The organism is Psychrobacter sp. M13 (assembly GCF_030718935.1).
GTDB classification, from domain to species: Bacteria; Pseudomonadota; Gammaproteobacteria; order Pseudomonadales; family Moraxellaceae; genus Psychrobacter; species Psychrobacter immobilis_G.
Genome location: NZ_CP132194.1, coordinates 1729216 through 1786886, shown reverse-complemented (window position 1 = coordinate 1786886; position 57671 = coordinate 1729216). Strand labels below are relative to the sequence as shown.

The 57671-nt window shown below is 43.3% G+C and carries 48 protein-coding genes, 1 pseudogene and 1 riboswitch (2 of these 50 only partly in view); of the genes and pseudogenes, 33 read left to right on the top strand and 16 right to left on the bottom strand.

What is annotated here, in order from left to right:
• The 5 genes from nrdA to Q9G97_RS07445 all read right to left on the bottom strand — a co-directional run.
• Nucleotides 1-680: the start of a class 1a ribonucleoside-diphosphate reductase subunit alpha gene (gene nrdA, locus Q9G97_RS07465; RefSeq protein ID WP_305898292.1), read on the bottom strand. It extends 1597 nt beyond the left edge of the window; 680 of the gene's 2277 nt are visible here — the first part of the coding sequence; it begins with the start codon at nucleotides 678-680; its stop codon lies beyond the left edge, outside the window.
• Nucleotides 681-1196: 516 nt separating this feature from the next.
• On the bottom strand, nucleotides 1197-1517 hold the full coding sequence (locus Q9G97_RS07460) for a YbeD family protein (RefSeq protein ID WP_227680454.1): 321 nt from the start codon (nucleotides 1515-1517) through the stop codon (nucleotides 1197-1199).
• Between the two features lie 282 nt (nucleotides 1518-1799).
• Nucleotides 1800-2498, bottom strand: coding sequence for a class I SAM-dependent methyltransferase (locus Q9G97_RS07455; RefSeq protein ID WP_305898291.1), 699 nt, complete (start codon nucleotides 2496-2498; stop codon nucleotides 1800-1802).
• Between the two features lie 108 nt (nucleotides 2499-2606).
• Nucleotides 2607-3254: a thiaminase II gene (gene tenA / locus Q9G97_RS07450; protein WP_305898290.1), complete on the bottom strand. Its 648-nt coding sequence runs from the start codon at nucleotides 3252-3254 to the stop codon at nucleotides 2607-2609.
• Nucleotides 3255-3391: 137 nt separating this feature from the next.
• Nucleotides 3392-3510: riboswitch (TPP riboswitch) on the bottom strand.
• Between the two features lie 328 nt (nucleotides 3511-3838).
• Entirely contained in the window at nucleotides 3839-4708 is an 870-nt protein-coding gene (locus Q9G97_RS07445; protein ID WP_305898289.1) for a LysR family transcriptional regulator, read from the bottom strand.
• Nucleotides 4709-4829: 121 nt separating this feature from the next.
• On the opposite strand from Q9G97_RS07445, the gene Q9G97_RS07440 reads away from it, so the two are divergent.
• Nucleotides 4830-5330 (top strand): lactoylglutathione lyase family protein, encoded by a 501-nt coding sequence (locus Q9G97_RS07440; RefSeq protein ID WP_305898288.1) that lies wholly within the window; start codon nucleotides 4830-4832, stop codon nucleotides 5328-5330.
• A gap of 149 nt (nucleotides 5331-5479) precedes the next feature.
• On the opposite strand, the gene rpoD is transcribed toward Q9G97_RS07440, so the two are convergent.
• The 3 genes from rpoD to Q9G97_RS07425 all read right to left on the bottom strand — a co-directional run bounded on the left by rpoD (nucleotide 5480) and on the right by Q9G97_RS07425 (nucleotide 11461).
• Nucleotides 5480-7384, bottom strand: a complete 1905-nt coding sequence (rpoD, locus tag Q9G97_RS07435; RefSeq protein ID WP_305898287.1) for an RNA polymerase sigma factor RpoD — start codon at nucleotides 7382-7384, stop codon at nucleotides 5480-5482.
• Nucleotides 7385-7851: 467 nt separating this feature from the next.
• Nucleotides 7852-10029 (bottom strand): DNA primase, encoded by a 2178-nt coding sequence (locus Q9G97_RS07430; protein WP_305898286.1) that lies wholly within the window; start codon nucleotides 10027-10029, stop codon nucleotides 7852-7854.
• 199 nt (nucleotides 10030-10228) lie between these two features.
• On the bottom strand, nucleotides 10229-11461 hold the full coding sequence (locus Q9G97_RS07425; protein ID WP_305898285.1) for an outer membrane protein assembly factor BamD: 1233 nt from the start codon (nucleotides 11459-11461) through the stop codon (nucleotides 10229-10231).
• A 624-nt stretch (nucleotides 11462-12085) separates the two neighbouring features.
• Here Q9G97_RS07425 and Q9G97_RS07420 point away from each other — a divergent pair.
• The 3 genes from Q9G97_RS07420 to Q9G97_RS07410 all read left to right on the top strand — a co-directional run bounded on the left by Q9G97_RS07420 (nucleotide 12086) and on the right by Q9G97_RS07410 (nucleotide 15020).
• Entirely contained in the window at nucleotides 12086-13282 is a 1197-nt protein-coding gene (locus Q9G97_RS07420) for an RluA family pseudouridine synthase (RefSeq protein WP_305898284.1), read from the top strand.
• A 31-nt stretch (nucleotides 13283-13313) separates the two neighbouring features.
• Nucleotides 13314-14324 carry a polyphenol oxidase family protein gene (locus tag Q9G97_RS07415; protein WP_305898283.1) on the top strand — a complete coding sequence of 337 codons (1011 nt, stop codon included), beginning with the start codon at nucleotides 13314-13316 and terminating at the stop codon, nucleotides 14322-14324.
• A 90-nt stretch (nucleotides 14325-14414) separates the two neighbouring features.
• Complete coding sequence (locus Q9G97_RS07410; RefSeq protein WP_305898282.1) at nucleotides 14415-15020, top strand: flavodoxin family protein; 606 nt, start codon at nucleotides 14415-14417, stop codon at nucleotides 15018-15020.
• A gap of 121 nt (nucleotides 15021-15141) precedes the next feature.
• Here Q9G97_RS07410 and Q9G97_RS07405 read toward each other — a convergent pair whose 3' ends face one another.
• From Q9G97_RS07405 to tolQ, 5 genes are all read right to left on the bottom strand, one after another.
• Nucleotides 15142-15267: a hypothetical protein gene (locus tag Q9G97_RS07405; protein ID WP_305898281.1), complete on the bottom strand. Its 126-nt coding sequence runs from the start codon at nucleotides 15265-15267 to the stop codon at nucleotides 15142-15144.
• 158 nt (nucleotides 15268-15425) lie between these two features.
• Nucleotides 15426-16637 (bottom strand): translocation protein TolB, encoded by a 1212-nt coding sequence (locus tag Q9G97_RS07400; RefSeq protein WP_305898280.1) that lies wholly within the window; start codon nucleotides 16635-16637, stop codon nucleotides 15426-15428.
• A 241-nt stretch (nucleotides 16638-16878) separates the two neighbouring features.
• Nucleotides 16879-17859 carry a cell envelope integrity protein TolA gene (locus Q9G97_RS07395; RefSeq protein ID WP_305898279.1) on the bottom strand — a complete coding sequence of 327 codons (981 nt, stop codon included), beginning with the start codon at nucleotides 17857-17859 and terminating at the stop codon, nucleotides 16879-16881.
• Between the two features lie 93 nt (nucleotides 17860-17952).
• On the bottom strand, nucleotides 17953-18411 hold the full coding sequence (gene tolR, locus Q9G97_RS07390; RefSeq protein WP_305898278.1) for a protein TolR: 459 nt from the start codon (nucleotides 18409-18411) through the stop codon (nucleotides 17953-17955).
• Nucleotides 18408-19145: a protein TolQ gene (gene tolQ, locus Q9G97_RS07385; RefSeq protein WP_305898277.1), complete on the bottom strand. Its 738-nt coding sequence runs from the start codon at nucleotides 19143-19145 to the stop codon at nucleotides 18408-18410. Before tolQ ends, tolR begins: the two co-directional genes overlap by 4 nt.
• Nucleotides 19146-19922: 777 nt before the next feature.
• Here tolQ and Q9G97_RS07380 point away from each other — a divergent pair.
• The 13 genes from Q9G97_RS07380 to Q9G97_RS07320 all read left to right on the top strand — a co-directional run bounded on the left by Q9G97_RS07380 (nucleotide 19923) and on the right by Q9G97_RS07320 (nucleotide 42978).
• A complete protein-coding gene (locus Q9G97_RS07380) occupies nucleotides 19923-21218 on the top strand; it encodes an NCS2 family permease (protein ID WP_305898276.1) in 1296 nt (431 codons plus the stop codon).
• Nucleotides 21219-21972: 754 nt separating this feature from the next.
• Nucleotides 21973-25233 (top strand): bifunctional proline dehydrogenase/L-glutamate gamma-semialdehyde dehydrogenase PutA, encoded by a 3261-nt coding sequence (gene putA, locus Q9G97_RS07375; protein WP_305898275.1) that lies wholly within the window; start codon nucleotides 21973-21975, stop codon nucleotides 25231-25233.
• Nucleotides 25234-25246: 13 nt separating this feature from the next.
• Entirely contained in the window at nucleotides 25247-25936 is a 690-nt protein-coding gene (locus Q9G97_RS07370; protein WP_305898274.1) for an aldehyde dehydrogenase family protein, read from the top strand.
• A 658-nt stretch (nucleotides 25937-26594) separates the two neighbouring features.
• A complete protein-coding gene (locus Q9G97_RS07365) occupies nucleotides 26595-28238 on the top strand; it encodes a xanthine dehydrogenase small subunit (RefSeq protein ID WP_305898273.1) in 1644 nt (547 codons plus the stop codon).
• Between the two features lie 142 nt (nucleotides 28239-28380).
• Nucleotides 28381-30963 (top strand): xanthine dehydrogenase molybdopterin binding subunit, encoded by a 2583-nt coding sequence (gene xdhB / locus Q9G97_RS07360; RefSeq protein ID WP_305898272.1) that lies wholly within the window; start codon nucleotides 28381-28383, stop codon nucleotides 30961-30963.
• Nucleotides 30956-31951 carry an XdhC family protein gene (locus Q9G97_RS07355; RefSeq protein ID WP_305898271.1) on the top strand — a complete coding sequence of 332 codons (996 nt, stop codon included), beginning with the start codon at nucleotides 30956-30958 and terminating at the stop codon, nucleotides 31949-31951. The genes xdhB and Q9G97_RS07355 overlap by 8 nt, the downstream gene beginning before the upstream one ends.
• Nucleotides 31952-32137: 186 nt before the next feature.
• The gene (gene guaD, locus Q9G97_RS07350) at nucleotides 32138-33541 is read left to right on the top strand and encodes a guanine deaminase (RefSeq protein WP_305898270.1); all 1404 of its coding nucleotides are present in this window, start codon (nucleotides 32138-32140) and stop codon (nucleotides 33539-33541) included.
• A gap of 230 nt (nucleotides 33542-33771) precedes the next feature.
• Entirely contained in the window at nucleotides 33772-34776 is a 1005-nt protein-coding gene (locus tag Q9G97_RS07345; protein WP_305898269.1) for an alpha/beta fold hydrolase, read from the top strand.
• 133 nt (nucleotides 34777-34909) lie between these two features.
• Complete coding sequence (locus Q9G97_RS07340) at nucleotides 34910-35227, top strand: hypothetical protein (RefSeq protein WP_305898268.1); 318 nt, start codon at nucleotides 34910-34912, stop codon at nucleotides 35225-35227.
• A gap of 154 nt (nucleotides 35228-35381) precedes the next feature.
• Entirely contained in the window at nucleotides 35382-39557 is a 4176-nt protein-coding gene (gene hrpA, locus Q9G97_RS07335) for an ATP-dependent RNA helicase HrpA (RefSeq protein ID WP_305900298.1), read from the top strand.
• A gap of 53 nt (nucleotides 39558-39610) precedes the next feature.
• The gene (locus Q9G97_RS07330) at nucleotides 39611-41035 is read left to right on the top strand and encodes an aspartate ammonia-lyase (RefSeq protein ID WP_305898267.1); all 1425 of its coding nucleotides are present in this window, start codon (nucleotides 39611-39613) and stop codon (nucleotides 41033-41035) included.
• Nucleotides 41036-41044: 9 nt separating this feature from the next.
• Nucleotides 41045-42040, top strand: a complete 996-nt coding sequence (locus Q9G97_RS07325) for a phosphatase PAP2 family protein (RefSeq protein WP_305898266.1) — start codon at nucleotides 41045-41047, stop codon at nucleotides 42038-42040.
• Between the two features lie 188 nt (nucleotides 42041-42228).
• The gene (locus Q9G97_RS07320; RefSeq protein WP_305898265.1) at nucleotides 42229-42978 is read left to right on the top strand and encodes an MBL fold metallo-hydrolase; all 750 of its coding nucleotides are present in this window, start codon (nucleotides 42229-42231) and stop codon (nucleotides 42976-42978) included.
• 54 nt (nucleotides 42979-43032) lie between these two features.
• On the opposite strand, the gene Q9G97_RS07315 is transcribed toward Q9G97_RS07320, so the two are convergent.
• Together Q9G97_RS07315 and Q9G97_RS07310 are read right to left on the bottom strand one after the other, a co-directional pair.
• The gene (locus Q9G97_RS07315) at nucleotides 43033-43335 is read right to left on the bottom strand and encodes a hypothetical protein (RefSeq protein ID WP_305898264.1); all 303 of its coding nucleotides are present in this window, start codon (nucleotides 43333-43335) and stop codon (nucleotides 43033-43035) included.
• 337 nt (nucleotides 43336-43672) lie between these two features.
• The gene (locus tag Q9G97_RS07310) at nucleotides 43673-44680 is read right to left on the bottom strand and encodes a tetratricopeptide repeat protein (RefSeq protein ID WP_305898263.1); all 1008 of its coding nucleotides are present in this window, start codon (nucleotides 44678-44680) and stop codon (nucleotides 43673-43675) included.
• Nucleotides 44681-44894: 214 nt separating this feature from the next.
• Here Q9G97_RS07310 and Q9G97_RS07305 point away from each other — a divergent pair, with 214 nt between their 5' ends.
• The 4 genes from Q9G97_RS07305 (at nucleotide 44895) to Q9G97_RS07290 (ending at nucleotide 47133) form a co-directional block, all read left to right on the top strand.
• The gene (locus Q9G97_RS07305; protein ID WP_305898262.1) at nucleotides 44895-45743 is read left to right on the top strand and encodes a WG repeat-containing protein; all 849 of its coding nucleotides are present in this window, start codon (nucleotides 44895-44897) and stop codon (nucleotides 45741-45743) included.
• Nucleotides 45740-46222, top strand: a complete 483-nt coding sequence (locus Q9G97_RS07300; RefSeq protein WP_305898261.1) for a hypothetical protein — start codon at nucleotides 45740-45742, stop codon at nucleotides 46220-46222. Before Q9G97_RS07305 ends, Q9G97_RS07300 begins: the two co-directional genes overlap by 4 nt.
• 136 nt (nucleotides 46223-46358) lie before the next feature.
• The gene (locus tag Q9G97_RS07295) at nucleotides 46359-46694 is read left to right on the top strand and encodes a hypothetical protein (RefSeq protein WP_305898260.1); all 336 of its coding nucleotides are present in this window, start codon (nucleotides 46359-46361) and stop codon (nucleotides 46692-46694) included.
• A 55-nt stretch (nucleotides 46695-46749) separates the two neighbouring features.
• Complete coding sequence (locus Q9G97_RS07290; RefSeq protein ID WP_305898259.1) at nucleotides 46750-47133, top strand: hypothetical protein; 384 nt, start codon at nucleotides 46750-46752, stop codon at nucleotides 47131-47133.
• A gap of 121 nt (nucleotides 47134-47254) precedes the next feature.
• Here the strand turns inward: Q9G97_RS07290 and Q9G97_RS07285 are convergent, their stop codons facing one another.
• On the bottom strand, nucleotides 47255-47422 hold the full coding sequence (locus Q9G97_RS07285; protein WP_305898258.1) for a hypothetical protein: 168 nt from the start codon (nucleotides 47420-47422) through the stop codon (nucleotides 47255-47257).
• 560 nt (nucleotides 47423-47982) lie between these two features.
• Here Q9G97_RS07285 and Q9G97_RS07280 point away from each other — a divergent pair.
• The 12 genes and pseudogenes from Q9G97_RS07280 to Q9G97_RS07225 form a co-directional block, all read left to right on the top strand.
• The gene (locus Q9G97_RS07280; RefSeq protein ID WP_305900297.1) at nucleotides 47983-48729 is read left to right on the top strand and encodes a putative hydro-lyase; all 747 of its coding nucleotides are present in this window, start codon (nucleotides 47983-47985) and stop codon (nucleotides 48727-48729) included.
• A 115-nt stretch (nucleotides 48730-48844) separates the two neighbouring features.
• Nucleotides 48845-49336, top strand: a complete 492-nt coding sequence (gene accB, locus Q9G97_RS07275; RefSeq protein ID WP_305898257.1) for an acetyl-CoA carboxylase biotin carboxyl carrier protein — start codon at nucleotides 48845-48847, stop codon at nucleotides 49334-49336.
• Between the two features lie 69 nt (nucleotides 49337-49405).
• Nucleotides 49406-50752 (top strand): acetyl-CoA carboxylase biotin carboxylase subunit, encoded by a 1347-nt coding sequence (accC, locus tag Q9G97_RS07270; protein WP_305898256.1) that lies wholly within the window; start codon nucleotides 49406-49408, stop codon nucleotides 50750-50752.
• A 73-nt stretch (nucleotides 50753-50825) separates the two neighbouring features.
• Nucleotides 50826-51497: a 5-oxoprolinase subunit PxpB gene (gene pxpB, locus Q9G97_RS07265; protein ID WP_305898255.1), complete on the top strand. Its 672-nt coding sequence runs from the start codon at nucleotides 50826-50828 to the stop codon at nucleotides 51495-51497.
• Between the two features lie 88 nt (nucleotides 51498-51585).
• Nucleotides 51586-52506, top strand: a complete 921-nt coding sequence (locus tag Q9G97_RS07260) for a biotin-dependent carboxyltransferase family protein (RefSeq protein ID WP_305898254.1) — start codon at nucleotides 51586-51588, stop codon at nucleotides 52504-52506.
• A complete protein-coding gene (pxpA, locus tag Q9G97_RS07255) occupies nucleotides 52496-53257 on the top strand; it encodes a 5-oxoprolinase subunit PxpA (RefSeq protein ID WP_305898253.1) in 762 nt (253 codons plus the stop codon). Before Q9G97_RS07260 ends, pxpA begins: the two co-directional genes overlap by 11 nt.
• Before the next feature lie 53 nt (nucleotides 53258-53310).
• Entirely contained in the window at nucleotides 53311-54498 is a 1188-nt protein-coding gene (locus Q9G97_RS07250) for an NRAMP family divalent metal transporter (protein ID WP_305898252.1), read from the top strand.
• 22 nt (nucleotides 54499-54520) lie between these two features.
• Entirely contained in the window at nucleotides 54521-54943 is a 423-nt protein-coding gene (locus tag Q9G97_RS07245; protein ID WP_305898251.1) for a biotin/lipoyl-containing protein, read from the top strand.
• A 237-nt stretch (nucleotides 54944-55180) separates the two neighbouring features.
• Nucleotides 55181-55549: a helix-turn-helix transcriptional regulator gene (locus Q9G97_RS07240; protein ID WP_305898250.1), complete on the top strand. Its 369-nt coding sequence runs from the start codon at nucleotides 55181-55183 to the stop codon at nucleotides 55547-55549.
• Between the two features lie 68 nt (nucleotides 55550-55617).
• A pseudogene (locus Q9G97_RS07235) lies at nucleotides 55618-55896 on the top strand (arsenate reductase family protein); the annotation flags it as partial.
• A 138-nt stretch (nucleotides 55897-56034) separates the two neighbouring features.
• Nucleotides 56035-56751 carry an arsenical resistance protein ArsH gene (gene arsH, locus Q9G97_RS07230; protein WP_371747935.1) on the top strand — a complete coding sequence of 239 codons (717 nt, stop codon included), beginning with the start codon at nucleotides 56035-56037 and terminating at the stop codon, nucleotides 56749-56751.
• Between the two features lie 68 nt (nucleotides 56752-56819).
• On the top strand, nucleotides 56820-57671 hold the 5' portion of the coding sequence (locus Q9G97_RS07225) for an arsenic transporter (RefSeq protein ID WP_305898249.1). The gene runs 459 nt beyond the window's last position; the window shows 852 of its 1311 coding nt (coding positions 1-852); the start codon lies at nucleotides 56820-56822; the stop codon falls past the right edge of the window.

Genomic DNA, 57671 nt, shown 5'->3' with positions numbered 1-57671 from the left:
CAGGAGCTGAACTGACGCGATGGGGTACGCACACCAGACATAATAGGCGTTGGTAGGGATATTTTGAATTGTGAGGTCGCATCATAGAAGCGCTTCACATAGCTCATACGCTCAGCTTTGTCGTAATTGGCAAACAGACACATACCGACCAGCATGTAAAGAAACTGCGGGCTTTCATAGACGGTCTTAGTGACGCGATCTTGTACGAGGTATTTACCGGCCATTTGCTCAACCGCAGCATAGGCCAGATTCATATCGCGCCAATGGTCAAGATATTCGTTAAGCTCATCGAACTCTTCGCGGCTATAATCGGCTAGGATATGCTCGTCATATTTACCTGCATCGGTCAGTTTGTTCACATGATCGTACAGATGCGGTGGGGTAAATTTATTATAGGCGATTTTACGCAGATGGAAGATCGCTAGGCGCGCGGCTAAATACTGATAGTCAGGGGTCGTTTCTGAGATCAGATCAGCGGCAGCTTTGATAATGGTTTCGTGGATATCACGAGTCTTGATACCTTCATAGAACTGAATGTGCGATTTTAGCTCAACTTGTGACACCGACACATTATCTAAGTCGTGCGCGGCCCACTCGATAACCTTGTGGATTTTATCCAAATCAATAGGCTCTAGACGTCCGTCACGTTTGGTCACTTGAATCTTGTCGATATGTGTCATGCTACCCTCATCAGTGTTTGCTTATAATATTTGTTTTGTCAGAAAGCTTACTAACTACTGCTCTAAATACTGTCAGTGCTTTTTGGGCAAAAATATACCCTTGCTCAAAATAATGATAAAAATCATTGAGCACTACATATAGCGTGTTGATTAGTAAGTAGGCACAATATAGCGGGAATTTTTTGAAAATGCTATATTGATTTTCACTAGGATTTATGTTGATGAAGGCATGTATCGCGCTCAAATGAGAGCAAAGGGTGATGGGATAAGGCTTAGAGAAAATGTAAGCAATAACAAAATATTTTATAAAAAAAGGCTTGCGCTTTCGTTTTTATAATGATTAAAAGTCATGGCTAATAATAGCGCTGTCAGAGTGAAAATGAGGGCGTAGATTGTAGCGCAGTACACAAAAAATCGCCACCCAAATAAGTGACGATTACGTAATGCGTATTTTACCTTTATCTTTATGGCTCGCTATTTTGAGCAGGCCACTCAATAGGCCAGTAACGCATTAACTTATACCACCATACGTACGGTTTTGGCATCATCAAGCGCCGCATAGAGCGTATTCACTTGCTCGGCAGTGGTAATGTGTATATTCACACGCGCTGAATGGAAGCGACCTGTTTTTGAAGGCTTGACTTCGATAGAGGCTAAGTCAAAATCTGGAAATTGGCTGCCGAGGATAAGCTTAATCTCATTTAGAAGACTATCATACTCGCCTTCATGCCCGATAATGCTCATCGGGTAGTCCATAGGAAAGTCCCAGAGCTCAGGATTTTGAATATCAGTTTTTTTGCCTTTTAAGATACCCTCATTAGGCGTCATATCAGTCATCTCGATTTCTTTTTTGCTGTCTTTTTCTACATCTGGGTTTTGTTGGTTATCACTCATGAGTAATCCTTATGATTGTTTTAAATGATGACGCGCTCTGACTTTTAGCGAAAAAATCTGAGATGGGCTCAGATTTTTTGACAGTGATGTTTGATAACGATTTTTGAGAGTAATGATAGCGTCAATCAACGCGTAAGAGCAGCCATTGCATATTCTATTTATAATGATACATAAGGCATTATTCAAGGGTGCATCCTAGCTTTGAGGTTACAAATCCTTTATCAGCTACTTTTTATAGCCACAAATCGCGACATAGTCGCCACGATCATAACCTTTAATAACCTCTTGGACTTTATCATTGGCATACATAGGATGAGTTAACAAGGTTTGCGCATACTCAAAATCAACAAAACCATTCGCTTGCATCAGTGTGATTTTTTCATCAGAGGTGCGCCAGTTCGCTGATTTGACCAGCTCAATAGGATAAGGGTCAGCAGGGGAGATGTGTTCCAGTAAAGGGTGCTGCCAAGTATCTACAGCGCTGGCTAAGTTATAAAGGGTGGCAAATCCGCTCTCTTTAGGCACATCGATGAGGATAAGCTTGCCACCAGTTTTTAAGGCGTCATAGGCTTTTTGGATACAAATGTCCAAATCACTAATATAACTGACGCTGCCGTTAAACAGGATGATATCGAATTTATTAGGCTCAATCTCGCAGGTTTCAGCAGGGCTAATGTCTACTTGTAGGCCACGTTTTTCAGCGATTTCTGCCATATCTTTTGATGGCTCAATACCATGCGTAATATGGATATCGTATTCCTTTGCTAGTAGCGACTCAAATAACCCGCTACCACAGCCGATAGACAGTGTCTTACTGTCTTTATCTAAGAAGCGTGCGACCAGCTTTAGCTCGCTGGCTAGTAAGTTCTGGTTATCCAAAAACCAGCTGTCGTACGCACTGGCGTGTTCATCGAATGCGGCCATGATATTTTTCCTTGTTGTTAGTTGTTGATGGCTAAGGTTAATTTTAGAGGCTTATATTCACTACAAGCTAGGTTGACGATAATTTCAAATATGAGTCAAAAACATAGGTTAAGACAGATCTAACGCCTGTTGCCAAAAACTGACCTCCATACGCGCGGCGATATTGAATAGCTGCTGGAATTTATCCATTTGCGTAGGGCTAGCCTGTGCGAGTAGAGCATCAATCTGTGCTTCGTTCTGCGCGGTAATCGCTTGAAATTCGTCACTGGAAAACACATCAATCCATGGCTGATACGGATTGCCCGTGATAAAACCTTGCTCTTTAATGCGTTTGCCAATTTCTCCATAGCCCATTAGGCAAGGGGCAATAGCCGCATAAAGCTCGGCCAGTGAGCCTGACATCGCAGCGTCTAAGATATAGCGGCTATAAGCGATGGTCGCGGCAGATTCAGTAGCGCTCTCAACTTGTTCAAGGGGTATGTTCCATTGATGACAGAAGTCAAGATACATGTCGATTTCCATATCGAGCATGGCATTGATACCTGCTTGACCCATCCGCATTTGCGCCAGCGTTGCGCTTTTATAGACACTCAAAGCCATCACGCGGGTGTAGTGAATCAGATATAAATAGTCTTGGACGAGGTAATGACGAAAGCTGTCAGGGGCAAGCGTGCCTACCGCTAACTGCTTGACAAAGTCATGTTGGATGTAGTCATCCCACGTTGGGCAGTTGTGACGTAGCGTTTGATAATTCATAGGGTGCACTTGCCTTTATAAAAGTGCAAGTAAGCAGGTGGTAGGAGACGAGAAGTGAGTAGGCACAAAAAACTTAGCAGATTATGGATATAAACGGGCAAGGCTTGCTTAGCAAAATAGGCTTAAGAGGTGTGCTACAAAATGTCACGCTTGTTTCCTACGTCAGTGCTAACTGCATCAGGTTCGCGGGTAACTCTCAGCCATGATTGTGATGGTGTTAAAAGCATCAAAAATCACAGCACCCCGACAAGGTTTTTAGGAATAAATAGTTTAGATCTGCTGTTATTTGAGCAGTTGAGCCATATGATAGACGAACTCTGGCATCATTAGCAAGTGATGCGCACAGAACCATAAATAATGGTTCTGTCTGTGCCCTTATGTTGAAGCTTCGAAGTGCCTCTATACAAAAGCGTCGCTAACATTGCTTTAGCTGGTGGTAATGAATGCTACACTCAGCTTTTATTTCATTGCTGTTTAATGACTTGTTAGCTAAGACTAAAAGGTTTTATGATATAGCTTTGCTCAAAGCTACTGTTCATTCAAATTTCTTATATTATTTAAATTTCTTATGAAACGGGCATCACTTACAGCCATTTTTGCGCTTCCTCAATGAGGGTTTGTATTCTACGAGGCATGGCATACTCGCGTTTGGTCGCCACATAAAGGGTTTCACTGATGGGAGTAGATAGAGGGTGGCTATTGATAAGATGAGATCTTTCAAAGGCAACGACAGCATGCTCAGGTAGCACGGTGAATCCTAATCCGCGACTTACAGGCTCCAAAATCAACCCTATCTGATTAGAAAAGCCCTTTTCTTCAAAGTCGTTAATATGCTCAAACTCAGAAAAGTTAGCGCCTAATAATAGATTGGCATGATGAGCGCCATCAGGATGACCAATAAATCCAAGTTGGACTAAAGCTTCCCAGTCTACTGATTTAATCTGCGCTGACGTCACTAATAACAAAGCTTCCGTCGCCACGGGCTTACAATTGATACTGGAAATACGGGAGATATCAGTCATAAAACCGATATCAATATCACTACTAACCAGCGCCTGCTCCACGTCACTATTAGGTGCAAACCTATAATTGATTATCAGCTTAGGATGCATCTGTTGCAATGATAAAAGATGAGGATAGAGCTTGAGCCCCACACTTCCAGGCGACATCACACGCACCTTACCCTCAAAAGCTAAATCCTCCCCAAGACGCTGCTCTAAATGAGTCAGTTTTAGCAAGATATCTTTTGCCTCGTCATAGAGGTACTCGCCTGCACTAGTTAATGAGAATTGCTTACCTTGGCGTATAAGCAGCGAGATATCTAACTGCGCCTCGAGCTTATTAATATGTTGACTGACGCCCGATTGCGTCATATGCAGACGCTCAGCTGTATGAGTGAAGTGACCGACTTCTACCAAAGTACAAAAAGTGCGTAGCCAGATAGTATTTATCATTACAAACCATACTTATTTATATAATAAATGATAATTTTACGTAATGATTGTACCTTTGTATAGTAGTCCTGTGTCAAGCGATCACTAATCAAAAACAGCATATCAAGCAGGAGTACTAACAATGAGTAAGGTTTACCCAAGAAGTTTTTCACATATTGGTCTTTCAGTACCTGACTTAGCAGCAGCGGTGAAGTTCTATACAGAAGTCATGGGTTGGTACATTATTATGGAGCCGACTGAGATCGTTGAAGATGACAGTCCAATTGGTGAGATGTGTACGGAAGTGTTTGGCGCAGGTTGGGGCAGCTTTCGTATCGCGCATTTATCGACTGGCGATCGCATAGGCGTGGAGATATTTGAATTTAAGAATCAAGAAAATCCTGAGAATAATTTTGAATATTGGAAAACGGGTATCTTTCATTTTTGTGTGCAAGATCCTGATGTAGAAGGGCTTGCTGAGAGTATTGTGGCGGCTGGTGGTAAAAAACGCATGCAAAAGCCACGCTACTACTATCCAGACGAAAAACCTTATCGTATGATTTATATGGAAGACCCGTTTGGTAATATCGTTGAGATTTATAGTCACAGCTATGAGCTTATCTATAGCGAAGGCGCTTACTGAAAGTAAGTTGTTAATCTTGGAGTAAGCTTTCACATAAAATCTATCTTATAAGCACAAACTAATAGCCACAAACTAATAGCCACAAAAAAGCTGAGCAATGGCTCAGCTTTTTTGGATAACTATCTTTATCAAACTTAGTCACTCTTTATCTAGTCATTCTCAAGGAATGAGCGCAAATGCTCAGAGCGTGATGGATGACGTAGTTTGCGTAGCGCTTTTGCCTCGATCTGACGAATACGCTCACGGGTCACATCGAACTGCTTGCCGACTTCTTCCAACGTATGATCGGTTGGCATATCGATACCAAAACGCATCTTCAATACGCGGGCTTCACGTTCAGTTAGATTACCCAACACATCACGCGTCGCTTCGCGTAGACCAGCTGCCGTCGCATCATCAACAGGGCTTGAGATCGTACCATCTTCGATAAAGTCGCCTAAGTGCGAGTCTTCATCATCACCGATTGGCGTCTCCATAGAGATCGGCTCTTTGGCAATTTTCAGTACTTTACGCACCTTTACTTCGTCCATCTCTAAGCGTTCGCCTAACTCCTCAGGCGTCGGCTCACGGCCCATCTCTTGTAGCAATTGACGTGAGACACGGTTGATTTTGTTGATGGTCTCAATCATATGCACAGGGATACGGATAGTACGCGCCTGATCGGCGATAGAGCGAGTAATCGCCTGACGAATCCACCACGTGGCGTAGGTCGAGAACTTGTAACCACGGCGATATTCAAATTTATCAACGGCTTTCATTAGGCCGATATTACCTTCTTGAATAAGATCCAAGAACTGCAACCCACGGTTGGTGTATTTTTTGGCGATGGAGATAACCAGACGTAGGTTAGCCTCAACCATTTCTTTTTTGGCACGGCGGGCTTTGGCTTCACCAATTGCCATACGACGCGCCACATCCTTCATGTCGTGAATTTCCATCTCAAGCTTTTGCTCATAATCACGGATTTTACGCTGTAAAAGAATAACGTCGTCGGTCACTTTTTCTAGCGTCTCGCTGAAGGCAGGCTTGCCTTTTAGGCGTTCGGTCAACCAATCGACGTTAGTCTCATTACTTGGGAAGGTTTTGCGGAACTCTTCACGCGGCATACGACCACGACGAATCACCAAGCGCATGATCTGACGCTCTTGCTTACGCACATCATCATAGACGTCATGCATGATAGCCATGACCTGATCGGACATACGATTATTGAGCTTGAGCATCATAAAGCGCTCAGCGAGCAGCTTATAAGCTTCGTTAGCTTGCTCACTACCACGACCATAGTCAAGCAGCGCTTGCTTGGCAGTCATGAATAAGCCTTCGATCTCCTCTAAGCGAATACGCACTTCTTCAGGATCGATACCAGTGGTTTCTTCTTCTTCCTCAGTCTCATCATCATCGTCTTCGTCATCATCATCCTTTGCATTGGCTTTGGTTTTGACAACGGGCATTTTCTCGCGCTCTTTCTCGCGTTCGCGTGCCTCTTTGGCTCGCTCTTTTTCGGCTTCTGCAGCGGCTTTATCTTCCTCAGTTTCAGGATCTAAAAAGCCCGTGATCACATCGGAGAGCTTCTTGTCGCCATCGACCACTTTTTGATACTCATCAAGCACGTATTGTACTGTTCCTGGCCAATATGACATCGCATGCTGCACGTCACGAATACCTTCTTCAATACGCTTGGCAATAGCAATCTCGCCCTCACGGGTCAGTAGATCAACCGTACCCATCTCACGCATATACATACGTACAGGATCAGTGGTGCGACCGGGATCAGTTTCTACCGCTGCCAATACTGCCGCAGCCTCATCCGCTGCTGCCTCATCATCGTTTGAGTCATCGTTCATCAAAATATCATCAGCATCAGGTGCCGATTCAAATACTTTAATGCCGACGTCGGTCAACATCTGTATGATGTCCTCGATCTGATCGCTTTCGGTGATGGAGTCGGGTAGCTGATCGTTAACCTCAGCATAGGTCAAATAGCCTTGCTCTTTACCCATTTGGATAAGCGTGGCTAGCTGAGATGTGGACTTAGAAACTGACTTATCGTTCATAAATACTCACTTTTTTGTCGGACATTTTTATTATTTAGGTCAGTCATACTAGCTTTGGGTTGCTGATCTAGTCATGAGACTGATCCTAGTTAAGCGTAGTCATAAATACCAATAATAAAAACGAATGGATATAAATAAAAACTCAAAATACTACAAGGTTATTCAAAAAATATTGTCTAAATAATTTATCGAAACAAGGATCAAAATTCATGGTGTTTTATAATTTAAAAGCGCTGGTTTAGAGCCACTAAGAATATATAAACGGCGTAGTTTAGCACAGACCCTAGTAAACGAGCATAAGGTTATGAATTAACGGTTATAAAATCACTAGGACATTTATGTCACTAGAATATTCATGTCTATATGTTTTTGGCTTTATATAAGACACCTTAACCATAAACAATGGGGTCAGTAGGCTGGCTTTTAAAGGACTTGCAGCGGTTATCTGTTTTTTAATTAAAAATAACTCAAATACTAACCATTTGCGCGGATTGTTCTGCCTGCTGCTCTCGTAGCCAGTTACTCAAGAGCTGAGCCTGCATACGTACAATAGTCGCCTTGATATGATCGGGGTTTTTTACTAAATCTTGTATCTTTTTTCTCATGTTACGCTCTAACAGCTGACTCACTAAGTTTTCAATCAATTCATCAAGGCTTAACACATTTCTTAGGGTTAAGGTCTTAAAAAAAGCGCCCCAATTACGGCTGAGTGCTTGTTGAGTTGAGGGCTTTAAATTAGATAAAACAAAATGGGCTGCGGCATTGGCATCTAGTGGCAAGTAGTTCGAACAGCGTTGAATGGTGCTTACGACATCGAGTAAAGGGTCGTCTTGTAGATCGTCCCAAGCCAAGGGGCGCAGAGCATCATCAGACGCTTTTTGCTTAATATGTGCGGGTAGGTTTAATCCATGAATACCCGCTTGTTGCCAAATAACCTGAATAGGATCATCGGCCAATGCACTTGGTTGAAACAAAAAGCACAGCTGTAATTGCTGGCTGATGGTCATCTCACCATCAAAGTCTAATAGCGCGTCTTTGGCCTCAACGTTTTGACTGCGCCTGCCGCCAAGCTTTTGATAGATATCGTTGTTGAGTAAATAACGAAAGCTGCTACCTTTGGGGAGAGAGTTGGTCAGCGTCCGTACTTGCGACATGAGCTTAGCTTTACCTTCAGCCAAGCTCATGTCATAGCGCTCGCTTAGATAAGCAAAGATATACTGCGACAGTGGCATGGCCTGAGCGATCTGTTCGCGCATAGCTTCAACGCCATGACTTTTGATAAAGGTATCAGGATCATGGTCATTTGGCAGACTTAAAAACCGCAGCTCTTTATCATCACCTAGCACAGGCAGCGCAATCTCAAGGGTACGCCAAGCGGCCTTTTGACCTGCGCTATCACCATCAAAGCTCAACGTTAGCGTCGGGTTCAGGGTCAATAGCCGTGAGATTTGGCTCTCATTAATAGCGGTACCCATCGAGGCAATCGCCCCATAAATACCTGCTTGATGCAGAGCGATAACATCCATATAGCCTTCGACCACTAGCCAGTCGTTGGCACGTTGCTGGCGCGATTCATAATAGCCATAGAGTACATGCTGCTTATGAAAGACGGGCGAGTCTGAGGAGTTGATATATTTGGGCTTGACCTGATCATCGAGCGCCCGTCCACCAAAGCCGATAGTACGACCTTGATTATCTCGAATCGGAAAGATAATCCGATCTCGCAGTAGGTCATAGTCGCGACCTGAGTCTGATTGGCGCACTAGTCCGAGCGCTTTTAAACCTTCGATATCTTGCGGGAACTCGTGTTCAAGATGCTGCCAGCCAAAAGGCGCGTAGCCTAAAGCAAAGGTCTCAATACTTTGTTCTGTGATACCGCGTGTCATAAAATAATGCTTGGCATGCGGATGAGTCTGCAAATTACGCTGGTAGAATTGCTCAATTTTTAGCAGTAAATCGTACAGATTGCCGTCTTTGTCAGCGCTATTTTCAATATTGGTGTTAGCAGCACTCTCATCACTTAACCATGGGGGCGAGCTATTGTGGTTTACATCATCAGCACCACCGACGAAGTAGCTATCGTCATAACCTGTACTATTATAGTCATCGTCGTAAAAGTTTTGATTGGCATAATTGCTGTAATCGTCAGCGTTATCATAGCTGACAATATCATTAGCTGGTGAGCTGGCAGCAGGTTTTTGCGTTTGGACAGGGCTAGCACTTGTTGATTGAGCCGCAGGTTCTGCATATGGCTTGCTATTATTTTGATTATTACTGTGCTGATAATTATCATGCTGAGATGCCGCTTTAGGTTTAGTCACCGTGCGCTTATAGCTGACGTTTTGGCGATCCTCTTCTGGTATCTCAATACCGGTCTGCTTCGATAGCTCTTTTACTGCTTCTATAAAGGTAAGGTTCTCGTAATCACGTAAAAAGCTAATAGCATTGCCGCCGACATTACAGCCAAAGCAGTGATAGATATTCTTTTGTGGATTGACATAAAAAGAGGGTGATTTTTCGCCATGGAACGGGCAACAGCCTCGATACTCACTTCCTGCGCGTTTAAGCGTAGTATGGCGACCAATAATGCTGATAAGATCAGCTTGGCTACTTAGTTGCTCAAGGATGTGATTTGGGATACTCATTAGAAGGGCATTTTACCATACGAGAGAGATGATTTACTGGATCAAATATAGCCTATATTTAATTATTATAAAATAGCCTAAGCAAGGCAAGCAATTAAATTTGCTCATTAAAACTATAAAGGTAAGACCAACGAATGAGTTAGTCTTACCTTTGCTTTTGTATATAAACCTACAAAATTAAGAGTAGGGTATATGTCAGCTATTCATCTTCTAAATCAACATCAAAATCAATAGATTCAATAGGCGTATTGCCTGGCGTTAGACGAATACTATCGCGACCATCATTAGGCAGAGTAGTGCGACGAGTTGGATTGATGTTCTGTGGATCAACAGCGGCTTCTATAGCGGCGGCGCTCGCGCTACCTTGTCCAGATACTTGCTCAGTGGCACTCTCAGGCAAGCCTAAACCGATATTGATACCACTACGGCGGCCTGATAGATTGCCCAAACCTTGTGCGGGAGCATTGGTATTTGCAGCAGGTAGCTGCAACTGCGCCGCATTAAGGATAGTTTGAGTCTTAGTTGCGCCGCTATACTGACCTTGAGCATTTGAAGTGTCGTTCATGCTGGCGCGGCCCAATTGTCCAAAGGTCAGCTTGTTCAACCAAGAGCGATCCGCTTGAGTATCGATTTTTACTTGTCCATCACGGGTAAGTATGTCTGGATAGTTGATCTGTAGCAAGGTTTTGTACTGCTCAGCCAAGTCAGTCAATCCCAATTGCTGATTGCTATAAGCGAGTATAGCGATAGCTTCTGGTACTGATTCGCTAAGCGGGTAGTACTGAAAAGTCCACTTGGCACGATTGGCAGCGGCAACATAAGCCTCGCGTTTGATGTACCAATTAGCAGCCGTCAGCTCACTTTGAGCAAATTGATTATAAATAAAAGTCATACGTTGCGCGGCATCAGGCGCATAAGGACTACTAGGGTACTTGTTAATCAGCTCTTGAAAATTAGCAAAAGCAAGACGTAAATAGCCAGTATCACGCTCAGCTTGATTGGTCTTAAACAGCTTAAGCCCCTCAGATGAGCCTTGCATATTGGCTATGCCGCGTACGTAATAAGCATAGCTCACCTGCGGGTTTGACGGGTATAGACTGATAAAGCGCTCGCTACTGGCGGCAGCGTTTTCATAATTACCACCTGCAAACTGCGCGTACATCATATCAAGCAGTGCCTGCTCAGCATATTGCCCAGTAGGATAAAAGGTGCGCAGACTATTCAAGTCCTCTACCGCTTGAATATAGCGACCTTTGTCGATCTGCGTGATAGCATCACGGTAATACCCTTGCTCAGTTTTCTCAGCAGTTTCGACTGCATCAACGTCTTTGCTGGTTAAGTTTTTGATAGTCTGACAGCCCACTAAATTTACGCTTAGTGCCAGTAAAGTTACCGATGATAATTTGATAAAGGTGTTGCCTACAGGACGCATACTTCTCTCCGCACAAAATGCATAACAGCAAAAGCCATCGTGCTGATAACAGGTTAATGATAATAGACTCTAATAAAGCTGCTAAATTAATAAAACTAAAATAAGAGCTTGCGCTAAAATAGGCCTTACTTTATAGAATAATAGCAGTCTCGTCTATTTTTTCGTGGTTTATTTTAGACAGGTCATGTCAAAGGCCCTACTATATCTCTTTCAAGTTAGCCATAGCCATAAAATAATAGACAGCAAGTACAGACGACAACAATAAAAAAATAATGATATATAGTACGATAATTTGTACAGTTTAGCATGGGTCGTGATAATGGGTAATGAAGAATCCTAGCAATGCCGATAAATATACAGTAAATTACCACGAAGTCATATTCCAGACAGTATGAGGCTGCTGGCATGAGAATTTTTTATGTTTTTATCATGGCTATATTATTATCAGTATATAGAGCATCAGTCTGTAGCGTGCTACACTAGGCGCCTAATTGATTACACCTATAAGTTTTAGTATAAATTAGCGAGATAAATCAGCTATCTACATCAAATTATTATAAAATTTATTTCGTGCCTTTATAATCTATAACTATCTGCTATAACTATCTGCTATGACTAACTGTTATGACTAACAATATAAGCAACAACCCTATGAATGATACTACTAAAAACAACCACGCTGACAAGACTAATGTCACATCAGACATCGAACCCTTGGTTCAAGAATCAGCTGCCGCTGATGATAACTGTGGCGATTATGACGAGTCATTAGACGATGATCATAACGACGAATTGCTAGACGATGAAGATGAGGCTCTTGATAACGACGATGAACAGGTAGCGCCGCAGAGCATACCTGAGATTATCAACATTACTCATACGGTCGCGGATAATGAGGCTGGGTTGCGTATCGATAAGTTAGCCGCGCTAATATTTACGGACTTTTCGCGTGCTCAGCTGCAAGGTTGGATCACTGATGGCAGTCTACTGCACAATGGCGAAATTCAAAAGTCCAAACAGCGAGTCAAAGCCGATGATGTGTTACATTTATCAACGACTTTGCAACAGCATAGCGAAGATATGCCTGAGAATATTGCCATTGACGTAGTCTATGAGGACGATGCCGTACTTGTCATTGATAAACCTGTTGGTATGGTCGTCCATCCAGGCGCGGGCAATCAGACCGGCACGCTGGTCAATGCGCTATTGTATCACTATCCGCAGCAGCATCATTTGCCGCGAGCAGGTCTCGTGCATCGTATCGATAAGGACACTTCAGGGCTATTACTTATCGGCAAGACCAAGCCTGCCCAAATGGCACTGATGGAGCAGTTAAAAGACAAATCAGTCTACCGTCATTATCAGTGTGTCGTTGCAGGAGATCAAGCGGCTCTAGCTCGCCATCGCCGCATCGATGCACCGATTGGACGTCACCGCAATCAACGCACAAAGATGACAGTGATGACTGCAGGTCGCGATGCCGTAACCCATCTATTAGATATCACGCCACTAAACGATAATTATTGCCTGCTAGATGTCGGACTTGAGACGGGACGTACCCATCAAATCCGCGTGCATCTTAGTCATATCACTTATCCAATTGTAGGTGATCGGGTCTATGGTGGTCGTCGTCAATTGCGAGCAGGCTTAACAGAAGCACAGCGCCAAGCTATCGGCAGCTTTCCGCGTCAAGCGCTGCATGCTTACGCCTTAGGCTTTGTCCATCCAACTACAGGTGAGGATATCGAAGTCACAACCCCTGTCCCTGAGGATATGCAACAGCTTATTGCGGTTCTGAGTGAAGGCTATGATGTTGAATAAAAAATATCGAATAAAAAATGTTGAATAAAATATGAACAACTTGCCTGCAAGTAGTGATTCCACTCAAACTATGCCACTATCAGTAGTGGCGCAGTTTGATGAGGTGACCGTCTATCAAACGTCAGCTTTGGTCATTGATGCTGTTGATAGCGGGCAAGATGATAGTGAGCAAAACGACAGTAAGAAAAATGATAGCGAGCAACATCGTTCGAATATGTTGCAAACAGGTCAGAGTAGCTATGGCAAGCTCAATTTAGGCTTACATGTACAAGACAATGCTGAAGTCGTCTTACAAAACCGTATGGATTTATTAGGCACTATTAATCAGCAATTAGAGCTAGCACAAACAGCTTTGCCAAACTCAACTATAAAAATCCCAGCTATCAAAAGCTTACATTGGGTCAATCAAGTTCATGGTCAGAAAATCCATGATATCGATGCGTCGCGGCTATCTATGCAACCATTGGATGCTGATGCGCTGGTCAGTCGGCAAAGCGGAGTAGGACTGGCGATTATGACCGCTGACTGCGTGCCTATTGTTTTATACCAACCAGCGACTCACCAGATAGCCGCTATCCATGCAGGCTGGCAAGGGTTGGCTTGTGGGGTAATAAAAGCTACCGCCGAGCGCTTCGATAATAAATCGCCGATTATGGCTTGGGTCGGGGTCTGTATCAGTCAAGAAAACTACGAAGTGGGTAGTGAGGTCGCTGACAAATTGCTAGCAGGCTGCACGGATAATCAATTGTTATCAAGCGCTCAGCTGCATAACTTTACTCAGCTATTTTGTCTAAAAAGCGATAAAGAAGATAGATGTAATAGCGATGACAAGCTTAGGCTTGATCTGCCAAAGTTAGCTATAGCGCAGTTACAAGCCTTATCTATTACACTATTAAATGAGTCAGCTATTGACTGTAGCTATGATGATAGTCGTTATTACTCTTATCGCCGTCAGACCCATTTGCAACAATCTATGACAGGGAGGATGGCGTTGATTATTGTCCATCACGACCCCATTGAAAACCGTATGTCTAAAAGCTAGCTATTGACTCAGCGTATGGCTTTGAGACTGCTATTTAAGGCATGTCCTTAATTAATAAAATTATTTTCTAATAAAAAGATTCGAGCTTGTATGAATACATCTGTAGCATCTACCAAAACACCTAATAAACAGGGTTCCCATTTATCTATTGCAGTGATTTACCATAGCAATTATGGGCATACCAAGCGTGTCGCTGAAGCGGTAGCGACTGGCGCGCGTCAGCAGTTGCCTGAGTCGCAAGTCAAAGCAGTAGATGTTCATGATGTCGATTGGGATTTTTTGGATCAAGCGGACTTATTAGTGTTCGGTAGTGCAGTCTATATGGGCAGCGTGCCTGCTGGATTTAAGACCTTTATGGATGAGACCTCAAAGCGTTGGTACAATCGTGAGTGGGAAGGCAAGTGGGCAGCTGCTTTTGCCAACTCAGGTGGGCTAAGCGGTGATAAACTTGCCGTATTACAGCAGATATGTCTATATACTATGCAGCACGGTATGAACTGGATTGGTTTACCCTTGATGCCTACTGGTCATACGGAAACGGATCTAAACCGTCTCTCAAGCTTTTTGGGATTGATGACTCAATCAGGAGATGCGCCACCAGACGAGACCCCTTGTCAGGGCGATATCGATACTGCGATCTGGTTTGGCGATCATTTGGCTAAGACTATCATTAAGCATCAACCTATAGCGGTCTAAATCATAAAGAGGGCTTAAGGTTTTATTATAAAAGGGCAGATATTCATACGAATATCTGCCCTTTTTAGCATCTTATTACTGCATTTTAAATTATGAAGTTTTAGCTTCTCTGAGCTTTGAATCAAGGTCGTTTGTCATCTGCATAAGCAGTCACTGGAATAGGACTAGCGCCAAGCTGAATTAAATTTTGACAGCCTGTTAATAAAGTGGACAGTGCTAACATCCAAGTAAGCGTTAATATTTTCATATAAACTTTCAACCTAAATGGGCTAATAAATAAAATAGCTTACGGCTAGCATTAACTATCGAATCAACATGCCCTAGTATATATCGTTAGTTGAAAAAAGATAAGCTGATAAAAAAGCGACTAATACTATTAATCGCTTTTTTACTGTTGAGCGCTTGCTACTTATTAGGATTGGCTGACCAAACAGGCGAGCGAATAGTACCATCGCCAGACTTACCAAAAGACGCGCCACCATTAAGTGATTTAATGGTTATCACGCCTTTACCATTCTGCCTTGAAGCATAAACCACGCGCTTACCATTGGGTGAAAAGCTGACCCCTTCGTCTATGCCCGTGCTACCGATATTCGTTACTATAGCGCCGCTAGTATTCATAATAGCGGCAGAGCGACCGCTCAAAAAGCCAATTTGCGTGCCGTCACTGCTATATTTTGGGGTAGTAGCATAGCCACCTCTAGAAACTTTACTAATGCGTCCTGAGCCAAACTCATAACGGTAGATCTCAGGTCGATTGAATGAGGCTTTGTTTGAGACAAAGACAAAAGATTTGCCATCAGGCGCGTAACTTGGCTGTGATTCACTAGAGGGCCAATTAGTCAGTTTGACTAGACCACCGCCGCCAGCATTGATTTGATAAATGTTCTCACTACCTTCAAAGCTCCCTGAAAAAATGATGTTGCTACCATCAGGAGAAAATGAAGGACTGATACTAGTACCGTTATAAGGGGTGATAGAGGTAGCACCGCCGCCGCTGACATTTTGCACATAGATCGTTTGATAAGATTTGTCGCGTAGGACAGAATAAGCGATTCTTGAGCCATCAGGTGACCAAGCAGGTGCAAATATTGAGCCATTTACCTCAGTAATTGTTTTAGCATTCTCGCCATCGGCATCCATTACCTTGAGGCGTGAGACTTTATCTTTACCTACGCCTGTCTCTTCGATATAAGCAATGCGCCCTGAAAAGTCGCCTTCTATACCTGTAACTAATTCATAGACTTTATCAGCGATGACATGAGCAGCATAACGCATACTTTCTTTATCGTTATTGGCGCTCAAGGACTGCTTGCCTTGTATGACTTGTCCAGTATTAACATTGATCACTTCATAATCAGTGATGATCTTACCGCGATCGCTACGCGTACTACCGACCACTAAATAGGGGATACCTGTGTTCTGCCAAACAGGTAGCGTGCCTGCCAGCTCACTGCTGCTACGTGGCTGCTGTGGTAACCCTGTGCTGGTCACTTTCAACTCTGTCCGACCTAAGTCATTCAAAATAATTGATGACATAGTGGTATCGCCGGCAAAAGGCACAAAGGCGACTTGGTTTTGTTGTCTTGGAGCAACCACGGTTACATCAATTTCCATTGGTGCAGCATTAGCAGTGTAATTAGGTATTACGAGTAATGATGTTAGCAAACATGTACTTGATACTATACCGAGAATAGATGACGTAGCCAATTTCATAAGTTAATACCCTAATTCAAAAATGTAATTATTATAGCGACTCAATAACAAAAGCTAGCTTTAAGCTTTGCAATAACTTCATAAAGCACTACTGAGATAGCAGAACATGATAATACTTTATCTAGATTTAATACTCTCAAAACTAGGTAACTGTCACATTAATTACTAAACTTGCGAAAGCTTTGGCATTGTCTAGATCAATTGGCAATGGGCTAGCATCGTAAGCTGCTTTTTCTGCTGCTTTATTGACATCTGAGTTTGATCCGCTAGCTTTAGCAGACAATACGTTACCTCGTGCATCTAACTGCAGCGTAATTCTAGCAGTTATGCCTTGTGTTTGAACGGGCGCTTTAAGATTTCTTTGAATCTTATCAGCAATACCACTCTTAAAGTCACCTGTAGAGCGTGTTGAGCCGCCATCTCTAGTAGCAGATGAGCTACCACCAGATACTGTAGCCTGACCGTCTGCCAAATCAAAATTTTTGCCTGCGTTACTTGAGCCGCCCAGATCAATATTGATATTGCGATCGCCACGAGTGGGTTTATTCACTCTAGGCTGATTATTAGCTTTGGCACGAAATTCTCTAAGTTCTTTTTGCTCTTCGATACGCTCATCTCTTTGCTGTTGCTGGAATTCATCAAGTGCTTGCGTGCCATCCAAAGCCGCTGCTGCTTCTGCCATGTTACGATTATATTCTGCCATTTGTTCAAGACGTTTTTGGTGTTGCTCTTCACTCATCAGCATCGGGCGGCTGGCGGGCTCATCAGAACGCGTAAACACAGGCTCTTGTTGCGAGCTTGCCTGAGCGGTGCTTTGATCTGACATATCACTACTATCAGACTCATTCATTTGCATTTGGGCTGCAGCACTACTACTCGCACTAGCGGCTTGCTCGGCCGATGCGGCTCGATTGGCAAGTATTTGCCCTTGAATCTCAGCAAGCTCACCTGGCGTTACCATCGTTGTCTCAATACTACCTGCAATCTCAAGTGTTGGCGTCTGATAAGTATAAATAAGTACCCCAAGTATAATACCATGCGCCAGCAAACTTAGCAGCGTAGGCATTGTGAGCCCATCGCCTTCAGGCTGAGTCGGTACATAGACGGCAGGGGCATTGTTCATAATATAAAGACCTAAGAATTTGACGATCTACTTTTATCTGGCAAATAACTATTTGATTTTATAACTTTATAACTGCTTATTAATTAACAGCCATTATAGTGCAGGCGTAGGTAGAGGCGCACCCGTTAATAATCCTACCTTTTGGATACCTGCTTGTTGCAAGTTCGCCATTAAAGCCATGATAGCGCCGTATTGGTTATTCTGATCAGCATTAATCATAATTTGAACAGGTTGCCCGTTTTCGGCGCTACTTTGGGCTTGTAGATTACTCAGAGTATTGATCAGCTCAGGCTCACTGACAGGCATGTCCATATTATTCTCGTAGCTGATAAAGATCTCGCCATTACTGGTCAATGAGATAATAACAGGTAGCTGGTTTTGGCTCATACTAGTGGTCTGCTCTTTAGGTAGATCAACATCGACACCAGTCGTCAGCATAGGCGCCGTTACCATAAAGATGACCAGTAGCACTAACATGACATCAATATAAGGTACGACATTCATATCGGCATTGAGCTCAGACTTTTTGCGGCTATAAGGACTTGGCTTCATAGTCCAGAGCCCTGAATACCTTGAGATCCTCTAGCGATCTGCGTTTTTGGTAGAACCGTTTGACTCTCAGTGCTAGTCTCACGTTGTAGCATTCCTGTCATCTCATCGCAGAACAGCGCTCGCGACTCATATAGCCGGCTAGATTTATTGGTAAAGTGATTATAGGCGAGCACCGCAGGAATAGCGGCGAACAGACCCATAGCGGTAGCGATCAGCGCCTCAGCGATACCAGGTGCTACTGAGGCAAGGGTGGCTTGCTCGGTTTGTGACAAGCCCAAAAACGCATTCATAATACCCCATACCGTACCGAACAGACCGATATAAGGGGCAACCGAGCCGATGCTAGCAAGGGTGGCGATACCTGATTCTAGCTGTTGCTGCTGACGGCCCAGTCCTACGCGCAGCTTACGCTCTACACCGTCGATGATGTCATCTTTTGGCTGACGTTTTTTATGCATGCGCAGATATTCAGAAAACCCGACATAGAATATTTGCTCAAGCCCTTGGCGATCAGGAGATCCTTGAATGCCTTGATAAAGCTTGGCCAAATCCTCACCTGACCAAAACCAAGTCTCAAATTGCTGATCAAAGCTTTTAGCTGTGCCTAAACGCGAGCTTAAACGAAAAATAATGACCCAGCTCAGTAGCGACGCTAACAATAATAGCGCCATAACGATCTGCACCAATAAACTGGCTTGGGTAATGAGATCAATGATATTTAAGGATTCGGGCATACAATGGACTCGCAGTGAATAAAAGTAACGTAAAGGGGCAGCTCTACATCAAGTAAACCTAAAATTTTAGAATAAGTGGTTGACGACTGTTTTTATAGCAGCTATGCAGCCTGTTTTAAACCGTTAGTGTACTTCTAAATGTCTAAAAGGTCATTATTAATATGTTATTTAGACAATATGCTACCTAGTCGTCAAATAAAAGATGACAAGCTTGAAAAAATATAATAAGGTTTGTCTTGCAGGTCAAATTGTAATTTTAAATTACATAATATGTCTATCAGTAGCATTTATGAAACAGCTGCTTGTGTAATTTAAAAATTATGAGGCGTTAGTTTAATAGGGTATGTTTGAGAGTCAGGATAAATACTGCTCATAGCTACACTTTTATTAAAGCTAAAATTTAGAGTAAAGGCAGAACAATAGGAATGCTAATTGCTATTGTTCTGCAACGAACATTGTGCAACAAAGGGTAGGGTTACCATAGTGTCGGGTTTTTATAAACGTGGGGGCGAGACTCCTAACGATGCTAGCAAGTAATCTTAACCCCTTAGAATGACTAAACTAGATAAGCTTCTTCTCGTATCGCTTAAAAACCATTCTATACAGGATCATGTGTCAACGACATGATCAAACAATCAAATATGTCCTAACAAATACTATTGAGCTATAAATGCTTTTTTGGTGTTTATGGTGTTTTTAGTTTATTAACTGATAACTGACCTGTTTGGAACGCAAATTGGAAGCGGTACTTAATGAACGCAATTGGGAAGCGATACTATGAATGCTATTGAGAAATATTTTGGAATCAACGGTGATAACACCACCATCAAGACAGAGATTCTCGCAGGTGTAACCACGTTTTTGACGATGGCTTACATCATTTTTGTCAACCCTAACGTATTAGCAGACGCTGGTATGGATAAAGGCGCGGTGTTTGTAGCTACTTGTCTAGCTGCAGCAATCGGCTGTTTTATTATGGGGCTCTATGCCCGCCTGCCAGTAGCACTAGCGCCTGGTATGGGTCTTAACGCCTTTTTTACTTATGGCGTAGTGCTGGGCATGGGCTATCCTTGGCAAACCGCACTAGGTGCGGTATTTTTGTCGGGTTGTATCTTTATACTGTTAAGCTTGTTTAAGATTCGTGAAATTATTATTAATTCTATTCCGAACTCTTTAAAGCAAGGGGTAGTCGCAGGTATTGGTGCTTTTTTAGCTTTTATTGCGCTGCAAACCTCAGGGGTGATCGTCAATAATGATGCCACCTTAGTAGGCTTAGGTGATATGACCACCTTTGGTCCCGCAATGGCCGCTTTAGGCTTTATCGTTATTGTTGGTCTATCTTATAAAAAAGTGCCAGGCGCGGTGACTATCGGTATTTTATTAGTGGCTTTGATTAGCTTGCTTACTGGTAATACCCAGTTTACAGGATTTATATCTACGCCTCCATCTATCGCGCCAACACTCATGCAACTTGATATTGCTGGTGCGTTTGATGTTGGTATGATCAGTGTTATCTTTGCTTTTTTGTTCGTTGATTTATTTGATACCGCAGGTACTTTGATTGCAACGACTAAGCAGGCAGGTCTAGTCAAGGAAGATGGTAAAATACCTAATATGGGTAAAGCATTACTAGCAGATTCAACAGCAACGGTAGCAGGGACGCTCTTAGGTACTTCATCAACGACCAGTTTTGTTGAAAGTGTATCAGGTATTGCTGCAGGGGGTCGTACGGGTCTAGTGGCGGTAACTGTCGGTGTATTATTTCTGCTAAGTATGTTCTTTGCTCCGCTTGCTGGTATGATTCCCGCTTATGCTACTGGCGGCGCGATCTTTTATGTTGCCGTGCTTATGCTGGCTACTCTAAAAGAGGTCGATTGGTTTGACTTGACGGAGGCGGCGCCAGTCGTTGTAGTCTTGCTATTTACACCACTAACTTACTCTATTGCCGATGGTATTGCTCTAGGGTTTATTACCTTTACTGCAGTAAAAGCGTTAACAGGGAAGTTCTCTGAAATTGGTATTCCAGTGATAGTGTTAACTATAGTGCTACTAGCTAAGATTATCTTTGTTTGATACTTATATGACTCATCGCAAATATTAAGCTATTTTTAGCTCAAAAAACCTCTTTATCACTATGATAAAGAGGTTTTTTTGTAGATCATTATGGATAATTTAAAAGCACTTAGTTAGTCTCATCAATCATAGTGAGCTTAAAAGTATACTTTTACATTCAAAATTTATAAGGGTCTTATTACTTGCCTAACTTAACAAATAAGTAGGAGTGTGACTATTAATTGACCAAATGGTCAGGTTTTATAAGCTATCTCATTGTTTTTAAAGCCATAAAATTATTTACTCAAATGACGATTAGCGTTGGTTTGAACGCTTTTTTCATGATAATATGTCCAAGTTAAGCGCATCACCTCAATCAACGCCGTAGAGGTTTTTCTTACAGTGAATCCATCCAAGATTATAATATTTGTTGAAGCAATAGCTAAATAAGCAAAAATTCATAATCGCACTCCTTTCACTACAAACAAGAAGAAGGCACTAATGCCGCTTAATTTTATAGTTGCCTTTGTATTGTTAATGTAGCCCGTATAACACTTGACGACCTACTTAACCGTCTCTAGCTTTGGCTGGATGCTCGTTTTGTGATAACGCTGTCTGATTTTTACTTACTAGATTTTGCTTACCTGATTTTAATTAACAGGTTTTGACACCTATTTAGCGATAGGTTTTTTAGTCAATTGGCATATAAGAGTTATGCTAAAAAATCTATCAGCGCTATTTATTATGATCTTTAAACGATAGTTATGGAGTTGGTATGAACCCAGTAGATAAATTTACCCCAAAAGAACCTATTTTATTTAGCCCAGCGGCCATGCTTGAGCCTGAGTACATCACTCTACCAACGGCTGAGTTGTATGCGCGTATCTCGCCTTTGTATAGTGTTGATGAGGAGCGTTGGTTATCTAAACTGCTGCCACTAGCAAAGCCTAGTGATGAGGAGCGAGAAGCCTCAGCCGAGCAAACACGCAAATTGGTTGAGTATGTGCGTAATGATGGCAAAGCGATCAAAATGGTCGACTCACTACTCTTAGAGTATAGCCTAGATACTCAAGAGGGTATCTTGCTGATGAGTTTGGCCGAAGCTTTGATTCGTGTACCGGATAACTACACGGCTGATGCGCTTATTCGCGACAAAATGAGCGTGGCGGACTGGAAAAAGCATCTCAAAGACGACAACGGAATGGTGGTTAATGCGTCAACATGGGGTCTGATGATGACAGGTCGCGTGGTAAGTATCGACAACGGTACGACAGCGGCTGGGTTCTTGGATCGGATGACAAAAAAGATGGGCGAGCCAATGATTCGGGCGGCAATGCAAAAAGCCATGCGTATTATGGGTCATCAGTTCGTATTGGGTGAGACCATTGAGGATGCCAATAAAAACAGTAAAGTGTATCGCGATAAAGGCTATACCTACTCATTTGACATGTTGGGTGAGGCGGCAATCACCAATCATGATGCCGAAAAATATTTCAATGATTATCTGCATGCGATAAAAGCGACTGCTAATGTCAAAGTCAAAGAGGGTATGCCTAAGCCTTCGGTTTCTATTAAGCTATCAGCACTGCATCCACGCTATGAGGCGACTCAAGAAGCGCAAGTGATGGGTCTATTGCGTCAGCGCTGTATGCTACTGATTGAAGCGGCACGAGAGGTCAATGTTGATCTGAGCGTCGATGCTGAGGAAGCCGATCGCTTGGAGATTTCATTAAAGTTATTCGAATCGCTATATCGTGATCCGCTAACCGCAGGTTGGGATGGGTTAGGTATCGTTGTCCAAGGCTACTCAAAGCGTGCGATTGCTATATTTGCGTGGCTTGCCAGCTTATCTAGTGATGTTGGTGATCGTATTCCTATACGTCTGGTTAAGGGTGCTTATTGGGATACCGAGATCAAGCTTGCTCAGCAGCGTGGTCTTTCAGGCTATCCAGTATGGACGCGCAAAGAGGGTACGGATACCGCTTATTTAGCATGTGCTCGTTTCTTATTATCAGAGCATCTGCGGGGTCTTATTTGGCCACAATTCGCCACTCATAATGCGCATACTTTAGCGACGGTTATGACGATGAGCGCGCATCGCGATTTTGAGTTTCAGCGTTTGCATGGCATGGGTGACGCGCTATATGACCATATCTTACACGCTTATAATATCCCAGTCCGTATCTATGCGCCTGTTGGTGCCCATAAAGACTTGCTGCCTTATTTAGTCAGACGTTTACTTGAGAATGGTGCGAACAGCTCGTTTGTTCATCAGCTGTTAGATAAGTCTTATCCTATCGACAAATTAGTCGTGCATCCGTATGACAAATTGCTTACCAATGCAAGTTTGCATAATCCAGATATTCCGTTACCACTGGATATCTATGGCGATCGTCGTGCCAGCTTTGGACCCAATATCTTTATTGATTCGCAGTGGACGCCATTCAAAGCTGCTATCGATGAGCAGCTCCAAAAGACGTGGTCAGCCACGCCTATTATCGACGGACAGGCTATCAGCAGTTATGAGAGTAATGGCGAGCAGCACAAGCTTGAGAACAATAGCATCCGTGCCCCTTGGAACCATGAAGTAGCTGTAGGCGAAGTGCACTATGCTAACGCGGATCTAGCGCGTCAAGCTATTGACGCTGCCGTAGCAGGTCAAGCCGAGTGGCAGGCAGTACCAGCTAGCAGACGCGCTGAGATACTGCGTAAAACCGCTGATTTGTTTGAAGAGAATTACGCTGAATTTATGGCTCTATGTCAGGCTGAAGCGGGCAAAACCACCCAAGACAGTATCGATGAGATCAAAGAAGCGGTTGATTTCTGTCGCTTTTATGCTGATGAGGCTGAGCGCTTAGACGCTCAAGTAACAGAGATTACCAATCTATCTGGTAAGTTAATGCGTCAAGTTTATAAGGCGCGCGGTACTTTTGTTTGTATTAGCCCTTGGAACTTTCCATTAGCGATATATACGGGTCAAATCGTTGCAGCGCTTGCTGCTGGTAATACTGTCGTTGCCAAGCCTGCTGAGCAGACTAGCCTGATTGCGCATTTTGGTGCGCAGCTTATGTACCAAGCAGGCGTGCCAGCCAGTGCACTACAATTTGTCACTGGTGCAGGAGAAGTAGGCGCGGCATTGACTAAAGCGGACAATCTGGCGGGCGTTATCTTTACAGGCTCAACCCAAACCGCTCAGCGCATCAACCAAAGCTTGAATAGTCATGCGCAAGCCAATGGCGAGCTGCCTGTCTTTATAGCAGAAACAGGTGGTCAAAACGCGATGATCGCTGATTCAACGGCGCTCCCTGAGCAAGTGATTAGAGATGCTGTATTATCAGCATTTGGATCAGCAGGTCAACGCTGTTCAGCTTGTCGTATCCTTTGTGTCCAAGAAGAGGTCGCTGATGAGCTTATTGAGCTATTGCAAGGTCATATGGCGGAGCTAGTCGTTGGCAACCCAACCCTTATATCGACTGATGTTGGCCCAGTGATTGACGCAGATGCTAAGCGAGGCCTTGAGGCGCATATTGAGCGCATGGAGCGAGAAGTTACTGCGAAGATATTGGGACAAACACCGATGAGCGCCAGCTCAGTGGTGAGCGAAGACCAAGCTACTTTTGTGCTGCCGACCGCCATTGAGGTCAATAGTATCGATGTGATTGGTGGTGAGCACTTTGGACCGATATTGCATGTATTGCGTTATAAAGCACGTGATTTAGATAAGCTTATTGATGCTATTAATGCGACAGGCTTTGGTCTGACCCTAGGTATTCATAGCCGTATTGAGAATGTCACTGAACATATCGAGCGCCGTGCTGTTGTCGGTAATACTTATGTCAATCGTAATCAGATCGGTGCTGTGGTCAATGTACAGCCGTTTGGCGGTTGTGGTTTATCAGGTACTGGCCCTAAAGCAGGTGGTCCACATTATGTGGCGCGTCTGATGCAACTAGTATCTGAACAAACGGTATCTGAGCAGGCCGTTACCAGCGCTACTGAGCACACTCAATCATCAACTTCTGCAGAGCAGGCATAAAGGAGCTAGCAAAATGGCAACTGAATTTAAAAAAGATCATGGCCAAGTTTGTGAAGCTTGGCGACTACTTGGCGCAACCAATCGCGTCGATTATCTAGAAGCTGCTGTTGCTAAGTTGGCACTGCTTACAGGCGACACCAAAAAAGCCCGTACCTTATTCACTCATTTATTAAGGTTTGCTCCTAAGCTTGATCAAGTGCATCACATGACAGGTGCAACGGGTGAATCTAATGAGCTATATGTGACCGCTCGTGGCAAAACGATGGTTATCGGTGATGAGTCTGCAAAAGCTTTAGCCGTATTAGGTCAGCTCATTGCGGCATTGCTGACAGGTAATGAGGTAGTACTGCATTGTCCAAGCCAAGATGAGATGTGCATTGAGGCGGTAAAAGCGCTTTATGAGGCGGGTATTAGTGAAGACGTTATTAGCATCGCTAATGACTCACAGCTAGTAACTTTGCTGCATATGGAGCGTCTAGCACAAGTTGCGGTAGCAGGCAGTGTAAGCGAGGTACAGGCGGTTAGCCAAGAGCTTGCTAATTCAGACGGTATCTTAACGCAAGTTATTGCGGTCACTGACATGGACGGTTTAGCAGATATGCTAACTCCTGATTACCTCTATCGGTTTGTCACTGAGCGGGTTAGAACGATCAATACAACGGCCATCGGTGGTAATGCTACTTTGCTTGAGTTGGGTACTTAAGGTTAGATATTCATTCGTTTTTATCCTTTGAACAGTATTCATTATAAGATAAATTAAGGCCAGCGCTCAGTTATAAGGATTTCAGAATTCTTAATAATTAGGCGTTGGTTTTTTTATGCCAGTAATACGTAATGTTATCGATATCACTTTTCTCTGACTATATTATCTAAACATGAGTGAAAAGCTAAAGTCATTTTAAGCATATAAAATAATATTTTATTAAAATTAACCCTTTGATTTGTGCAAAAATAATTGACTCATTTAAAATGAAGTGCTATAAATATTACCTATCTCCTCTGATAAGGATATCTTTGAGATGTCTCTTATCTTATTTAAAATCTTATGCATACTATATAGTGGACGACCTCCGCCTTTAGCTATCAAAGTTCTACTACCTTCGAACTGAAGGAAACAGGACTGTAAAGTAACCCTATTGAATATCATTATTTATATCTATTTAGATATAACTAGTCATGTGCGGGATTTATTGAACGGATAGCTAGAAGCCTCGTTACTAGAATTTTAGTTAGGCGCACTACATACCATCAAGCTACCCTCCAAAAATCAGCTACTAGCATTTAGTACTGAAATATCAATAAATACTCACACTAGCTGACATTAATGATGACCCCATTAATCTGAACAGCCGAGTATTGCTATGATTACTTTTTATTTAAACGGACAACCTCACGAGATAAGCCAGCTTAACCCCAACACTACGGTACTTGAGTATCTACGTCTGCACGCGCGTCAGATGGATACTAAAGAAGGCTGTGGTAGCGGTGACTGCGGTGCTTGTACCGTGATGGCGCAGCGCTTATCTACCAGCGCAGAGACCCCTGTCGATAGCGCTCCTTTTTATACCCTCAACGCTTGTATCACCTTACTGTCGCTGATGGATAATCATCATATAATGACCGCAGCTTACTTAGCGGACAACCCCGAAAACCATCCCGAACGTGCGTTACTGCATCCCGCTCAGCAAGCTATGGTCGATTGTCACGGCTCGCAGTGCGGATTTTGTACGCCAGGGTTTATCATGTCACTAGCTAGCGTTTATGAAAATAAGCGTATGCAAGATACCAATACTGATGAGCTAAGCGTTAATGAACTAAGCTACGATGAGATTGTCGCTTCGATAGCAGGTAATCTATGCCGCTGTACGGGTTACCGACCTATTATAGAAGCTGGCTTGTCGATGCAAAAGATCGCACAAAAGCGAGCAGAGGATCAGGTCAGTGCCAAAGACTTAGCCGTGACGCTAGCGACAGATGCTATGGCAACGTCTAAGAGCAATGATGCTTCAGCAAATACTAATGATAATAAGCAAACCATCGCACCAGCGCTTATTGAAGGCACGCGTCAATTATTCATTCCTCAATCGACCGACGAGCTTGATCAGCTATTAGCCTTCTATCCAAAAGCGACTATTTGGGCGGGTGGCACTGATTTGGGCTTAAGCGTCACCCAAAACTTAATAGATCATGATGTCATTATTCAGCTAGCTGCTATCGAGTCGTTGAAGTCTTGGTCAGTAGTGGATGCTGATAGCCAGTCTAATAGTGCAACAACACAAGTGGCTGCTCAAACACTGATATTTGGTGCAGGTATGAGCTACAAAGGCATGCTACCAGCGTTAGAGCAGTATTTCCCAGAATTCGCTGATTTATTTGAGCGTATTGCCTCGCCGCAGATTCGCAACATGGGCACTATCGGTGGTAACGTCGCTAATGCATCACCGATTGGCGATCTGCCGCCGATTCTATTAGCGTTAGACGCGAGTATTCACATACGTCATTGTGATGTTAATAATGATGAAGTTGACAATAGTGATCAACTCTTCGTCGATGAAACCTTGCCTTTATCTGAGTTCTTCTTGGATTATAAAAAGACGAAGCTACGTGCAGGTAGTTATGTCGTAGCTATTCACATTCCGCTTATGCAAGACAATCAGCATCTATTTATTCATAAAATAAGCAAGCGCTTCGAGGATGATATCTCAGCCTGCTTAGTGGCTGTGCGCTTGGATTTATCAGCTGATAGCACGACTATTGATGACGTAAAGATCGGGCTAGGCGGTATGGCAGCAGTGCCTTTATTGGTTGAGAACTGTCAGCAAGCGCTTATCGGTCAGCCGTTCACAATAGCTAGCTTTGAGCAAGCAGCAAAGGCATTACCACTAGATGTCTCACCTATGACTGATGTACGTGCCAGCCGTGAGTATCGCTTGCATGTGGTGCAGCGTTTATTAATTAAGTGTGGTAAACAGCTAATAAAGGGCGCTCAAACTGAGGGTGCTTAGCGAGATGTCGTTGGGCTTAGAAAATAGAGTTTATCAAATTTTCAAGACTACTTAACTGCATTTTACCAAAACTATTTTTGCCTTGATTCGTTATTAATATAGACGCTGACTACAGGCAACAACAGATAAAAAGAGAACTATTATGAGCCATCATTCATCCCTTTTTGACAGCTACAGTATTCGACGCGAGCGTCCACCGAAAAGCAAAATTGGCACAGGCGCTAAGCATGATAGCGCCATCAGCCATGTTATGGGCACCGCTACTTATGTAGACGATATGCTAAAACCACAAGATACTCTGCATTTGGCTATTGGCAAGAGCGCTCATGCGCATGCTCGTGTGCTGAACATGGATCTTAGCGCGGTGAGATCAGCTGATGGGGTAGTCGATGTGATTACTTTTGCAGACTTGCCTGCCAAGACCGATATCGGTCCTGTATTCGACGGTGATCCGTTGATGGTCGATAAAGTTGCAGAATATGTCGGTCAAACCCTGTTTGCAGTGGTAGCCACTAGCCATCGCGCTGCCAAAAAAGCAACGCTAAAAGCAGTAGTAGAGTATGAGCCGCTACCTGCCGTTCTAACCATTGAGCAGGCACTCGAGCAAGAGAAGTTCGTGCGTCCTAGTCACTTTATGCAGCGCGGTGATGCGCAAACTGAACTTGCGAGTGCGCCTACTCGCATTCAGGGTTATAACCACATGCTGGGTCAAGAGCATTTCTATCTTGAAGGTCAAGTGTCTTATGTTGTGCCGTGTGATGATGGCGGGCTAGAGGTCTATACCTCGTCTCAGCATCCTAGTGAAGTACAACAGCTGGTCGCTGAAGTAGTGGATTTACCATTTCATGCAGTGACTACCATTGTACGTCGAATGGGTGGCGGCTTTGGTGGTAAAGAGACGCAAGCAGCAGCATGGGCTTGTATGTGCGGCATCGTCGCCAAGCGCCAAAACGTGCCTGTGAGTATGCGTCTCGATCGTCAAGATGACATGGTAGTGACAGGTAAACGTCACGAGTTCGCCAACCGCTATGACGTCGGTGTCAATGATGCTGGTCAAATACTCGGGGTCGATATGCAGTTGTCTGGGCTGTGTGGCTACTCACCTGATCTATCTGATGCTATCGTCGATCGTGCTATGTTCCATTGCGACAACGGCTATTTTTATCCAGCCGCTAAAATCGCAGGCCATCGCTGCTTTACAAATACCGTATCGAACACCGCCTATCGCGGCTTTGGTGGTCCACAAGGATTGCTCACTGCTGAATATATGATGGATCATATCGCTTATACGCTAGGCAAAGACCCGCTAGAAGTACGGATGAATAACCTTTATCAAAACGGTCAAAGTACTCACTATGGGCAACCGATTGAGCATTTTGATTTAGCGACTATCATAAATACCTTAGCCGATGACTGTGACTATAAGGAGCGCCGCGAAAACGTTATAGCGTTCAATAAAAAAGCAGAAGCTGAAGATACTGATAAGCGTCGAGGACTAGCGCTAACGCCTGTCAAATTTGGCATCTCATTTACCGTACAGCATCTCAACCAAGCTGGTGCATTAGTACATATCTATACTGATGGTACGATTCAGATCAATCATGGCGGTACTGAAATGGGGCAGGGTCTGTATATCAAGATTGCCCAGATTGTCGCTAACGAATTCGATGTTGATTTGGACACGGTAAAGGCCACCGCCACGCGTACGGATAAAGTGCCAAACACCTCACCAACGGCAGCTTCATCAGGTACCGATATCAATGGTAAAGCGGCGCAAAACGCTTGTATTACTATCAAAGAGCGTTTGGTTGAATTTGCTGCTGAGCATTTTGAGGTCGCAGGCGATGATATTACCTTTGAAAATAATCACGTGCATATCGCTGATAAAGAAGTACTCACCTTTGCTGATTTAGTGCTATTAGCTTATCAACATCGGGTCAGTCTATCATCTACTGGCTACTATAAAACACCAAAGATCTTCTATGATCGCTCAAAAGCTTGGGGTCGCCCGTTCTTCTATTATGCCTTGGGAGCGTCGTGTTCTGAGGTTGAGATTGATACCTTGACCGGTGAATACAAGGTACTGCGCTGTGACATCTTGCATGATGTTGGCCAGTCGATTAATCCTGCTATTGATATTGGTCAGATTGAAGGCGGCTTTGTACAAGGTATGGGCTGGCTTACGACTGAAGAGCTTATTTGGGATGATAAAGGTAAGCTGGCCTCGAACGCTGCGGCTAACTATAAAATACCTACCGCTCATGATCTGCCTAAGCACTGGAACGTCAAGCTATTCGATCGCAAAAACGAAGAGCAGACTATTTATAACTCCAAAGCAGTGGGCGAGCCGCCGTTTATGTTAGCCGCTAGTGTCTGGTGTGCTATCAATAATGCAGTTGCCAGTATGGCAGATTATAAGAAAAATCCTGAGCTGACGATGCCTGCTACGCCAGAGGCCGTCCTCAAAGCAGTTATGCGTCTGCAAGGCGAGGCGTGGGAGATTGCAACCGATATCAATACTGATGCGATCGAGAGCTTAAAGCATAATAGTGACTGTACTAGCGCGGTTGATGGTATTGATGATGATAAGGTTGAGCCGCTAGAGGTGTCGCATAGCGAAAACATTGATGCGCCAAAGGTTGAAGGTCAGCTACATGATGATCAGCCTGAGCACATAAAAAACCCTAATGTATCCGTCGGTCGAGGTCCTGCTCACAGTGAGTGATTTATCATTAGAGCCTATACAAGCTGCGTCAACTTCTCAAGCACCTAAACGCTGGTATGACGGCTTAGCACAGTATCAGCAGCAAGGCATCCAGCATGTACTGGCGACCGTCGTTGCGGTCAATGGCTCAGCGCCGCGCGCGCTACAAGCTAAGATGATCGTGACGCCAGATACGATATGTGACACGCTTGGCGGTGGTGGCCTTGAGCATGATGTGATAAATACAGCACGGCAATTGCTCAAGGGTGAAATCGATACTCAGGTGGCGACAAACTCGAAACGATCAGCAGAAGATAAGTCTGAAAAGGCCAAATTGATACGACGTGATGCCGTCTATACTAAGCATTATCCGCTCGGTGCTAAGCTGGCGCAGTGTTGCGGAGGTAGCGTCACCGTTATGTTTGAGTGCTTTAACGTGACGCCGCCTTTGTCTATTTTAGTATTCGGTGCAGGACATGTGGCTTCAGCTTTGATGACGGTGTTAGCAGAATTACCTTGTCAAGTGGACTGGGTCGATAGTCGCCCTGAGATGTTTGAGCGCTATTTGTCAGAGGATGATAAAGGCAAAACTAGTCAGCACTCTTATCATCTGCCTGCGCATGTTCGAGTGCGCATTGATGAGGAACCTATCGATTTTGTTAGACCGTTTATCAAAAAGCAAGGACAGCGCTTTATTTTAGTGATGACCCATGATCATAGTCTTGACTTTGATCTAGTACGGGAAGCGCTAGACAGCTATATAGCGCTTAGTGTTGATGCTGCTAACAAAGATACGGACTACACAAAAATCGCTATGCCTTATATTGGCTGTATTAGCTCGGCGACTAAAGCCAAGCGTTTTCAAGATCGCCTGCTTCAGCGCGGTTACGATGAGCAGCTGGTGAATCAGATTACCATGCCTATTGGCTTGACGCTTGGTGGCAAAGAGCCGATGGCGGTAGCGGTTTCTATCGCCGCACAAATTTTGCAGCAGTACCATAACTCTTAACTTTAAATTTGTATCAGATTTTACTTTAAAAAAAGTATTGCCAAAACCGTTAGCCAGAATCATTTATCGGCTACATTTAGCAGCTTTGTGTCCGCATTACGCCGAACGATGCTGTTTTAAGGTTTTAATCACTTATTAGACGACTATTAACAACCTTATTTTTACTTATTAAAGTGAGATGTTCTTATGACTATTCATATCTATCAAGCACAACTTTTGCACTATCTTACTGAAGATGATTTGACTCAACGAACGCATTTAGAAAATGGAGCACAAAAAACATCATCTGTAGATAAAAGCACCGCATTAAATCCAGTGATTAAAGGCATAACCGTTTATCCTGAATATATTGCAGACGGCGCATTAGTCGTCGATGATGCCACAGGTCTCGTTATAGACTATGGTAGTAGAGAAGCTATGTCAGCTGATCATGCTCATAATCAAGAGGGGCAACAGCCAGTAAAAATTCATGACTGCAAGCACAAGCTTATCATGCCAGGCTTTATCGATACCCATGTGCATTATCCACAAGTCGATATGATCGCCTCTTATGGTGAGCAATTATTGGATTGGCTCAATAATTATACCTTTGTTACCGAAGCTAATTTTGGTGATCCAAAAGTGGCACACGATGCCTCTAAGTTCTTTTTAAATCAGCTATTTGCTAATGGCACAACCAGCGCTATGGTATTTGCCACTAGCCATCCTGAATCGGTTGAAGCGTTTTTTAATGAGAGCGAGCGCCTGAATACCCGTATGATCACCGGTAATGTGTTGATGGACACCAATGCGCCTGAGCATCTGTGCGTACCAACTGAGCAGGGCATCCGTGATAGCCAGAACATCATCGATAAGTGGCACAAGCGCGGTCGTCAGCATGTAGCTATCACGCCACGCTTTGCGATCACCTCGACGCCAAAACAGCTACAAATGACAGGCGAGCTGTACGCCAGTTATGACGATGTCTATCTGCAAACCCATCTAGCCGAAAACCGTGAGGAAGTAGCTTTTGTAAAAGAGCTTTATCCCAATCATAAAGGCTATCTCGATGTGTATGCGGATATGGGCTTATTAGGACGCTATACTACGCTGGCGCATGGTATTTATCTTGAAAGACAGGAGTATGAGATACTTCGGGCAACTGAGACGCAGATTGCGCACTGTCCAACGTCTAATCTTTTTTTAGGCAGTGGACTGTTTGATTTATCCAATACCTTAAGCTATACCGGTGTCAGTATCGCCACTGACGTAGGTGCGGGAACTAGTCTTTCGATGCTAACCACTTTATCAGAGACATACAAAGTTCAGCAACTACAGAACAATCCATTGTCTGCGCATCAAGGTCTGTATCAGATCACTTTAGGCAATGCGCAGTCACTGGTATTAGATGACAAAATCGGTAATTTTATGCCGAATAAAGAAGCCGACTTTGTAGTGATTGATTTAGCTGGAACGGCATTACTTGAGCGGCGTATGAGTCAGACCAAAACCTTGGAAGAGCAGTTATTTGTACTAATGATGCTAGGTGATGATCGGGTAATTGATGAAACGATTATCGCTGGAGTGAGTCGTTATAAGAAGGCCGCTTAAAAATCAAACTGTAGATTGATTTGAATCTATTCCTACAAAAAAGCCAGGGTCTATTTACTAAGTTTTATACTTAAGGAAATAGGCGCTGGCTTTTTTATATTATAAATATAGTCAACGCAGAAGTAGTAATAAAAATTCATAGCAGTCACGCAATACGCTAATATTTATCTTTTTTATCTAGTATCATCTACAACTGATTGAACTTATTTAAATTATTGAGTGTTGCAACAATGAAAAAACGTTTAGCCAAAATTGTATTGCTAACGGCTGTCGGCACAAGTCTTTTACTTATTGTACCTGTCATAATCTACTGGGCACCGGATCGTAGCGTTGCCGAGCTAAAACAATGGCAACTGCCTAATAGCGAATTTATAACCGTTCAAGGCATGCAAGCACATGTAGTACGCGCCAATAAATGTGCTAGCTATCATGATAGTGCTTCAAAAAGTAATGCGGTTAATACAGAACAGCCAAAAACGATTGTTTTACTGCATGGCACTTCAGCGAGCTTACATACTTGGCAAGGCTGGACAAAAGAGCTTAACGATGACTATTGTGTAGTGAGTATGGATTTGCCAGGTTTTGGCTTAACGGGCCCTTATACTGATAGCTCGACTCGATATACGAGCGCCAATTATGCTTCTTTTGTTATCGAAGTTCTTGATAAGTTAAATTTAGATAGCGTTATTTTAGCGGGTAACTCATTAGGGGGCAAAATAGCTTGGCGAACCGCCGCACTGTATCCTGAGCGAATAGATAAGCTGATATTGGTCGATGCCGTTGGTTATCCTGCGACCCCAAAAAGCATTCCTCTTGGTTTTAAACTGGCAACCTATCCAGCTCTAAGACCTATCTTAGGTCGTATTCTACCTAGAAGTGTCGTCAAAAAAAGTATTTTAAGTGTCTATGCTGATGATAGTAAAGTCGATGACGCGCTCATCGATCGCTACTATGATTTATCTCTGCGTACTGGTAACCGTGGCGCGTTGTCAGCTCGTTTAAATGACTTTGATAATATAGAGGATAGAGAGCAAATTAAGCAATTAGCATTGCCAACATTGATTATGTGGGGCGCGAAAGATGAGCTTATTCCTGTTGAGAATGCTGAGTTCTTTCATCGAGATATAGCTAATAGTCAGTTGCAGATATTTGACAACTTAGGCCATGTGCCACACGAAGAAGACTCATTGGCAACCGTTGCAGTAGTTCAACAATTCTTAATTGATACTAAATAAGTTACAGAGCTTAAGATGTTCAATAAGTTTTATATAGAAACTATTATTGATGGACTTGTCTTTGAGCTGTGGTATTCTCAATGAGAAAACGAGACCAATACTGGTTATCTGAAATTAAAGAAGTGATAATAATATGGCTCTTAATATGTATTACAAAGATGGCATGTTTCGCAAAACACGCTGCCAAATTCCTGATGACTTAGTACCTACTCTTTATCAGGTTCATAACAATCCTAAGTTCCCACAATTAACAAGGCTGATTGATACGCTTTATGATAATCCACAGATTAAGCCTGACATGGCTCGCGCCTTAGTTGATGAAATGGTAGCGTTTGAGACCTTAATACTCTCGCTGCATCTACCGTTTCCTAGAGTGCCACTACAAAAAATGCGAAGCTTTTTTGAGTCAGCTTCACAGAAGCAGCAGGTTATTCATACCAGTAGTAATTAAACAAACCCTTCTTGAATCCAACCTAAAAAATCCCCATAATCTAAGCACTTATTAATAATAAATAGCCTAAGTAAATATGCCTAACGTTTCCGAGAATATCCAAGAACCTGCAAACTTAAATCATAGCAATAAGACAATAAATACGAATACTGATATAAATAATTTGGCAGAGATTCCTGTACTTGCTAAAGATAGCTATTATCTCAGCCGTTTGGAGCGTGAGCTGGCGCGTGCTATTGTTTCTAGCAAACAATCAAATAGCGATAAAGCCGAAAAAGAGCTGGCGAAGAAGCGTGCCCAATACGACAAAATAAAAAACCGCTCACAGCAGACGGTGCAAGCGCGTATTGATAGCATTCCCCAAGACTTACCCACGAAACTAAACCTTGATTTGCCTGTCAGCCAACGCGCAGAAGACTTGATTCAAGCGATTATTGATAATCAAGTGATTATCGTCGCAGGTGAGACAGGTTCAGGTAAGACCACCCAATTACCAAAGCTGGCAATGCTGGCAGGTCGTGGTATAAGAGGACAGATAGGACATACCCAGCCGCGTCGTCTGGCTGCGCGTAGTGTCTCAAACCGTATCGCTGAAGAGCTCGGTGAAAAGCTCGGTAATACCGTGAGCTTTAAGATTCGCTTTAACGAAGAGGGTACTGCTCAGTCTGTCGTCAAGCTGATGACTGATGGTATTTTACTCGCTGAATTGGGTCATGATCGGTTTTTGAGTAAATACGACACTATTATTATCGATGAGGCGCATGAGCGTAGTCTCAATATCGACTTTATTATGGGTTACCTGAAGAAATTACTTCCTAAACGTCCTGATCTAAAAGTTATTATTACCTCAGCAACGCTCGATACCAAGCGCTTTAGTGAGTATTTTAGCCGTTATGATGCTAAGCAAAAACGTAAAGTTCCTGCGCCAATTTTCAATGTCGAAGGCCGTAGCTTTCCAGTCGAAGTGCGCTATCGTCCGCTAACCGATGAGCCAGTGACCAGCTCTGATGATGATAGCTATGATGACTTTGAAGAGAATCTACCGCGCGCTGTCGTTGCCGCAGTAGAAGAATGCTTTCATGACGCGCAGAGTAAAGGGCATGGCGATCAAGCCGATATCTTGATATTTGCCGCGACCGAAGCGGAGATTCGCGAGACGCAAGAGGTGCTTGAGCGTCATGGCCCCAAGCATACCGAAGTGCTGCCATTATTTGCCCGTCAGACCTATGAAGAGCAGCAGCGTATCTTTCAGCCCTCAGGCCGTGGTCGGCGTATCGTCATTGCGACCAACGTTGCCGAAACCGCATTGACGGTGCCTGGTATTCGCTATGTCATTGATTTAGGGTTTGCGCGGATATCGCGTTATTCCTATCGCTCACGCGTTCAGCGTTTGCCGATTGAAGCAATCTCACAGGCCGCTGCTAATCAGCGTAAAGGTCGTTGTGGTCGTGTCGCGCCAGGCGTCTGTATTCGACTCTATAGTGAAGAGGACTTCAAGGGTCGTCCTGAGTTCACTGAGCCTGAGATTCTACGTACTAACTTAGCTTCGGTTATTTTGCAGATGGCAAACCTGCGCCTAGGCAGTGTCGATGATTTTGAGTTTATTGAGCCGCCTGATAATCGTCTGGTCACTGACGGTCATAAGCTACTGGATGAGTTAGGCGCAATCACTGCTAAAAATGATAAAGCAGCTAGTAATGTAAATAATAAGTCCAAAAGAGATGGTTTAGATCATTTGCATCTGACGGCTACTGGTCAAAAGATGGCGCGAATGCCTATCGATCCAAGACTGGCACGTATGCTCGTTGCTGGTAGCGACTTTGACTGTATTCGTGAGATGCTCATCGTGGTTGCTGCCCTTGCGGTACAAGATCCGCGTGAGCGCCCAGCTAATAAGCGCCAACAAGCCGATCAGAAGCACGCTGAATTTCGTCAAGATGACTCAGATTTTCTATTTTATTTAACCCTGTGGAAGGCGTTGTTTGAAAGCGATGAGAATGGCAATAAGCTCTCTGGCAATCAGCGTAAGCAGTTTACCAAAAAGAATTATCTGAGCTTTCCGCGGGTACGGGAATGGAATCAAACCCATCGTCAACTGGTACAGATGGTTACGGATCTAAAGCTGACTGATGTCAATGACATCAAAGGTAATGGCACTAGTAGCAGTAATAACAACAATACTAAAAATAGTAAAAACAGCTCAAAAGCATTAGCCAATGGTAGCGATCCTACTGGTGTCGATGATGAAGAAATAAAAGCGGTCAAATACGCCAATTTGCATCGCGCCTTAATGACAGGTCTGCTCTCTACTATTGCTCATAAGACCGAGAGTCGTGGCGAATATTTAGCCGCCCGCCAGCAAAAAGCCAAAATATTTCCAGCGAGTACCGTATTTAAGCAAATACCACCTTGGGTTATGGCGTTTGAGGTAGTAGAAACCTCGCAAGTGTTTATGCGTACCGTTGCCAAGATTGAGCCCGAATGGATTATTTCAGCGGCAGGCGACTTGCTCAAATATCATTACTTTGAGCCACATTGGTCAAAGAAAACAGGACGAGTCAAAGCTTATGCCCAGATTAGCCTATTTGGGCTGATTATTATCCCTAAGCAGCTAACCAACTATGAACAAGTCAATCTCGTCGAGTCGCGTGAGATCTTTATCCGTGATGGCTTAGTGACAGGAAATCTCGGTCGCCAAGCGCCGTTTCTGCAGCACAATATGGACAAAATTGCTCATGTTGAGCGTATTGAGGATAAGCTGCGCCGTCGTGATTTGTTGGTTGATGAAGAGACGCTGTATCAGTTCTATGATCATAAAATACCCGAGCATGTTGCCAGTCGTAAGTCTTTTGAGGACTGGCGCGCGGAGATGGAAAAGAGCGATATGCAGTATCTGTTCTTTACTGATGATGATGTTCTCAATAGCCAAGCGCCAACCACTGGCGACTTCCCAGAAGTTTGGCAATTAGGCGATTTAAAACTGCCTTTGCGCTATATCTTTGATCCCTCAAGTGACGATGATGGGGTGACTATTCGCGTGCCATTAGCAGCGCTACCACAGCTGGATGCGATTGAGCTGTTATGGGGCGTGCCTGGTTGGCGCTATGAGCTAGTACTGCAACTGCTCAAGTCACTACCCAAAGATATCCGTCGCCAAATTGTACCTATTCCAGATATGGCCGATAGCTTATTTGATGAATTGCAACCACAAGGCGAGCAAGGCCTGCTTAAGCAACTGTGCCATGCGCTTAACCGTCGAGGTATTATGTCGGTTACGCCTGATAAGTTCAGTCCATCGTCGATTGATCGTTACTTGCAGCCACAAATATCAGTAGTCGATGATAAAAACCGCGTGATCGAAAAAGGTCGCGATCTACAAACGCTACAGATTCGTCATGCTAGCGAGACCAGCCAAGCGATTACTGAGCAGCAAGGGGCACACACTGAGTTCCCTGAGCACTTCGCTTTTAGTAAGAATCGGCATAGTGCAGGCGTGGTCATGAAGCAGTTCTCAGCGCTCGTTGCGGACGCATCAGGTGAGGCCGTTTCTATTCATCAATATACGGATGTCAATGCTGCGCTGCAAGCTCATCGCATTGGTGTGCTGACTTTGATTAAAGCTAAGCTTGGCGCAAAGAAAAAGCAGCTGACTAGTCAAATTGATAATATATTTAAATTGGCTTTTGCGCCACTTGGCGATATGGAAAAGCTCAAAACTATCATTATTGATGCGGCAGTAGATGCGACGCTTGAGGAGCATTATGCCTTATTCGATCACAGTAGTGATTTGCCTGAGAGTGCTGATAGTATCGCTATTGGGTTGAGCGAAGAGTTGCCCTTTATGGTTGAAGAGTACCAACAAACAGAAAAAGTCGTCATCAGTAACTTCTTACTTATCGGTCAAGATGTTATCAAAACTCTCAAAAGTGTCTACACTCGCTGGCAGCGTATTCGTCAGAGTCTACTGATGCTGGATCGCGAAATCTTTGGTGAGTCCATTGATGATATTGAAGATCAGTTAGAAGATCTGCATTTGGCGGACTTTGTTTACCGTATGGATTATAGTCATTGGCAGCAGTATCCGCGTTATTTAGAAGCGCTTGAGTTACGAATTGAGCGCCTTGAGCACAACTTGGAGGCTGATCTTGACGGGGTCTATGCGCTTGATTTGCATATGGAGCGATTGGGCAATCGGGCTAGTGATAGCGCGATTAGCGACTATCGTTGGATGGTAGAAGAGTATCGAATTCAGCTATTTGCCCAGCCAATGAAAACCCGTATGGCGGTATCACCTAAGCGTTTGAGTAAGATTTGGGATAAGGTGGGTTAAGAGATTACACTGCAACTTTAGTGTTAATAAAAATTATAACTAGGCTCACAGCTATGACAACCATAGAAAAACTTGCGAACCATGACCCATCTACTCGCGTAGAGGAGGACTCGCTAGGTCAGCAGTCCGTTCCTGCCAGTGCTTTATACGGCATCCAAACTCAGCGCGCAGCACAAAACTTCGATATCACAGGCACGCCTATCAGTCATTTTTCAGAGCTAGTACGCGCCTTAGCTATGGTGAAATACGCGGCCGCTAAAGCGAATCATCAGCTCGACATACTGAGTGATGATAAAGCTGATGCTATCACTGATGCTTGTTTAGAGCTGATTGAGGGCGCACATCATGAGCATTTTATAGTTGATCTTATTCAAGGCGGTGCTGGCACTTCGACCAATATGAATGCCAATGAAGTCATTGCCAATCTTGGTCTTGTTAAGATGGGCTATAAGTATGGTGAGTACCGTCATTTGCATCCTAATAATGATGTCAATTGCTCACAATCGACTAATGATGTCTATCCTAGTGCCGCGCGTATAGCGATTATATTCTCAGCGCGTGCCCTAAAACAAGCGGTTAGCCAATTACAGCGTAGTTTAGAAGCTAAGGGTCAAGAGTTCAGTGAGATCCTTAAAATGGGGCGCACCCAAATGCAAGATGCAGTGCCGATGACATTAGGTCAAGAGTTCCATGCTTTTGCTAGTGATTTGGGCGGTGAGACGGATCGTATTGAGCATACCTGTCAGCAGCTATGTGAGGTAAATTTGAGTGGTACGGCTATTGGTACAGGCCTCAATGCGCCCAGTCGCTATGCAGATCTAGTGATAAAGGAGTTAGCTGTCGTTAGTGGTTTGCCTATACGCTTGGCTGTGGATCTGATGGCGGCTAGCTCTGATATGGGTGACTTTGTGACCTTTTCAGGGACGCTCAAACGCTTAGCTATTAAGCTGTCCAAGCTCAGCAATGACTTGCGTCTGCTCTCAAGCGGCCCGCGTACGGGTCTCAATGAGATAAATCTACCAGCAGTACAGCCAGGCTCCTCCATCATGCCAGGCAAGGTAAATCCAGTCATACCTGAGGCGATGAATCAAACGGCTTTTCAGATAATGGGCACGGATATGTCGGTGACTATGGCAGCAGAAGCAGGGCAACTACAGCTTAACGCTATGGAGCCTTTAATCGTCTATAATTTACTCAATAACTCGCGGATGCTCGAGAAGTCCATACGTATGCTCGATAAGCTATGTATTCAGGGTATTACCGCGAATGAGGATCACTGTGCCCAATACGTCGAGAGGAGTATCGGTATTGTCACCGCTCTAGTGCCTCATATCGGTTATGACAATGCCAGCCGTATCGCAGGCATAGCATTACACAGTGGTCTTGGTGTGGCAGAATTGGTCAGACGCGAGAAGCTGTTGAGCGATGAGCAGCTCGCCGCGATCTTATCTCCTAGCGCTATGACCACAAACTTATAAAGGTTGGGTGTGATAACTTTACTGCAAACTCATCAGCCGCTATTGGTACTAAGTGTGCTGCTATTAATAGTCATCGTAATTTTATGGGGATTGCAGTACGTCGTCATTCGCTATGGCAAAAGCGCCTTTATGCTAATCAAGCGATACTGGCACAAGTTTGAGCAGTATTTTGGCGTAGATAAGCGACTCACTCACCTAAAAAATAGCCAGCCAAAGCTCTATCAGTTTCTTTGGCGACGGCTACATGCTCAGCACTTTCATGGCTTGCCGCTGAATATTTTGTCGTTACTGATGATCTATATAGCAGCTGTGTTCGTGGGGCTGGTCGAAGATGTCGTTACCTCCGACTCTATAGTGGCGCTCGATCACTTAGTCTCACAGCAGATGAGTTTGCTCAGTGAAGCTGGGGTCATCGATGTTTTTATTGCGATCACCAGCTTAGCCTCTACACCGATTACTATCTTAGTGATGCTACTGACGGCTATGGTATGCTGGGTTGTGCGTCAGCGCTATATCATCATAGGCCTACTCATAGCCGTGATCGGTAGCACGATATTTACCTTTGTAACTAAAATGCTCTTTCAGCGCGCGCGTCCCATAGATATTTTATTGCTTGAGAGTACCTATTCTTTCCCAAGTGGACACGCGACCGTCACCGTTGCCCTATATGGATTTTTGGCTTACATTGCTATTCGCTTTAGTGAGCGCTTTGCCGTCCAAGTGCGTATCGTTATGATGACTATTTTAGTGACGGTACTAATAGGGTTGAGTCGAATAGTGCTCAATGAGCATTATTTAAGCGATGTATTAGGCGGCTATTTGGTTGGCACATTATGGTTGACAGTGGCTATCAGTGTGACTGAATGGTTAACGATTAAAGACAAAATCAACTGGCAAATAACTTGGTCAAACGCGCAGATATATTTAGTCTGGTTCAGTGTAGTTGGGGTCCTGATGAGTACTTTGATATATGCAAGGATTTATCAATTCCCCTTGCTACTTTAGATGATTTTTTAGCTATCAATAGTGCCCTCAGGTAGATGTTCAATAAGCTTTATACGACTTCGTGCAATTAGGTCAACATAAAGAACCTGCTATGTAGAATTATATAAAAATACTATACTATAAGATAATATATAGATACTATATATTATAACCTATATATCAGAATCTACATTAAATGAGGAATAGCTATGATTTTTCGGCAATTGTACGAGCCCCTTTCGAGTACTTATACTTATCTAATAGGGGATGAGGACACAGGAGAGGCGATTCTTATTGATCCTGTTATTGCAACTATGGATCGGGATTTGGCCGAATTGCATAAGTTAGGATTGAAACTAGCCTATACCGTTGATACGCATATTCATGCCGATCATATCACCGCAGCATTAGAGATGAAGCGTGCTGTTGGCAGTCAGATCGCAGCGCCCGCCTATGATCGGTTAGAGTGCGCCGATGTTGGTCTTGAAGAGGGCATACCACTAAAGGTTGCTGGCATTACCTTAGACCCTTTACATACGCCAGGGCACACTGCTGGACATTTTGCTTATCTCTGTAATGAACGGGTATTTACAGGTGATGCTTTGTTAATTGAGGGTTGCGGTCGCACTGACTTTCAGAACGGTGATGCTGATGCCTTGTATGATTCTGTGCGCAACAAGCTGTTTGCTTTACCCGATGAGACCTTAGTCTATCCCGCGCATGATTACAAAGAGCGCTTTGTCTCCTCAATCGCTCAAGAGAAAAAACGCAATCCACGGCTCGGTGGGGACATATCTATTGAGGCGTTCAGGGACATCATGAATAATTTGAACCTGCCGTATCCAAAATTCATTGACCACGCCGTACCTGGTAACCAGCAATGCGGTGTCTGCCCAGACGACTTGCCAGATAACTTGGCGGGCTACTGTCGCCAGATGACTCAAAGCCCTCAAGGTTAAGGTGGTCTAAGGTGTGTCATCAATTGTCAAATGAAGTCAGCTCTGCATATAACGCTAGCCCCGACCTTTAGCGACTGCCATATACGCAGGCTTTAGCATCATCTCTTCTAAAAACCCAGCAAAGTAGCTTTTTTTTAAAGGGTCTACTAAAGGTACGCTAGGAGTTAGGTTATTGTCATAATTGAACTCAACCAGCATCGCTTTACCTTCTTTTATGAGCAGCGGACACGAAGTATAGCCATTGAATTTTTGACTGGGTGCGCGGCCTTGTATTACATCGATAAGATTGGTCGTTACTATTATTACTGTTACTGTTACTGTTATCGTGTTTGTCAGCGCTAGTGTGGGATGAACCATCCTCTGGACGTAGTAGATAAGGCAAATTACTGAAAAGTCGTTTCATAATATTACCCTAAAATTGTCCCAAAATTGGATGACCGTTACACTGAGTTGGGCATCATACTTAATCGATTATCATGCTCAAACAACCGTTTTTAAGCGTATCTATCATATTCGCGACGGCGTCACTCATGAGGAGGTTGGTGAGGGGAAAGCGTTTGAATAGGAGGGTGTTATCGGATTAGGGTACATCATCGCTTGATAGCGTCCTTTTAGAGTAAGCTATATTTAGCAATCTGAGCTCTCCCATTGCCCATCACGGCATGCTTGATGTTTGAGTGTTTAGCCCTATATTTTATAAAAAATCACAAACTATACAACTATACATAATTTCAGCGTCACTCATAGGCTCGTAACCTCGAATCTCATATGAACAAGATTCAGCCTTGCAATCAAAATCTACCTTGATATCGTAATCGCCAGTATAGGTCGCTTCGAACTGAACAATTGAATTATTTTCATCGTCAATAGCCTTAGATAATAAGTTGCCATCACGATCATAGACGTATAAATTTATTTTACTACAATCCATAGCGCAAGCCGCGATAAGAGCGTAAGTTCCGTTAGATAAAATAGACATATTTTCGATTTTCGAAGAAGAGTCGCTCAAGCTTCCGACTATACTATTGCTACTATAATTAGAGTATCCTTGATCTATTAAATAGTTACGGCTTTTATTTAACTTATCGTCGATAGACTTCATAGAGAGTCTAAAATTAGAGATATCATCAACTTTAGTTTGCGCTTGTTGATTCCCTTGATCCGCTGATTTTTTGAACCAATCAAAGGCTTCGTCTTTGTTCTTTGGCACCCCAAACCCATAGTAGTACAGCTTTCCCACATTAGACTGTGCCTCTGCATGGTTTTGATTCGCAGCTTTTAGATACCAATCCATTGCTTTATCCCAATCTTGATAGGAGGTTTTAGAGTAAATCAAGCCTATCTGATTTTGTGCATCAGCATCACCTTGTAACGCTGATTTTTTGTACCAGCTTAGCGCTTTACTTAGATCTCTAGAAGTACCTTTGCCATTTTCATACATGTGACCTAAGTTATATTGAGCATCGGAATAGTTTTGCATGGCGGATTTTTGATACCATTCAAACGCTTTATTATAACTCTGACTCACACCCTCGCCTGAATAGTATTTAAGGCCGAGATTATATTGAGCGCTAGGGTCACCTTGGTTCGCTGATGTTTGTGTTTGCGAGAGGTTGCTATCGGCCATTGCTGGAACGACTAAAGCTAAAGATAACAACAATGGGATACTACAGTTAACCGTTTTTGTCCATGAGTGTGTCATTGTCAGTATCCTTAATGTGAGTATTAGAGGTATAAAAAAATACTATTTTTTGATTATTATGCAAAGCAGTACAATAAATATGGCATTACTTAAATATAATTTTTTATAAGAAGCATTGCAAGTATTCTTAAAAGTGGATTTATACTTGCGATGTTTATTTGTTTGAGTCAATATAATATTTAACGGAGATCATATTGAAACAAGGACATTCAGCATGAGCAAATTAACTTGGCTTATAAGTCCCAGTGTCATCACATTATCAATCTTGATAAGTGCTTCTCAAGCTAGTGCCTCAGAAATCTCTCATAATTATGCACCAACAGTAGATCTTCAGGAAACTGAAGGTCTTTATTTTTTTGAGAATTTAGGTGAAGTTGAAAAAGAGGGTAAATATGGTTTTATAAATAGTCAGGGCGATATTGTAGTGCCTTCTATATATGATGAGGTTGGGGCATTTTCAGAAGGGCTGGCGAGTGTCGAAAAAAAGGGCAAATCAGGATTTATAGATACACATGGGAATGTCGTCATTTCATTTGATTACGACCGACCAAGTAGATTCTCTGATAGCTTGGCACGAGTCAGAAAAGATGGACGATACATATTTATTGATAAGACAGGAGCAGAAGTTTTAGATGTCGATAAGTACTATAACCTGAATCCTTTTTCTTACGCAGAGATTTTTTTGAATGGCTTAGCTCTAGTAGAAACAGAAACTAAGCAAGGACTTATCAATAAAAAAGGGGAGCTCGTTGCACCTATCCAATACGATCTCATTGATTTGCCTTTTTTAGAAGGTTTGGTAATGGTTAAGCAGAACGATAAATACGGCTTTTTAAATCAGCAAGGTCAAGAGGTTGTACCGCCAAAGTATGATAGTGCCGTTATTTTTTCAGAGGAGCTGGCGCGTGTTAGCTATGAAGGTAGATACGGTTTTATCAATCAACAGGGAAAAATCGTTATACCAATAGTTTTTGAACAAGCTTCTTCTTTTTCAGGCGGTGTCGCAAAAGTAAAAAAAGACAATATTTGGATCACTATTAATAAAAAGGGAGAGTATATATGAGACGGATGACATTTATTTTGGCTATGACTGCTTTACTGTATTCACAGATGACAGTAGCGCACGCAGTAACAAATCAGGTCGATATCAGAGGTTTACAAATGAGTTGCACGACACCTGAAAATGTAAAGGCATCAATATTCACAGATACTGGATTTAATGACGTTGGTTTGTCTACGAGATATTTTCTTGGGATGCCATATATTTCAGTGAACTCCGATATATTAAGTCAATATTCAAGTAATGTTGCACAGTGGTGGTTCGCTCATACATGTGGACATTTTATTTTTGATACCATCGTTGAGGAGAACGAGTCGACTGCAGATTGCTATGCCACTAAGTATTTAGTACAAAATGAAATTATTAAAGATGATGAAGCGCTGTCTGATTTTTATAATGAGCTTTTGTCGCTTCCCAAACCTCTTGCCGAACATTTACCTACTCCTGACCGAATAAAAGATATGGCAAATTGCGAGATATAGTCGTTATTACTTTTTCTTCTAAAATGACTATACCAGTTTATTTATAGCATTAAATGTTATTACTGATTTTAAGGAGTCATTGAACCTTGCGTTTAATTTGAGTGATTTAACTACAATCATCATGGAGGATGAGATTATGAAACTATTAGCTAGTACAGTCGCTGTGGCGAGTTTGCTTTTTTCTGCAGGCGTCTCAGCAAAAGACTTAAAAAGTTGTATTGATATGGATCATACTTGGGGGAATTCCTGTAGTTCGTCAGAGTCTATAGATATAACGCTTACCAATGAGTGTCCTCAAGAGGCCTATGTCAGACTCTGTATGGAAAAGACTAATGGCGATTGGACTTGTCGTAGTCGCTCAGAGCTAAGGCCTAACAGAGATGTAACCTTTTATACTTGCAATGCAACGGGTGAGACTAAGTTTGCGGCATGTACAGGTGGCTATAAAGAATGTGGATTCCCAGATCCTTGATAACGAAAATTTTTAGAGGTGTGATTTTTTATAAAACTATAATCGGAGCGTTCGTATGAAAAAATTAGCCCTATTAGCCATAGCGGGATTAGTGTCAGTGTCTGCAAGTGCTATAAGTTTCGATGAGGTTTATGAAGACAATCGTTCAACAGTATATGTTTCCGAGAAGTCTAGATCTGGTGATAAGGTTGAAGCGCTTGTGACTAATATTTACAAGCGCAATATGACTTTTAGTCTTTTATCAATAGAGTACAATAGAATTATAGAATCAGTTGAATTTATCTGTAGTACTCCAAGGCAGTCAAAGTCTTTATTGATGATAACTTATCTAGATGGTAAAGAAGTTGACAGAAGTGATCTCAGTATGTTTGCATCTTATGAAGACGTTGATCGAAGTGCGAGTGAAACAGCTGTAGCTGATTTTTTATGCTCAAGATAAGCAAATGATAGCGCGACGAGCTAATAACGCTGTCACTATCCTTGTGCAAGTATTTTTATAAAATCTCACATTCAAGCTTGTCCAGCAATGTCCAATACTCTTATGATGGTTATCATTTTGCCTAGGATGAGGTAATTGCCTTGAAGTAGGGCAAGCTATTATTCGATTCATTATAAGCATCAGATTTTGGTGAAAAATCCATAGTAATCTGAGCAACTTCCGATAATTTGACCTCTTTAATACCCGTAGACTTTAATGCGTCATCTATCTCTGGTTCGGCATAAGTCACAGAGTAATAGTTATCAACACCATGGCTAACAAAAACTTTCTCATTGTATGATCCAGTAAAATAGTAATCTACTACGATAAAAATGCGGATTTATTGTCCAAGCATACCTACCATAATGAAAAGAATGAAGACATAAAGGTAGTGCTATATTCTTATAACACTATATATTTATCTTATGCCATCTTGCGCACCATATTAGTTGACTGACGCGTTCTAGTCTATCGCAATCGTAGCGCTGGGCGACAATAAGCGTCGTATGACTCAACACGCCCTAACTTATAGTAAAAGGGTTTGTGCTATAGCTGAATTAATCAAGGAAAAACAACGGTTATATATCATAGCGTTATTGTTAGCTTTAGCGATGTTACTAGCTTTATATCCTCTATCAAAATCTACACTTGGCTATCAAATAACAAAAGCACTCAATTTAAGTTCTCTCTAAGCAAATTATCGCTATATGATAAGAGTAATTGATAAACTATTTTTCAGTAAAAATAGCAGAGGAGTTATCGATAATGCTAGATTTGGCAAACATGAGTCCTAAAGAGGTCAGGCAATTAATCCGCAATAATAAAATTAATAAATCTACTTCTGGCATGTGCAAAGGCCATATACAGGCAAACTTAGTCATTGTTCCTAAAGACTTGGCCTATGATTTTTTGTTGTTTGCACAAAGAAACCCTAAACCTTGTCCTGTTTTAGATGTCACAGATGTCGGTAGCGCAGAACCTAAGCTCATGGCGAAAGGTGCCGATTTAAGATTTGATGTACCAAAATATAATATATATAAATATGGTGAGTTAACAGATGAAGTATCTGATCTAACTGACTATTGGAGAGACGATCTGGTCGGCTTTCTCCTAGGCTGTAGCTTTTCCTTTGAAACTGCCATGCTAAATGCGTCAATTCCCATAAGGCATATCGAAGACAATCACAATGTGCCTATGTACGTGACCAATATAGAAACTGAGCCTGCTGGGAGATTCCATGGAAAAATGGTGGTCAGTATGAGACCAATACCGTATCAGATGGTGACCCGAGCCGTACAAGCAACGTCTAGGTTCCCTCAAGTACATGGCGCACCTATCCATATAGGAGATCCTAGCCTAATAGGGATAAAAGATATAAATCTGCCTGATTTCGGTGACTCATCGATAATAAAAGAGGGTGAAGTGCCTGTTTTTTGGGCCTGTGGTGTCACCCCGCAAAGTATAGCTATGACCAGCAAGCCTGAGCTTATGATTACTCATTCACCAGGGTATATGTTCATCTGTGATCCCAAAGATGAAGACTTGGCTGTCCTATAGTTTTTAGTTGAAAATATAGGGGTATGCCACGGTTGAATATTGTAATACTTCTTGTTATGTTGACCCTTAAATAAAGTAATGAATCCCTTTTTACTCTAATGGAATAGCTAATAATATGGATATTAATTTCACTGATCTAGAAAAGCTCATAAAGCTAGCGGAACGCTCTGATATACACTCGTTAAAAGTCACGGATGGCGATGCGCGTATCAATATTATTTGTCAGTCTAATGGCAGTGGCAGCGATCACCAAACGGCTAATCATACCAGTCATAGTAGCGGACAGCATCTAGAGACTAGAGACGATGTCAATGTAGGCGCTAACAGCACTGATGAAACCCCGCCTGCCGAAGACCAAAACAATCAAAGCAATCAAGTATCAGCCCCTATGCTCGGCACTTTTTATCGACGCTCAGAGCCTAGTGCTGATGAGTTTGTCAGCGTTGGCGATCAGGTTGAAGCAGGGCAGACGCTGTGTATTATTGAGGCGATGAAAATGATGCATGAGGTAAAAGCAGACGTGGCTTGTACTATCAAAGAGGCTTTGGTTGATGAAGGGGATGTCGTGGAGTATGGGCAGCCTTTATTTGTTATAGAGCCGCAATAGAGCCAAATAGCCAATAAACGCTATAGCCAATACTATATTCTTTAAAAAGACCAGCTTAGGGAAACTGATATGTTCTCAAAAATCTTGATTGCCAATCGTGGTGAGATTGCTCTGCGGGTTATCCGAGCTTGTAAACAGCTAGGTATTCAATCCGTCATTGCCTACTCAGAAGCAGATAAAGACTCGTTACCAGTGCGCTTAGCCGATGAGAAAATATGCATTGGCCCTGCTAATGCCACACATAGCTACCTCAATCAAAGAGCGCTTGTCTCCGCGGCAAAAATGACAGGCGCTGAGGCTATTCATCCAGGCTACGGGTTTTTATCTGAAAATGCAGACTTTGCAGCTTTAATCGAACAGTCGGGTCTGATATTTATTGGCCCAACAGCCGACAATATAAGAGAGATGGGAGACAAGGTCGAGGCCAAGAAGCAAATGATGCAAGCGGGCGTGCCCTGTGTTCCTGGCTCCGAAGGTGCTTTGCCGACTGATGCGGATCAAGTGATCAAGATTGCAAATGACGTCGGCTATCCTGTCATTATTAAAGCGGCTAGCGGTGGCGGTGGTCGCGGTATGCGTGTCGTCGACAAGCAGGACGATCTGTTATCTGCCATTTCTATGACCCAAACCGAAGCCAAAGCCAACTTTGGTAGTGATATCGTTTATCTTGAAAAATACTTGCAATTGCCTCGGCATGTTGAAGTTCAAGTCTTATCTGATACTCATGGTAACGCTATCTACTTGGGTGAGCGCGATTGCTCTATGCAGCGCCGCCATCAAAAAGTCATCGAGGAAGCACCAGCACCGGGTATTACCGATGAGCAAAGACAGCGGATAGGTCAAGCTTGTGCGACTGCCTGCCAGCAAATGCACTATAGAGGGGCTGGCACGTTTGAATTTTTATATGAAAATGGGGAGTTCTTCTTCATCGAGATGAATACTCGGATTCAGGTTGAGCATACTATTACTGAGATGGTCACAGGGGTAGATATCGTTCAAGAACAAATACGAGTCGCCGCAGGGCTACCGCTAGCCCATGAGCAAAGCGATATTATTATCACTGGACACGCTTTTGAATGCCGCATTAATGCTGAAAACCCTAATACCTTTTTGCCAAATGCGGGACGTATAGACTACTGTCATATGCCAGCAGGGCTTGGCGTCCGAGTGGACAGTCATGTTGAGTCCAATTATGTCGTGCCACCTTCTTACGATAGCCTAATTGCCAAAATGTGCGTGCATGATGCTTCAAGAGAGCAAGCGATAAAAAAGATGCAAGCGGCATTGTCAGAGGCGCAAATTACAGGGATTGATACTAATATCAGTCTTCATGAGCGCCTATTCAAAGATGCAGGGTTTTGTAAAGGTCAAATGAGTATTCATTATCTAGCGGAATGGATAACGGACAATATCTAAAGCTTGAGTGGCAATGTATAACGAAAATATATATAACCAAGACAGTGTATAACCAAGATAATGCAAAACAAAGATGATGGAGCGCACGCTAATGGATTTACAGTGGCAACTATGCAGTGAGACCAATCTGGTTTTATTCTTCCCTAAACCTATCACCTTAGAAAAACAGCAACAGTGCTGGGCGTTGGCAGATAGCATACAACAGCTGCCAGAGGTTATAGAAGTAGTGATTGGGATGAATACGCTCAGTGTATTTATAGCGCCGCTAGTATGGATCGAGCTACAGAGCTTTAAAGATAAGCTATCCGCGCTGCTTGATGATATCCCATCAAAGATAATCAATGGCAATCATGTTGAGATTCCAGTGCGCTATGGCGGTCAATATGGTCCTGATCTAAAGTCTATGGCCACTGAACTAGGCCTCTCGGTTGAAGCTGTGGTGAATCTGCATACCGAAGCGACTTATACCGTCTATTTCATTGGCTTTCAACCTGGATTTCCTTATCTTGGTGGCTTATCCGAATCTTTATATTTCCCAAGGCATGCTATCCCAAGAACGCAAGTACCCGCAGGCTCAGTTGGTATCGGCGGTGAACAGACAGGCGTCTATCCCTTTGAGTCTCCAGGGGGCTGGCAGCTATTAGGGCAGACTGATAGTGCTTTATTTGATTTAGACCAAGCGTCTCCTACCTTGCTAAACGCAGGCGATACCTTACAGTTTAGAGCTGTCGATATTCATGACTGACATCGCTATAAGTAATAGCTACATGAATAAAAAATATCAATAAAATAAAGAAATAAAAAATAAATAGAAATATAAAAAGGTAGCATCGATGAAGATTTTAACCACAAATGCGCTTGCTAGCATCCAAGACTCAGGACGATTTGGCTACCGAAGTATGGGGGTAGGTAGAAATGGCGTCATGGATAGCTGGTCATTGCAAGCAGGCAATGCTTTGATGAAAAACGATCTTAACGAGCCTGCTATTGAAATTGCTATGGGTGAGTTGATTGTAGAATTTGAAGAAAATGTCAGTTTTTGTCTAACCGGTGCGTTATACGAGGCTTATTTAGATGATAAGCGTATTGCTTGCTATTGGCGTATCAATGCGCAGGCAGGGCAAACCCTCAAACTCATACGCCCATTACAAGGGATGTATACCTATCTGTGTGTGCACGGTGGCTTTGATATAGAGCCTGTCCTGCAGTCTACTAGTACCAACCTAAAAGCTGGGTTCGGTGGCTTTGAGGGTAGATATCTCAAGGCAGACGATACCCTAAAAGTTAGAGCCGCCTCAAACTTACCTGTCATAGGGGTGGCAAGGCTTGTACCTACTCAGACTATTAGAGTGATAAAAAACAGCGAGTACGAATACTTTACCTCTGACTCAAAAGCGGCGTTTGAGTCGCAACAATGGCAACTACAAAGTAGCAGCAACCGTATGGGCTATCGCTTGAATGGTAACGCCCTTGAGTTTATTGAAGCTATACAGATGAGTTCGCACGGCGTCGATATCGGTATGATTCAAGTGCCGCCACAAGGTCAGCCGATTGTGCTGATGGCTGACGCACAAACCACAGGCGGCTATCCTAAAATAGCCACGGTGATTAACGCAGATATAGGGCTCATGGCGCAAATTAGATTTGGTAAAACCTGTCAATTTGCCATGGTAACCGTAGAGCAGGCATTATATGAACAGCAAAACCGACACTATTATATCGAGCAAATTAAGGAGTACGCCCATGAAAATTGATGCTTCAAAAACCGTCGATAGCGTTGACTTAAACGCCGACGTCGCCGAAGGCTGCGGCCAAGATGACAAGCTATTAACCATAGTTAGCTCGGCTAACGTCTGCTGCGGTCTTCATGCAGGCTCTTATGCCGAGATGTTAGCTACCTTGCAATTAGCGAAACAAAACAACGTTAGAGTAGGCGCGCACCCTGGACTAAATGACAGAGAGAACTTCGGTCGTACCAATCAATCCTTAGACGAGGGTGAGTATCGAGCCTTGATGGCTTATCAGTTGGGCGCGACAAAAGCGCTCTGTGACTTGGTTGGGGTTTCATTAGAGTATGTCAAACCACACGGTGCTTTGTATAATCAAGCAGCCAGCGATGAGAAGCTATCAGATATCTTGGTCAGCGAAATAAAGCGTTTTGATCCCACTTTAAAAGTGATGGGTTTATCAGGGGGCTATCTAGTCAAATCAGCCAAAAACCATGGCTTAGAGGTGATATCAGAAGTATTTGCCGATAGAAACTATGAAAAAGATGGCTCATTGGTCTCTCGCAGCAAAGATAACGCGGTAATAACCGATACTGACGAGGCCGTTAAGCATGTATTGCAAATGCTTAACGAAGGAGAAGTCACTAGTATATGTGGCGCGACGGTGCCAGTAGAGGCGCAAAGCATCTGTTTACATGGTGATGGTGAACACGCCATTTTATTTGCGCAGGAGATAAAGAAGCAGCTAGAGCTTCAAGGTATTGAGATATCGGCTTAATATCAGCTTAAAAATAGTTTGAACCACCTACTCTGTATAAAACAAGGATGTATATGAGTACCTTAAAAAAACACAATACTGCTATTTTGGGTGCCGCTTTTTTGATGGCGACCTCAGCAGTAGGGCCAGGGTTTTTGACCCAAACGGCTACTTTTACCGAAAGCCTAATGGCTAGCTTTGGTTTTGTCATCCTCATATCTATTATTATGGATATTGGGGTACAGCTTAACGTTTGGCGAATAGTTGCAGTATCCAAAAAGCGTGCGCAGGAAATTGCTAACTTAGTCTTTCCAGGGGTTGGTTATTTGCTAGCTTTCCTGATTATCGCAGGGGGACTGGCTTTTAATATCGGTAATATCGGTGGCGCTGGGCTTGGCATGCAGTCAATGTTCAATATCTCGCCGATCACTGGTGCACTGATCAGTGGGGTGATTGCTGTTGCTATATTTTTAGGCCGAGAAACTGGGCCTATGATGGACAAGTTCGCGCAATTAATGGGCTTTATTCTCATTGTATTGATCATTTATGTGGTATTCAAATCTGACCCGCCATTAGCCGAAGCCGTCACTAAGACCATCATGCCCGACAAGATTGATGCAGTCGCTATCGTCACTTTAGTTGGCGGTACCGTCGGCGGTTATATCACTTTCTCTGGCGCGCATCGCTTGCTAGAAGCTGGCGTGAGTGGTGAAGAAAACCTAGCAGACGTTACTAGAAGTTCAGTAACGGGTATTTTAGTGGCCTCTGTTATTCGCGTATTCTTATTCCTTGCTGTTTTAGGCGTGGTTTCTCAAGGTGTTTCATTGGATCCTGCGAACCCAGCCATGTCACCTTTTCAGTACATCTTAGGCAACACTGGTAAAGTTATTTTTGGTATTGTAATTTGGGCTGCTTCTGTAACCTCTGTCATTGGCGCAGCTTATACCTCTGTCTCTTTTATGACCAACTTTCATCCATTTATCGAAAGACATAAGCGCTATTTTATTATTGGTTTTATCATTATTTCGACATTCGTATTTGCCACTATTGGCAAGCCCGCTCAAGTATTAGTCTTGGTTGGTACGTTAAATGGCTTGGTGCTGCCTATCGCTATGGTCATTATTCTTATTGCCGCTTATAGAAAAAACATTGTTGGTAATTATAAGCATCCGATCTGGATTGCCGTGCTTGGTTGGGTCATTGCTATATCAATGACTATATTAAGCGTAATGACTATTATGCAATATCTTGGAATGAGCTAAAAGACAAATCAAGGAGTCTATTATGGATATAGAAAAAGTGGCACGTGTCGTTGGACTGGTCGAGAGCAGTCAGTTGCATGAAGTAACCATTGTCAATAATGGGCAGTCTATTACGGTGGTCAATAGAGTAGATCAACAGGGTAGTAACAGTCCCATCGAGACAGTAGCAACAGCGCCTACTGATAAGGGCAAAGATAGTGGCAATAAGAGTTTGCAAGTATCTGCTACTCATGTCGGTCAAGTCTACCTAAGTGAAGATGCTACTACTGATCCTTTAGTTAACAAAGGTGATCGTGTTGCAAAGGGTCAAACCGTCTGCTTTATTGATGAGCTGACCCGCTTGTTACCTGTCGTCAGTGATAAAAACGGGACCATCAGTGATATCTTAGTTAAAGAAGGACAGAATGTAGAATATGGTCAGCCTATCTTTAGTTTGGAGGCATAAAATTTTAAAGGTATAAAAAGTTAAAAGTATAAAAAACGCTAACGTATGAGGGCATGCTACCATCCGTCAGCTTGCATGGCTTATCAGCTAGTTCAGCTTAAGTATACAAATTTATGCTGAGCTGGCTAAGGTTGCCCCTGTAAGCTGGCTGACCCCGTGCCACCATTTTTTTGGCAGAGAATGGTATAACCCATAAAAACTCTTGATTTATTTCCATATGTCTATATTATTGGACATATGGAAATAATAAATGCTACTGCCAGCTTTGCTGCGCTCTCTCAAGACACTCGATTAAACGCTTTTCGTCTGTTGGTCAGTCATGAGCCTGATGGTTTGCCTGCTGGTGATATCGCACGCGCGCTTGATGTGCCGCATAATACGATGTCGGCGCACTTAGCTGTGCTTGCGCGGGCAGAATGGGTAACCTCACAACGACAAAGCCGCCAAATTATCTATCGGGCTTCCCTCACACATATGGAAGAGGTCATTCAGTTCTTATTAAAAGACTGCTGTAGCGGTCATCCAGAGCTATGTAGCTTGCTTGTGGACAGCTTGAGTGCCTGTGACATTGACACATCCGATACATCCGTTAAGCCTAGTGGTTAAGCTACTATTATTTTTGATAATACAAACCCTTCTAATTTTATAATTTGCTAACAGAATAAAAGGTCGTTATGACACCCATTATTTTTCACAATCCTAACTGTGGCACCTCTCGCAATACCTTAGCTATCATCAAAGCATCAGGCGAAATACCCAACGTCATTGAATACCTAAAAACACCGCCTACCCGTGAGTATTTACTTGAGCTATTAGCAGTGATGAACATATCTGCGCGTGAGTTATTACGCCGAAAGGAAATGGTTGCGTTGGGGCTGGATGATGCAGAATTATCCGATGATCAGCTTATTGATGCCATGATGGCGCATCCTATTTTGATCAATCGTCCTATTGTAGTCACCTCTAAAGGCGCTGCACTGTGCCGACCTTCAGAGCGAGTGTTTGAATTATTAGATAACCCAGTGAGCCACTTTATCAAAGAAGATGGCGAAGTGCTTTACTCTGCTAAAGGGGACGCATTGCAAGATTCTATTGATCGACATGAGCTACCCAATATAGAGGCCGCTGAGCTACAGCCGATCGATATCAACGCTCTGATCAGTGCAACTGATCCCCGTCATCCACCAAAGATATTAGTGTTATACGGCTCTCTGCGCACACGCTCGTTTTCTAAATTGGCAAGCGAAGAGGCCAGTCGGCTATTGCGCTGGTATGGTTGTGAGGTACGTACCTTTGATCCCACAGGTCTACCCCTGCCTGATAGTACTGATGCCGATCACCCAAAGGTACAAGAACTGCGTGAGCTAGCCGCGTGGTCTGAGGGCATGCTATGGGTCAGCCCTGAACGTCATGGCAGTATCACTAGCATTATGAAAGCGCAGATAGATTGGATTCCACTATCACTAGGTGGCATCCGTCCGACACAAGGCAAGACCTTAGCAATAATGCAAGTTAGTGGTGGCAGTCAAAGCTTTAATACCGTCAATCAGCTGCGTATCTTGGGGCGCTGGATGCGCATGATTACCATGCCCAATCAGTCGTCTATTCCCAAAGCTTTTTTAGAGTTTGATGATAATGATCGTATGCTGAGCTCGTCTTTATATCAGCGGGTTGTCGATGTCTGTGAGGAGTTGGTTAAATTTACATGGCTTACTCGTGGACGCTCAGCTTATCTAACTGATCGCTATTCAGAGCGTGTGGAGAGTGCAGAGGCGCTGTCACAACGCGTGAATCAGAAACCGATTTAACCCGAGAGCCTATTTAACGTTACCGTTTTTGATATTTTTTAATATCTTTGCTTTTTTAAGGCATTTGTATGCTCGCATTAGCAATTTTTATTGTCACTTTGACTTTAGTAATATGGCAGCCAAAAGGACTGGGCATCGGTTGGAGTGCGATGGGTGGCGCTTTAGTGGCGCTATTGTTCGGTGTAGTGCAGTTGTCTGATGTGGCTGTCGTCTGGGATATTGTTTGGGATGCTACTTTTACTTTTGTCGCGCTGATTATCATCTCTTTGATATTGGATGAGGCAGGGTTTTTTGGTTGGGCCGCGCTACACGTTGCTAGATTGGGCAAGGGTCAAGGTCGACGGCTATTTCCGATGATTGTTATTTTAGGCGCATTCATTGCCGCCTTTTTTGCTAATGACGGGGCGGCGTTATTGCTCACGCCTATTGTGATCGCCATTCTACTGCGCCTTGATTTTGCACCCAAATCAGCCTTGGCCTTTATTATTGCGACGGGCTTTATTGCCGATACCGCAAGCCTACCTTTAGTGACCTCCAACCTCGTCAATATCGTTAGCGCTAATTATTTTAATATTAGTTTCGGTCGCTATGCTTTGGTGATGGTGCCCGTGAATATCGTGTCAGTTATCGCGACATTATTAGTATTATGGGTCGCCTACGCACGCCATATTCCCAAGCATTACGAGATAGATAACCTAAGTTTGCCACAATCCGCTATCAAAGATCCGTTAGTTTTTAAAGCGGCCTTTCCATTATTGACCTTGTTACTTATCGCTTATTTTGCTACTGAGTCATTAGGACTGGTGATTTCAGTGGTGACAGGTATTGCAGCGCTAGTACTGATGGCCATTGCAGGTCGCTGGTGGCAAGGCGGCCGTGATACCAAGTTGTCTGTGACTGATGTTTTGCGCAAAGCACCT

Excerpts from the sequence above, each read along its gene's own strand:
- Q9G97_RS07340 (WP_305898268.1), top strand. The coding sequence starts at position 34,910 with ATGGCTCTTAATATGTATTACAAAGATGGCATGTTTCGCAAAACACGC.
- xdhB (WP_305898272.1), top strand. The coding sequence starts at position 28,381 with ATGAGCCATCATTCATCCCTTTTTGACAGCTACAGTATTCGACGCGAG.
- Q9G97_RS07260 (WP_305898254.1), top strand. The coding sequence starts at position 51,586 with ATGAAGATTTTAACCACAAATGCGCTTGCTAGCATCCAAGACTCAGGA.
- Q9G97_RS07380 (WP_305898276.1), top strand. The coding sequence starts at position 19,923 with ATGAATGCTATTGAGAAATATTTTGGAATCAACGGTGATAACACCACC.
- Q9G97_RS07440 (WP_305898288.1), top strand. The coding sequence starts at position 4,830 with ATGAGTAAGGTTTACCCAAGAAGTTTTTCACATATTGGTCTTTCAGTA.
- Q9G97_RS07425 (WP_305898285.1), bottom strand. The coding sequence starts at position 11,461 with ATGCGTCCTGTAGGCAACACCTTTATCAAATTATCATCGGTAACTTTA.
- Q9G97_RS07430 (WP_305898286.1), bottom strand. The coding sequence starts at position 10,029 with ATGAGTATCCCAAATCACATCCTTGAGCAACTAAGTAGCCAAGCTGAT.
- pxpB (WP_305898255.1), top strand. The coding sequence starts at position 50,826 with ATGATGGAGCGCACGCTAATGGATTTACAGTGGCAACTATGCAGTGAG.
- Q9G97_RS07405 (WP_305898281.1), bottom strand. The coding sequence starts at position 15,267 with ATGAAAATATTAACGCTTACTTGGATGTTAGCACTGTCCACTTTATTA.
- Q9G97_RS07320 (WP_305898265.1), top strand. The coding sequence starts at position 42,229 with ATGATTTTTCGGCAATTGTACGAGCCCCTTTCGAGTACTTATACTTAT.
- Q9G97_RS07245 (WP_305898251.1), top strand. The coding sequence starts at position 54,521 with ATGGATATAGAAAAAGTGGCACGTGTCGTTGGACTGGTCGAGAGCAGT.
- Q9G97_RS07240 (WP_305898250.1), top strand. The coding sequence starts at position 55,181 with ATGGAAATAATAAATGCTACTGCCAGCTTTGCTGCGCTCTCTCAAGAC.
- Q9G97_RS07365 (WP_305898273.1), top strand. The coding sequence starts at position 26,595 with ATGATTACTTTTTATTTAAACGGACAACCTCACGAGATAAGCCAGCTT.
- Q9G97_RS07330 (WP_305898267.1), top strand. The coding sequence starts at position 39,611 with ATGACAACCATAGAAAAACTTGCGAACCATGACCCATCTACTCGCGTA.
- Q9G97_RS07410 (WP_305898282.1), top strand. The coding sequence starts at position 14,415 with ATGAATACATCTGTAGCATCTACCAAAACACCTAATAAACAGGGTTCC.
- Q9G97_RS07400 (WP_305898280.1), bottom strand. The coding sequence starts at position 16,637 with ATGGAAATTGATGTAACCGTGGTTGCTCCAAGACAACAAAACCAAGTC.
- tolR (WP_305898278.1), bottom strand. The coding sequence starts at position 18,411 with ATGAAGCCAAGTCCTTATAGCCGCAAAAAGTCTGAGCTCAATGCCGAT.
- putA (WP_305898275.1), top strand. The coding sequence starts at position 21,973 with ATGAACCCAGTAGATAAATTTACCCCAAAAGAACCTATTTTATTTAGC.
- Q9G97_RS07250 (WP_305898252.1), top strand. The coding sequence starts at position 53,311 with ATGAGTACCTTAAAAAAACACAATACTGCTATTTTGGGTGCCGCTTTT.
- accC (WP_305898256.1), top strand. The coding sequence starts at position 49,406 with ATGTTCTCAAAAATCTTGATTGCCAATCGTGGTGAGATTGCTCTGCGG.
- Q9G97_RS07295 (WP_305898260.1), top strand. The coding sequence starts at position 46,359 with ATGAAACTATTAGCTAGTACAGTCGCTGTGGCGAGTTTGCTTTTTTCT.
- tenA (WP_305898290.1), bottom strand. The coding sequence starts at position 3,254 with ATGAATTATCAAACGCTACGTCACAACTGCCCAACGTGGGATGACTAC.
- pxpA (WP_305898253.1), top strand. The coding sequence starts at position 52,496 with ATGAAAATTGATGCTTCAAAAACCGTCGATAGCGTTGACTTAAACGCC.
- rpoD (WP_305898287.1), bottom strand. The coding sequence starts at position 7,384 with ATGAACGATAAGTCAGTTTCTAAGTCCACATCTCAGCTAGCCACGCTT.
- tolQ (WP_305898277.1), bottom strand. The coding sequence starts at position 19,145 with ATGCCCGAATCCTTAAATATCATTGATCTCATTACCCAAGCCAGTTTA.
- guaD (WP_305898270.1), top strand. The coding sequence starts at position 32,138 with ATGACTATTCATATCTATCAAGCACAACTTTTGCACTATCTTACTGAA.
- Q9G97_RS07370 (WP_305898274.1), top strand. The coding sequence starts at position 25,247 with ATGGCAACTGAATTTAAAAAAGATCATGGCCAAGTTTGTGAAGCTTGG.
- Q9G97_RS07345 (WP_305898269.1), top strand. The coding sequence starts at position 33,772 with ATGAAAAAACGTTTAGCCAAAATTGTATTGCTAACGGCTGTCGGCACA.
- Q9G97_RS07415 (WP_305898283.1), top strand. The coding sequence starts at position 13,314 with ATGAACAACTTGCCTGCAAGTAGTGATTCCACTCAAACTATGCCACTA.
- Q9G97_RS07315 (WP_305898264.1), bottom strand. The coding sequence starts at position 43,335 with ATGGTTCATCCCACACTAGCGCTGACAAACACGATAACAGTAACAGTA.
- Q9G97_RS07305 (WP_305898262.1), top strand. The coding sequence starts at position 44,895 with ATGAGCAAATTAACTTGGCTTATAAGTCCCAGTGTCATCACATTATCA.
- Q9G97_RS07445 (WP_305898289.1), bottom strand. The coding sequence starts at position 4,708 with ATGATAAATACTATCTGGCTACGCACTTTTTGTACTTTGGTAGAAGTC.
- Q9G97_RS07420 (WP_305898284.1), top strand. The coding sequence starts at position 12,086 with ATGACTAACAATATAAGCAACAACCCTATGAATGATACTACTAAAAAC.
- Q9G97_RS07455 (WP_305898291.1), bottom strand. The coding sequence starts at position 2,498 with ATGGCCGCATTCGATGAACACGCCAGTGCGTACGACAGCTGGTTTTTG.
- Q9G97_RS07310 (WP_305898263.1), bottom strand. The coding sequence starts at position 44,680 with ATGACACACTCATGGACAAAAACGGTTAACTGTAGTATCCCATTGTTG.
- Q9G97_RS07460 (WP_227680454.1), bottom strand. The coding sequence starts at position 1,517 with ATGACTGATATGACGCCTAATGAGGGTATCTTAAAAGGCAAAAAAACT.
- Q9G97_RS07290 (WP_305898259.1), top strand. The coding sequence starts at position 46,750 with ATGAAAAAATTAGCCCTATTAGCCATAGCGGGATTAGTGTCAGTGTCT.
- Q9G97_RS07395 (WP_305898279.1), bottom strand. The coding sequence starts at position 17,859 with ATGAACAATGCCCCTGCCGTCTATGTACCGACTCAGCCTGAAGGCGAT.
- Q9G97_RS07300 (WP_305898261.1), top strand. The coding sequence starts at position 45,740 with ATGAGACGGATGACATTTATTTTGGCTATGACTGCTTTACTGTATTCA.
- accB (WP_305898257.1), top strand. The coding sequence starts at position 48,845 with ATGGATATTAATTTCACTGATCTAGAAAAGCTCATAAAGCTAGCGGAA.